This is a genomic window from Flavobacterium luteolum (assembly GCF_027111275.1).
Lineage (GTDB): Bacteria > Bacteroidota > Bacteroidia > Flavobacteriales > Flavobacteriaceae > Flavobacterium > Flavobacterium luteolum.
Window position 1 is genome coordinate 57,672 of sequence record NZ_CP114286.1, and the last position, 57,671, is coordinate 115,342.

37 protein-coding genes (2 of these 37 cut by a window edge) are annotated in these 57,671 nt (G+C 35.6%); 11 read left to right on the forward strand and 26 right to left on the reverse strand.

All coding sequences use genetic code 11. The features are described 5' to 3' along the window. The 16 genes from OZP10_RS00170 to OZP10_RS00245 form a co-directional block, all read right to left on the reverse strand. Positions 1-1,362 carry the 5' portion of a thrombospondin type 3 repeat-containing protein gene (locus OZP10_RS00170; RefSeq protein WP_281632952.1) on the reverse strand. 345 nt of this gene lie to the left of the window's left edge, so 1,362 of the gene's 1,707 nt are visible here — the first part of the coding sequence; its start codon is at positions 1,360-1,362; the stop codon falls past the left edge of the window. Positions 1,363-1,404: 42 nt separating this feature from the next. Further along, complete coding sequence (locus OZP10_RS00175) at positions 1,405-2,094, reverse strand: DUF3826 domain-containing protein (protein WP_281632953.1); 690 nt, start codon at positions 2,092-2,094, stop codon at positions 1,405-1,407. A gap of 289 nt (positions 2,095-2,383) precedes the next feature. Then, on the reverse strand, positions 2,384-4,096 hold the full coding sequence (locus OZP10_RS00180) for a polysaccharide lyase (protein WP_281632954.1): 1,713 nt from the start codon (positions 4,094-4,096) through the stop codon (positions 2,384-2,386). 104 nt (positions 4,097-4,200) lie between these two features. Further along, positions 4,201-6,171, reverse strand: a complete 1,971-nt coding sequence (locus tag OZP10_RS00185; RefSeq protein WP_281632955.1) for a RagB/SusD family nutrient uptake outer membrane protein — start codon at positions 6,169-6,171, stop codon at positions 4,201-4,203. A gap of 16 nt (positions 6,172-6,187) precedes the next feature. Beyond that, entirely contained in the window at positions 6,188-9,556 is a 3,369-nt protein-coding gene (locus tag OZP10_RS00190; protein ID WP_281632956.1) for a SusC/RagA family TonB-linked outer membrane protein, read from the reverse strand. Positions 9,557-10,261: 705 nt separating this feature from the next. Next, positions 10,262-11,248: a pectinesterase family protein gene (locus OZP10_RS00195; protein WP_281632957.1), complete on the reverse strand. Its 987-nt coding sequence runs from the start codon at positions 11,246-11,248 to the stop codon at positions 10,262-10,264. 199 nt (positions 11,249-11,447) lie between these two features. After that, complete coding sequence (locus OZP10_RS00200) at positions 11,448-13,466, reverse strand: aceric acid hydrolase (RefSeq protein ID WP_281632958.1); 2,019 nt, start codon at positions 13,464-13,466, stop codon at positions 11,448-11,450. A 177-nt stretch (positions 13,467-13,643) separates the two neighbouring features. Continuing rightward, complete coding sequence (locus OZP10_RS00205; protein ID WP_281632959.1) at positions 13,644-16,103, reverse strand: T9SS C-terminal target domain-containing protein; 2,460 nt, start codon at positions 16,101-16,103, stop codon at positions 13,644-13,646. 15 nt (positions 16,104-16,118) lie between these two features. Then, positions 16,119-18,446 (reverse strand): DUF5703 domain-containing protein, encoded by a 2,328-nt coding sequence (locus OZP10_RS00210; RefSeq protein WP_281632960.1) that lies wholly within the window; start codon positions 18,444-18,446, stop codon positions 16,119-16,121. 182 nt (positions 18,447-18,628) lie between these two features. After that, positions 18,629-20,053 (reverse strand): sialate O-acetylesterase, encoded by a 1,425-nt coding sequence (locus OZP10_RS00215; RefSeq protein ID WP_281632961.1) that lies wholly within the window; start codon positions 20,051-20,053, stop codon positions 18,629-18,631. Positions 20,054-20,211: 158 nt separating this feature from the next. After that, on the reverse strand, positions 20,212-23,607 hold the full coding sequence (locus OZP10_RS00220; protein WP_281632962.1) for a glycosyl hydrolase: 3,396 nt from the start codon (positions 23,605-23,607) through the stop codon (positions 20,212-20,214). A gap of 240 nt (positions 23,608-23,847) precedes the next feature. After that, positions 23,848-27,108, reverse strand: coding sequence for a glycoside hydrolase family 2 TIM barrel-domain containing protein (locus tag OZP10_RS00225; protein WP_281632963.1), 3,261 nt, complete (start codon positions 27,106-27,108; stop codon positions 23,848-23,850). Between the two features lie 316 nt (positions 27,109-27,424). Beyond that, positions 27,425-28,552, reverse strand: a complete 1,128-nt coding sequence (locus OZP10_RS00230; protein WP_281632964.1) for a glycoside hydrolase family protein — start codon at positions 28,550-28,552, stop codon at positions 27,425-27,427. Between the two features lie 198 nt (positions 28,553-28,750). Beyond that, the gene (locus OZP10_RS00235; RefSeq protein ID WP_281632965.1) at positions 28,751-30,430 is read right to left on the reverse strand and encodes a glycoside hydrolase family protein; all 1,680 of its coding nucleotides are present in this window, start codon (positions 30,428-30,430) and stop codon (positions 28,751-28,753) included. A gap of 260 nt (positions 30,431-30,690) precedes the next feature. Then, entirely contained in the window at positions 30,691-32,877 is a 2,187-nt protein-coding gene (locus tag OZP10_RS00240; protein WP_281632966.1) for an alpha-L-rhamnosidase-related protein, read from the reverse strand. A gap of 437 nt (positions 32,878-33,314) precedes the next feature. Further along, positions 33,315-34,133 (reverse strand): AraC family transcriptional regulator, encoded by an 819-nt coding sequence (locus OZP10_RS00245; protein ID WP_012026080.1) that lies wholly within the window; start codon positions 34,131-34,133, stop codon positions 33,315-33,317. Between the two features lie 101 nt (positions 34,134-34,234). Between OZP10_RS00245 and OZP10_RS00250 the strand changes: the two genes are divergently transcribed. Next, on the forward strand, positions 34,235-35,449 hold the full coding sequence (locus OZP10_RS00250; RefSeq protein WP_281632967.1) for an MFS transporter: 1,215 nt from the start codon (positions 34,235-34,237) through the stop codon (positions 35,447-35,449). A gap of 113 nt (positions 35,450-35,562) precedes the next feature. Here OZP10_RS00250 and OZP10_RS00255 read toward each other — a convergent pair whose 3' ends face one another. After that, entirely contained in the window at positions 35,563-35,784 is a 222-nt protein-coding gene (locus OZP10_RS00255; protein ID WP_281632968.1) for a SymE family type I addiction module toxin, read from the reverse strand. 162 nt (positions 35,785-35,946) lie between these two features. On the opposite strand from OZP10_RS00255, the gene OZP10_RS00260 reads away from it, so the two are divergent. After that, positions 35,947-36,147 carry a helix-turn-helix transcriptional regulator gene (locus tag OZP10_RS00260; protein WP_281632969.1) on the forward strand — a complete coding sequence of 67 codons (201 nt, stop codon included), beginning with the start codon at positions 35,947-35,949 and terminating at the stop codon, positions 36,145-36,147. Positions 36,148-36,200: 53 nt separating this feature from the next. Here OZP10_RS00260 and OZP10_RS00265 read toward each other — a convergent pair whose 3' ends face one another. The 5 genes from OZP10_RS00265 to OZP10_RS00285 all read right to left on the reverse strand — a co-directional run bounded on the left by OZP10_RS00265 (position 36,201) and on the right by OZP10_RS00285 (position 42,647). Next, positions 36,201-36,761 (reverse strand): helix-turn-helix domain-containing protein, encoded by a 561-nt coding sequence (locus OZP10_RS00265; protein WP_281632970.1) that lies wholly within the window; start codon positions 36,759-36,761, stop codon positions 36,201-36,203. Then, the gene (locus OZP10_RS00270; RefSeq protein ID WP_281632971.1) at positions 36,761-37,102 is read right to left on the reverse strand and encodes a type II toxin-antitoxin system HigB family toxin; all 342 of its coding nucleotides are present in this window, start codon (positions 37,100-37,102) and stop codon (positions 36,761-36,763) included. The genes OZP10_RS00265 and OZP10_RS00270 overlap by 1 nt, the downstream gene beginning before the upstream one ends. A gap of 279 nt (positions 37,103-37,381) precedes the next feature. Then, positions 37,382-38,962, reverse strand: coding sequence for a sodium:solute symporter (locus tag OZP10_RS00275; protein WP_281632972.1), 1,581 nt, complete (start codon positions 38,960-38,962; stop codon positions 37,382-37,384). After that, the gene (locus OZP10_RS00280) at positions 38,959-40,023 is read right to left on the reverse strand and encodes a Gfo/Idh/MocA family protein (RefSeq protein ID WP_281632973.1); all 1,065 of its coding nucleotides are present in this window, start codon (positions 40,021-40,023) and stop codon (positions 38,959-38,961) included. The genes OZP10_RS00275 and OZP10_RS00280 overlap by 4 nt, the downstream gene beginning before the upstream one ends. Positions 40,024-40,139: 116 nt before the next feature. Beyond that, positions 40,140-42,647, reverse strand: a complete 2,508-nt coding sequence (locus tag OZP10_RS00285) for an L-rhamnose mutarotase (RefSeq protein WP_281632974.1) — start codon at positions 42,645-42,647, stop codon at positions 40,140-40,142. A 431-nt stretch (positions 42,648-43,078) separates the two neighbouring features. Here OZP10_RS00285 and OZP10_RS00290 point away from each other — a divergent pair, with 431 nt between their 5' ends. Together OZP10_RS00290 and pelA are read left to right on the forward strand one after the other, a co-directional pair. Next, on the forward strand, positions 43,079-44,755 hold the full coding sequence (locus OZP10_RS00290; protein WP_281632975.1) for a glycoside hydrolase family 28 protein: 1,677 nt from the start codon (positions 43,079-43,081) through the stop codon (positions 44,753-44,755). Between the two features lie 12 nt (positions 44,756-44,767). Next, positions 44,768-45,949, forward strand: a complete 1,182-nt coding sequence (gene pelA / locus OZP10_RS00295; protein ID WP_281632976.1) for a pectate lyase — start codon at positions 44,768-44,770, stop codon at positions 45,947-45,949. A 361-nt stretch (positions 45,950-46,310) separates the two neighbouring features. On the opposite strand, the gene OZP10_RS00300 is transcribed toward pelA, so the two are convergent. The 4 genes from OZP10_RS00300 to OZP10_RS00315 form a co-directional block, all read right to left on the reverse strand. Further along, positions 46,311-47,141, reverse strand: coding sequence for an amidohydrolase family protein (locus OZP10_RS00300; RefSeq protein ID WP_281632977.1), 831 nt, complete (start codon positions 47,139-47,141; stop codon positions 46,311-46,313). 6 nt (positions 47,142-47,147) lie between these two features. Then, a complete protein-coding gene (locus OZP10_RS00305; RefSeq protein ID WP_281632978.1) occupies positions 47,148-47,945 on the reverse strand; it encodes an SDR family oxidoreductase in 798 nt (265 codons plus the stop codon). Positions 47,946-48,256: 311 nt separating this feature from the next. After that, positions 48,257-49,270 (reverse strand): zinc-binding alcohol dehydrogenase family protein, encoded by a 1,014-nt coding sequence (locus tag OZP10_RS00310; protein WP_281632979.1) that lies wholly within the window; start codon positions 49,268-49,270, stop codon positions 48,257-48,259. Between the two features lie 18 nt (positions 49,271-49,288). Further along, complete coding sequence (locus tag OZP10_RS00315; RefSeq protein WP_281632980.1) at positions 49,289-50,143, reverse strand: fumarylacetoacetate hydrolase family protein; 855 nt, start codon at positions 50,141-50,143, stop codon at positions 49,289-49,291. A gap of 399 nt (positions 50,144-50,542) precedes the next feature. On the opposite strand from OZP10_RS00315, the gene OZP10_RS00320 reads away from it, so the two are divergent. From OZP10_RS00320 to fucP, 7 genes are all read left to right on the forward strand, one after another. Continuing rightward, positions 50,543-51,691: an ABC transporter substrate-binding protein gene (locus OZP10_RS00320; protein ID WP_281632981.1), complete on the forward strand. Its 1,149-nt coding sequence runs from the start codon at positions 50,543-50,545 to the stop codon at positions 51,689-51,691. Beyond that, positions 51,688-52,830 (forward strand): CaiB/BaiF CoA transferase family protein, encoded by a 1,143-nt coding sequence (locus tag OZP10_RS00325; protein WP_281632982.1) that lies wholly within the window; start codon positions 51,688-51,690, stop codon positions 52,828-52,830. Before OZP10_RS00320 ends, OZP10_RS00325 begins: the two co-directional genes overlap by 4 nt. A gap of 57 nt (positions 52,831-52,887) precedes the next feature. Next, positions 52,888-54,027, forward strand: coding sequence for a CaiB/BaiF CoA transferase family protein (locus OZP10_RS00330; RefSeq protein ID WP_281632983.1), 1,140 nt, complete (start codon positions 52,888-52,890; stop codon positions 54,025-54,027). After that, positions 54,027-55,283 carry an extracellular solute-binding protein gene (locus OZP10_RS00335; protein ID WP_281632984.1) on the forward strand — a complete coding sequence of 419 codons (1,257 nt, stop codon included), beginning with the start codon at positions 54,027-54,029 and terminating at the stop codon, positions 55,281-55,283. Before OZP10_RS00330 ends, OZP10_RS00335 begins: the two co-directional genes overlap by 1 nt. 33 nt (positions 55,284-55,316) lie before the next feature. Then, positions 55,317-56,384 carry a Gfo/Idh/MocA family protein gene (locus tag OZP10_RS00340; protein ID WP_281632985.1) on the forward strand — a complete coding sequence of 356 codons (1,068 nt, stop codon included), beginning with the start codon at positions 55,317-55,319 and terminating at the stop codon, positions 56,382-56,384. A gap of 97 nt (positions 56,385-56,481) precedes the next feature. After that, complete coding sequence (locus OZP10_RS00345; protein ID WP_198857403.1) at positions 56,482-56,925, forward strand: MaoC/PaaZ C-terminal domain-containing protein; 444 nt, start codon at positions 56,482-56,484, stop codon at positions 56,923-56,925. Between the two features lie 127 nt (positions 56,926-57,052). Beyond that, positions 57,053-57,671: the beginning of an L-fucose:H+ symporter permease gene (fucP, locus tag OZP10_RS00350; RefSeq protein WP_281632986.1), read on the forward strand. 686 nt of this gene lie beyond the right edge of the window; only the first 619 of its 1,305 coding nucleotides appear in the window; its start codon is at positions 57,053-57,055; the stop codon falls past the right edge of the window.

A 57,671-nucleotide genomic window follows, 5' to 3' on the forward strand; every position in this document is an offset into this window, starting at 1 on the left:
TTTTACTTCAATTTTTCCTGTACGAACTTGCTTGATCACTCTTTCATCAACTGCATCTCTTTTCGGAATTGTTGCTCCAACATTCGTCAAAACAAAATCATAAGCTTCTTCTGCCGACATGATATTGAATTTTGGCATAGAAAAAGGTTTTGGCTGTTTTATTGCTGCTAAAAATTCTTTGGTTTCCGCTTCTGGAAGATTTTCCAATTGTACTCCTCCATTCCAGTTGTCTGCCGTAACTTCAGGAAAACCAACAATAAAGTTTCCTGAAACGTAAGCTCTTCCGTATTGTTTAGGTTCAATATATCCAGATTCTGGTTTTACAATTCTATGTGCAATAGGTTCATTCGCAGGTGTTATTGGACCTGGTTTGAAATAGTTATTGATGATATTTAACATCGAACGATAATCACCTCCGTCCAGAGTACGATTCCACCAATTAAATACTACGTTATTCACAAAATTAAAGTCTCCATACATTCCGATAGAAGCATTTCTTGAAATGTTGTCGGCCCATAAGTTGCGCATAAAAGTACTATTTAATCCGCCAATTGTACTTCCAAAAGCATGATTATAAGTATCTAAACCTTCTGCTGAAATAGTGTTCTGAATCGTAATATTACAAGCAGGCAATTTCTCCAATTTCGACTTTGCGTTAGGTGCAAATTGATGTCTGTATAAAGAAATGTTTTCATCTAATCCCCAGCTTACAGAACAGTGGTCAATTATAGTATTTCCGATTACATTTCCTCCCAGCGCATCATCTCTTCTTGTCACTTCTGTTGCCCCACGTCTAAAACGCATGTGTCTAATTATAACATCGTGTGTGTCGATCTCTAAAGTTTCTCCTGCAATACAAATTCCGTCGCCAGGAGCAGTTTGTCCAGCAATTGTCACGTAAGGTGCACGCATGCTGATTCTGCTTTTTAAATGGATAATTCCCGAAACATTAAAAACAATTGTTCTTGCTCCAACAGCTTCACAAGCTTCGCGAAAAGTTCCTTTTCCACTATCTTCTAAACTCGTCACTACGAATATTTTTCCTCCACGTCCACCTTGCGTGTAGGCTCCGCCACCTTCAGCACCTGGAAAAGCAGGAATATCTGCTTGAACAAAATCTTTTGGATAAGAAGCCCAAGGCAAATATGGTTTCCCTTGTTTTGCTTCTTCTTTTATGATATGTAAGTTGGCATTCCAGATTTCGCTAAGTCTCTTTTCGTCAGCTTCTAAAAGGGCATCTGCTTTAGCTTGAACGTCTTTTGGAATTACAGGATATTGGGCATACGCCGATGATACAAGTGAACAAAATGACAACGCCATAAATGTTCTTTTTAAAGTACGGTTGGGAAAAATATTTTGCATTGAATTGTGTGGTCTAGTTAATAGCACTTAGTTTTTAAGAGATTATTCTTTTGCCGTAGAATCTTTTGTTTTACTCTTCTCTCTTTCTTCGATACGTTTATGCCAGTCGGCACTTTCTTTGTTTAAATCGTAACCTTGTTTTGATAAATAGTTGTTGATTCTTCCTTTGTATTTACCAAACCAGCCATGTTTTTCTTTAGAAGAACCTGCGTCCATTGCATGTTCTCTAGCTTCAACTAAAGCTTTGTAGATATAGTCTTTTTGTTCTGCTGTCAAATTCGGAAGCATATCGTTGTAACCTGCAACCGTAATTGGAAGCACACCATAAGTCATTCCGTCTTTCACTTCAGTGATTTTATCTTCAGACAATTCTTTGCCTAATTTTTTGATATAAGATTTATGCAGTTTTGCAATTGATTCGTCTGCCTTTGCTTTCAGTTTATCAATTTTTTCGTTTTGCTTTTCTTTAGCCAAAGAAGTATCTTCTTTTACTTTTTTGATTTCAGCATCTCTTCCATCTTGGATTTCAGTTAAATCTCTGAATTGCTGTGCGATAATATTTGAAACTGCTTTTTCTTTTGCTTCGTTTTTCAAATCTAATTTGGTAACGATTTTTACAGCTCTTTCGTTGGTAACTTTTACATATTCAGGATCTAAATGCTGTTGCGCATTTAAAGTTGAAAATGCAAAAACAAGCGATAATAACCCAGCATTTATTTTATTTAGTGCCATTGTCTTTCTTTTTCTAGTTATTTTTTAACTCAATCATAAGGCCAACGGCCTTTAAGCAACACCGTAGGATAAAATCCTATGAATTACAAACAAATCATATAGCAAAACCCAGAAAGGGCACAAGCCTTTGCGCCTATATTTCATTAATTGCTTTCGCCCTTTCAGGGCTTTTTCGCTTCCATTCTATTGTCAAAGGACCTTGTCCTTTGTTGTTGCTTTGAGCCTTTCAGGCTCTTTTCAAAAACATTCTTGTTTACTCTGAAACAAGAATGTTTTCAAAAATTGTTCCTTATTTTAAATCTAATAAAGGTCTAACTAATGTTTCTTTGTTATTAGCTAAATCTTTCCAGTCTACTTTTATCGCAGGATTTACACCATTGATGTAATCCTCAATATTAGAATATCCGTCTCCGTTTAAATCTCCTTGTGCATCAGATGGATCGTTCGGGTTTAAACCGTATTTTTTCTCCCATGCATCTGGCATTCCGTCTTTGTCTGTATCTACATAAGGTTTTCCTTTGTATTCTGGATATCCTCCAACTTGAGAAACATCTGTAATAATTCCTTTTTTATAAGAATCCATAGGCAAACGTCTGTGTTCGAATTGGTAGAAAGTCTTTTTCTCTAATCCTTTAGCATACTCAGGAACTCCCGTTTTTACTGTTCTTACGATTCTTTCATCCACTTTATCTCTAATTGGCAAAGTAGCTCCAACATTTTTAAGAACGAATTCATAAGACTCTTCAGCAGTCATGAATTTGTTGAACCAAGGCATCGGGAAAGCTTTATCTACTTTCATTTTAGAGAAGTATTCTTTTGCTTCATCATACGTCATTAATTCCCCTTTTTTATTCTCTAACTGAATTCCACCATCCCAGTTGTCTTTAGTCACTTTTTCGTTTCCATTAACAACGTTTCCGTTTACATAAGCTCTACCAAAAACCATGTAAGGCAATTTGCTTCTTCCTGATTCTGGTTTTAAAATTCTGTAGCTGATTGGCTGTGTTAAATCGGTTACTGGACCTGGTTTATAGAAGTTGTTGATGATATTGTAATTAGCAGTATAATCTCCGCCATCTGTAGATCTGTTGTACCAGTTGAAAACTACGTTATTAACGAAGTTGAAAATTCCGTTCCAACCAATAGAAGGGTTTCTTCCTGCATTGTTTGCCCACATATTTCTCATGAAAGAACAGTTTTCTCCTCCTAAAGTACTTCCGAAAGCGTGATTGTAAGTATCAAGAGCTTCTCCGAATAAACTGTTTTGGATTGTAATATTTACCGTTCCAACTTTGATATCTGGGTAACCTGGCCCTGGATTGTACATGTGTCTGTAAATTGACATATTTTCGTCTAATCCCCAAGTTGCAGAAACGTGATCGATCATAATATTTCCAACAGGATTTCCTCCAATAGCATCGTCACGACGTCCTACGAAAGTTTCTCCACGACGGAAACGCACGTGTCTGATAATTACGTCATGCGTATCAATCCAAGTTGATTCTCCAGCAATACAAACACCATCACCAGGAGCAGTCTGACCTGCAATTGTAATGTAAGGCGCACGAATAATCAACGGACTTTTTAATCTGATAATTCCAGCAACATTAAACACTATTATTCTCGCTCCTCCTTGTTCACAGGCTTCACGTAAAGTTCCAGGTCCACGGTCTTCTAGACTTGTTACCGTGTAAACTTTTCCGCCACGTCCTCCGAATGTGTACATTCCACCACCTTCAGCACCTGGAAAAGCTGGAATTTCTGCCTGAGGTAAATCAGTAGGTCTTGCAGCCCACGGAATATAAGGTTTTCCATGTTTTGCTTCTTCTTCAATAACTACTAAAGCTTTTGTCCATGCTTCATCAGAAAGTCTTTGAGCTTCTTCTTTGATCGCTTTTTCCTGAGCCTGAACTTCTGGACTAATCTTCGGATATTGAGCAAAACATTTTGCACTTCCTAAAAAAAGCAGAGATGATGCGATAAATAATGCGGAATTTTTCATGTTAATTTCTAGTTGTGGTAATTCTTTTTAAACAAATCACCTGTATCTTTTGACGAATACAGGTGAAAAGCTTTATATAATTTTCTGTTTCTTAATAGTTAAATTTATTCTTGGTAGTTGAATGTTCCTGCAGTTCCGCCGTTCCATCCAACTGTTTGCTGTAACCAAGTATTCTGAGTTAGAATACTAGTTTGTAATCCCATTATGTAATAATTTGGGTTAAACTTAATTTGAGCAGCAGCATTATTTACGTTATCCAAAGGAGTCAATAAATTTGTGAATGTGAAATTAGTAGTATAAAAAGTTGCTAAAGCATCAATTTGAGTACTAAAATTCGCTGCATCTGGATCTACACTAATTGATGCACGTGCACTAGTCAACGGATCTGTTTTACTAGCTGTTTTATTATACTGTAAATAATAACCTGTACGTTGTGTACCATTAATTGGCGTCAAACCTAATTTAGAAACTGTACCTCCGTTAATTCCTGGAAGAGCTTCGTCGCTATAAAGCATCCAACGTTGTACATCCCAGAAACGCTTTCCTTCGTAAGCTAATTCCACTCTACGCTCATATAAACAAGCCGCAATCGCAGCATATTTATCAGCTAAAATACCAATTCCGTAGTTATCAGCAGCTGGAATTCCTACACGAGCTCTAACTTTTCCAATGTAATTCACTGCATTACCAATGTCGCCTTTTGCAGCATAACATTCAGCAATATTCAATAATAACTCCGCATAACGATACTCGATAATATTAGTTACAGAATATTGGAAATTAGTAGCATTTGATGCCGTAACATTCGACATTTTTCTTACGTAAGCAGGGCTATTTTCTTGATTGTTATCACTAAAATATGGTTTATCTTTATCTGCAGAATCTAACCAACGGTAAGACCAAGCTACACTATTTGCATTTTCTGCATATCCCCATTTCATTCCAGAGAAAGCAAATGTTCTGTAAAATCTAGGATCACGTTTTTTAAAGAATAAGAACGGATCGTACCCATTTGCAGCTGTTGGTCTTTTTCCATCAGACATTGGAAACAAGTCAATCATTTCTTTTGGTGCTTCAAATGCTCCAGTACCACCTTGGCTAACTAAACGCATCGCTTTTTCCCATGAATTGTTATTACTAACAGAAAGTGTTGCTCCGTTTCCTAATAATTGCACTACAATTGCTTCTTTATTAAATCCTTCCAATGTAAACATATCATTCCATTGTTTAGCATTGGTTCCATATAAACCATAACCATCAGCAGTCAATTGAGCTTCTGCAGCTAAACCAGCTTGTAATGCAGCCTCCCATCTTTCTGTAGAACCATCCCAGTTTTTATTAAACAATGGGCTAGCGTATGTTAACAATACTCTTGCTTTTTGTGCTAAAGCAGCTCCTTTTGTAAAACGTCCATAATCTGCACCTGCATCTGGCCAGTTACCCGGCAATAATGAAGCTGCCATATCTAAATCTGCTACAATTTGTTTTACTACTTCAGTAACAGAAGCTCTTGGTAATTTTATTGCTTCATCTGTAGAAGATGCTCCTTGTGTTGAAGTAACAAGAGGTACACCACCATACATACGCATTAAATCAAAATACTGAATTGCTCTTAAATAATATACCTGACCTTTTGCACGATCACGAAATGTTTTATCTAAAGTAGATCCTTTTACATCAACATCTTCTAAGAAACTATTACAGTCTCTAATACGATTGTAAGGCTCGTTTTTAATTTTATCTTCTAATTTGGTTCCAAAATAATTTGTAGCATCATCAGAATTTATTAATGTCTTGGTTGGATTTACAAGGTCTGTAATCCCTCCTATTTCTTCAGTTAATCTAGAGTATGCATCTGTGTATTGACCAACAAAAGTTGCCTGCGGAGATTTATACGCATAGAAAAAGTCGTAATATAAATTGTTTATATACCAATTTGTACGCTCTTGACTTTGATAAAATGAATCATCAATTTGTCCAAAATTTTTCTTGTCCTCAAGAAAATTGTCACTACATGAAGCACTAACTATAAGTAATACTACAAGAGTTAATATTGAGTTTATTCTTAGTTTCATAATTACTTATTTTTTATTAGAATGATACACTTAAGTTAACAGACCAAGTTCTCAAAGTTGGATAAGTATCATACGATGAATCATACATATTGCGATAATGATTAGGATATGGATTGTAGAAATCCCAAAGATTATTTCCAGTTACACCAATTGCTAAACTGCTGATATTTAATTTATTTAAAACGTCTTTTGGTAAACCATAACCTACAGTTAAGTTACGAACAAAACAACGGAAATTATTTAATTGCCAGAAGTTTGAAGGAGCACCAACCAACTCATCATCATATAATGCCAAGTTAGGATATTTACCATTTACATTATCAGGACCGTACATATCTGTCCAATAGCTTTCGTGAGCCCACATGTTGTGTGCTGTTGCAGTTCCTTGTTTTACTACATCAAGTTCACGGAATCCACCCCAAGATGTAGAAATTTGAGTTCTAGCGTAAAATCCTTTATATTTCATACCTAAATTAGTAGTAAAACCATAAGTTCTATTTGCATTTACTAATTTCTGATAATCTAAATTTTTATCGATTCTTCCATCAGGTCCTGCTTGTTTACCAGTTGCAGGATCAAATGCTCCACCAACATCTTCATAAGCTAACATACCTTTAACCATTCCAGCCATAGTTGTAATTTTATTGAAGCTTGGTGTTGTTCCAGCCGCAGCCGCTCTTTCTGATAGATAAGCCCAGTAGTTTGCAATATCTTCATCTGTACGTAAAATTCCGTCTCCTGTAGATGTTCCGCCCCAAGTTTTGAATCCCCAGTATGGGAAGAAAGAAGAAGACCCTGTTTGCGTTACATTAAATGATGGATGTTGTAAAGCTTGGTCTGGATATTTTTTTACTTTATTATCTGAGTATCCAAAGTTTACTCCAACATTATAACTAAAATCATCTTTGATTTTATCACTCCAGTTCAAACTCACCTCAAGTCCCCAAGCATCAACAGCAGCATAATTTTGTTCAGCAAAACCACCACCAACTGAAATTGGCACCCCAACAGCACCTGCCATGTTGGTTAACATATCTGTTGTTCTGTCATAATAAAAGTCAGTATTAATTTGTAATCTATTTTTCAATACATTAACATCAAGTCCAATGTTATTTTTGATTGTTGTATCCCAACCGACATTTCTGTTTGGATTAACTTTTGGAGTAACACCACCTCCTAAAGATCCACCAGTAGCACCAGTTCCAAACACAGAACCTTTATCAACTATAACATCATAGTACTGCATCCATCTCCAAGCCTGTACGTTATCTTTACCAGTTTTACCAATAGAATAACGAAGTTTAAGAAAATCTATGCCTGGCAATGCTTTAGTAAACCAATCTTCTTTAGACATAATCCATCCAGCCTGAACAGAAGGGAAGAATCCCCAGTAGTTTTCAGGAGCAAATTTTGTTGAAGCATCACTACGGAAAAGAAATTCTAACAAATATCTAGACTTATAGCTATAATTGAATCTACCTAAATAAGAAAGTGTTCCTGATTCTCCTTTTGTATTAATTGAGTTTGGAGAAATTGTTCCAGCTGTCTGATAAGTTCCAGCATAATCTTTTCCTGTACCTTCATACGCTAAACGTGTTGTTCTGTATTCAGCCTCTGTACGCTCCATACCAACCATACCACTAACATCATGATTACCAAATACTCTAGCATAATTTGCAAAAAAGTTAGTTTGATTATTTCTGCTAAGAGAAGTGTTATAGTACACACGAGAGTTACGAACGTTAGTATCAATTTGATAATTTCCTGTAGAAGCAGTTGTTGGAACAGCTGCACTAGCTAAGTGACGATCTTGAAGTTCGTAATTTTTAATTCTAGCTAAATCAAATGGCAACTGAACTTGTTCTGTATATCCAGTGCTTTCTGTTCTTGCAAAAGTACCTTTAAGAGATAGTCCTTTTACAAAAGGAACTTTATAGTTCAAAGACATGTTCACGTTGTATGAGAAATCATCCGAAACTTGTTTAGAACCATTGTTTAAAGTTGCAAAATAGTTCCATCCTGCAATTGTTGTATTTGCATTTGCACTTCCTAAGTTTCTAGTAGTTTTAGGAAAAGGAGACATATAGTAATCTTTTCCGTCCACTACAGTTTCCCAAGGAATATATTTTGGCATATGTAGCAAATAACCGTAATCTGCTTGCTCTCCTCCACCAGCAATACTTCCGTAACTGCTATCATTAATATTAGCCGAAGCTTTTGTAAATGATTTTTCTATATCTCCAGAATTGGTAGCAATTGCTGCAGAAAAATCTAATGAATTAGAAATTTTCGCATTAATACCAGTTCTGAAATTCCATTTTTGATAATCCTGCTTACCTAAGTTTGCTCCTTGAGTAAAATAGTTAAGACCAGCAAAATAGGTCATTTTTTCATTACCTCCAGTAACAGTCAAAGTATGTTTATCTTGAGTTGCAGGTTTCCAAGCCTCTTTTAACCAATCATAATTTAAGCCTTTCATTTGCTCCAATTCAGCATCAGAAAAATAACCTACTCCATTGTTGCTTAAATTTTTAACTGATAGAAATCTATTTGACCAAAGTCCGTACTCATAAGCGCTCATAGTTTTACTATGGCTCACAGCATCATTTACTGCAAACTGGCTATAGTATGAAAACTTAGTAACACCAGCTTTACCTCTTTTAGTTTTTACAACGATTGCACCTTGAGAAGCACGAGAACCATAAATAGCTGCCGAAGCATCTTTTAATACGGTAATACTTTCTATCTCAGAAGGATCTAAACGGTTAAAAGCATCTAAGGTAGGGAAACCCGATACAGGATCTACCTGCACCATATCATCAATAACAATTAATGGTGTATTGAATCCTCCATCTTTAGAAAAGCTGAAAGTTTGACGAATCTGTAAAGAAGCAGCATCACCTGGACGTCCTCCTCCATCTATAACAGCTAATCCAGGAACTAATCCTTTCAAAGCATCAGATAAGTTAGAAACTGGTAAATCTTGAACATCTGCAGCATTAATCGTTGCAATTGCCCCAGTAAGTTTTTCTTTTTTCTGAGTACCGTAACCTACAACAACTATATTTTGAAGTTCGTTTGAATCTTCAGCTAATTTAGCATCTACTACAGTACGCCCATTAATCGCAATTTCTAATTTTTTCATTCCTATAAATGAAAACACCAAAGTAGCGCCAGGTTTTACTTTAATTTGATACTTACCATTAAAATCTGTTGTAACTGTATTCTTTGTAGATTTCTCAGTTACGTTTACTCCAGGAAGAAGACCAGATAAATTATCGGTAACAGCTCCTGTTACTGTAACTTGATTACTTTGAGCATAACTCAATACACTCATCAGTGTAAACAAAAGAAAACTACATCTTTTTATAAGTGCTTGTTTCATAAATGTTTTTTTGGTTAGGTTATTAATGTTAGTTAGTCATGTTTTAAACATGTCTTAATTATAATAAAACTTTACTTAAAGAAATCTTAATAAAGATTATTAAATGTTAAAAACACATTTATTTTAATATTCCAAAAATATGACGATGATAGATTACAACCGTCCTGCTCTATCCTGTTTTAATGGCAGAATGTCAAAAAAAATATGACTAAAAAAACAATATTAATAAAAAACGAATGGAAAAAATAAACGAACCTAAATATTTAAGACAAATGTTTGCTTAAAAGAAAATTTACAAACTCATTTTAATTAAAAAACAATAAGATTTATATCAAAAATAGACTTATAGTATTTATTCTTCAAAATTATCACATTGATGCCTGATAAATAAGAGCTTATAAAAAACGCTTTTTCAACGAAAACGATAGAGATAAATACCAAAAGCATATTTATTTTACGATAAAAAACCTACAAAAAAATAAGCAGGATAGTTACAAGATAGCATAAAAAAAGTTTTAATAATTTTTACTAAAAAAAATATTTTTTAAAAGTAAATTCTGACCAACGAAATTTAAAGGATAATTTATCCATTTTTTGCTAACCTCAAAAAAGCAAAAAACCCACTAAACATTGATGTCAGCGGGTTTTTGTTAAATTAAAATTTTGTTCTGTTTAAGATTCCGTATTTTGGGTAAAATTAAAGCGCTATTTATTCGGATCCCATCCGTTTAAAACTAAATCTCGATTGTATTTTTTAAGATCTTCTTTTTTCAATTGATGTGACCATGATACTCGCTGAGAAATATTTTTTGCACTCGAACCTTTACTTCCAAATTCTGCATAATAAGCTGTTTTATCTTTATCAGGAAAACGAGTATCGATCCACGCATTCCATCCTTCTGGAATAATATGCGAACCAATATCAGTATTAATGAAAACAGTTTGTGCGTAAGGTCTCCAAGGTCTTCCTAAAAATACTTTGTCTACTGATTTGTCATTTGCAATAAGCTTACAATCAGCAAAAACAAAACCATAAGCTTGCCCTTGCGGAGTTGAAGCTGCTGTGATATATGAATTGATTAAACTTTCAATTGTACATTTATAAAAATAAGCCGTTGCAGCTCCGAATATAAAATCGGTTGTACCGTTGATGAAACAGTTATCAAAGTAGGTTCGTGTATTTCCTTCAGATAGATAAAGCGTATCCTGATTTCCTAAAAGATTACAGTTTTTCACCACAACTCTATCACTCTTTATGTGAAGCGCCACTGCCTGCCCTACTCTTCCAGCTGTGTTTTCGACAGTAAGGTCTTCTAGTCTGCAATCATTTCCTTTAATTAAAAAAGAATAAGAAGTTGAAGTTCCGAATTCTTTTTTACCCGATGGATCTGGTTCGCGAAGCGGTTTCCCAGAATAATCATCAAATGAAATTATGGTTTTGTTTCTATCAATTCCTTTTAAAGTGATAAAGGATTTTGAAATCGGAATTTCCAATTTCTCAACATACTTCCCTGGCTTTATTGTTATTACAACTCGTATTTCTGAATTGTCTTTGACATTATTTACCGCTTCCTGAATGGTTTTAAAATCACCAGAACCATCTTGAGCAACGGTTAATGCTAATTTGTTATCGACCGTTTGAGCTGATAAAGAAAGTGTTGTAATTAAAAATAAGGTTAGAATGTATTTCATATGTTTTTTATTTATTTCGTTTTTTGTCATTTCGACGAAGGAGAAATCTTCTCGAGAAGCTCGCCAAAAATTGGTGATTCACTTTGTGGAGCTACTTGCGAAGATTTCTCCTTCGTCGAAATGACAAACTGTGTGGTTATTAAAATCCGTTTTAATCCGCGTTTTGCCAAGGGCAATCCGTTTCATCCGCGTCCAAAATTTAGTGCGACATCCAAACCGTCATTTCGCCTTTTCCTTTATTTCCCCATGCAAAATACGGAATCAATTTTACTTGTACAGTATCCTCATTTTTAGAAGAAAGCGGTTTGTATAAAGATTTATTCCATGAATTGTTAGAATTTATATTAGCTTCAGCATCAATACTAACTAAATTTCTATTATTCAATATGAAATTGTTTGTTGTAAATTTCGATTTCAAATTTAAAGCCACATCATTTACACTTATTTTCGCAGGAAGCTGATCTGATTCTAAACAGTAAACTAATGGCCCTCTTTTTACAGCTATCTGATTTTTTACTTCTTCAACCAACGGATTCGCTTCCATTAACTCAACTGGCATTGGAAGATTCAATTCAATCACATCTCCTTTTTTCCATTTTTGGTTTAATTTCAAATAGGTTCCAGCATCGATCTTATCTGTAATTTTCGAATTATTAACAGAAACTTCAGCATTCTGACTCCAGCCCGGAATTCTTAAAAAGAAATTTTGTAAATCTTTTGGAGCTTTTACAATTTTCAACGTTATTTTTCCGTCCCAAGGATAATTGGTCTGTTGTTCGATCTCGATTTCTTCACCATTCAAAGATTTTGTTTTCAACTGATTACTTCCGTATAAATTGACATACAAACCTTCTTTCGAAATATTGTAAGCGTAATTTCCAACTTCGGCAATTGTTCTCGTTACGTTTGGTGCACAACAGTTGGATAATGCGATATAACCTTCACGTTCATTTCCCCATCTCTGGTGAAACGGTAAATCATTAGAAACATTCAGCGGATTGTTATACAAGAATTTTTCCCCATCTAGATCCATTCCCGAAAGCACACTGTTGTACAATGCTAATTCAACGATGTCAGCATATTTAGCATCTCCCGTAATTTGAAGCATTCTCCAGTTCCATAACACATTTCCAATATTAGCACAGGTTTCGGTATGAGCCGTTGCATTTGGCAATTGAAAAGGTCTTCCGTAGGCTTGGTGAATTTTCTGTACTACAGTTGGATCATAAGAAGTTCCGTCTGGCGAAACTCCATCGTATAAAGAACCACAACCTCCCGTAATGTACATTTTACGATACGTTACATCATCCCAAATGGATTCTAAATTGTCTAACAATTTTTTTTCACCTGTTTCGGCATATAAATCGGCAACTCCAGCATAAAGGTAATTTGCTCTTACAGCGTGCCCCATTGCAGTTGTTTGCTGTCTAAACGGAACTCTATCCTGATTATCATCGGTTCCGTCGTTTGTAGTTCCTCTAATATCAATTAGATTATTAGCCAATTCTAAGTATTTCGGATTTTTGGTCGTTCTATACATTTCGACAATTCCCATATAATGAGACGGACAAATGGCATTTCGAGCCAATTCTGGTGAAGCTTTTTTATAGAAATCATACAAGAAATCAGCAACACCTTTTGCGATATTCAGGAAATTTGTTTTTCCTGTGGCACGATAATGAATACAAGCTGCAGTCATTAAATGTCCCATATTGTATTTCTCAAAACCCAATTGTTTTTTCACTTCTTCTGGGCCTAAAGTTCCCCAGCGTTCATCAATTAAAACCGGCGTATGAATATAACCGTCTTTGCGCTGTACTTTCGCGAAAAGCGCAATAGCCTTATCCATTTCGGCATCTAGTTTTTTATCTTTTGTTACGGCATACGTTGCCGCCATTCCTTCAAAAATTTTGTAGAAATCACCATCATGAAACGAAGGCCCTTTAAAAGTTCCTTTGCTTAAACCTGCTGCAATTTCGAAGTTTTTGTAAGCATGCGAAATCTCATCGTTATGATACAAATCCCACATATACGGCAACGTATTTTTGGTTTCTACATCAAATTGTTCTTTCCAAAAACCGTTTGTCCATTTTACGTCTTGCAAGCCTACGCTTTGCAATTTTGAATACGGACTTTCTGAATTTGCAACCAAACCTTTGTTTTGTGCAAAGATTACGGTCGAAAGAAATAAAGAGGATATGATGATGTTCTTTTTCATTTTGAATTTATTTTTTGTTTGCCACGAATTACACTAATTGCACTTTTTTTCTTTTTTCTGCCACAGATTAAAAGGATTAAATTGATTTTATACTAAATAATCTGTGCTAATCCTTTTAATCTGTGGCAAAAAACTAATTCGTGGAAATTAGTGTAATTCGTGGCAAACCCATTTTTTTTATTTAATAAAGAAATTAATGGTTCTGCTCATTGAATCTCCGTCTGCATCTTTTACTGTTAGCACGAAAGAAGCAAATCCTTTTTCAACACCTGTAAACTGAATTTCCTTTCCTTTTAAAACCACTTTTCCATTCTTAAGATCGGAGAAAGTATACACTGGTTTGTTTTCATAGCCTTTAAAATAATCTGGAGCACTTAAAGTCTTTTTATCTCCCGAATTCACAAAATAATGAGGCTGCGCCAGCCAGTCTAAATAATTATCCAATTGAGTAAATCCGTCTTTGTCCGTATCTTGATTGGCATCTGAGAAATCTCCAGCTTTCGAATTTTCGTTTAAGCCAAAAGCTTTTTCCCACCAGTTTGGCAAACCGTCATGATCTGTATCCCAATCTGTCGGACGAGTTTCTGATACAAAATTTGGCCATCCACCTGCATCCTGTTCGTTATCGATCATACCGCCTAAACCGCTTTTACTGCCTTTGTAAGTGAAAGTTCCTTTTAAAGTTTCGTCTACAATTCTATTATCATGTTTATCAAAAAACGGCTGATTGGCACCAACATCTGAAAGCACATTTTTATACGCCGCTTTCGCTGATTGCGTTTCTACATAAGAAGGAAAAAATGGTTTGTCTACAAAAGTTTCATAATCTACTTTCTCATTATGGCTTATAGTAGATTTTCTACCTTTATCCTGAGATTTCTCATCAAAGTAACCCGGCATTATATTTCCGTTAAAATAATAACGTTGCATTCCTTTTCCAACACCCTCATGTTGTGCATTTAAAGCTACAAATATGGTAGTTGAAGCACCTGGTTTATAAAAATTGTTTACAAAATTTACTTCGTTTGCACCGCCGTCAGTTGTTCTTCCACCCCAGTTGTAAACCACATTGTTGGTGATATCCAATCTTCCTGTGTAATAACCATCACCGTTTAAACCGCCTCCGATACTCCAGTTACGACCTTGGTTGTGCGCCAATAAATTGTGATGAAAACTACCAATATCTCCACCAATTGTTGCCGCAAAACCGTGCATTTTTCCTGCAGGATATTTATCATGTCCCGCAATGTTTAACGCTTCAGAAATTAAAGTTCTTTGTAAAGTGATATGATGCGCACCACGTGAGCTAAACGATTCGTCAATAGTCCAGCTAATCGAACAGTGATCAATAATACTATAATCAGCACCTGTTAATCCCATTCCGTCAAAAGTAGTTCCGCCTCCAATTCTCACTTTTAAGAATCGAATTACACCATCATTTCCTGTCAACCCAATCGGAGCTCTACTGATTGTGATTCCTTCACCCGGAGCCGTTTGTCCCGCAATGGTGATACAAGGCTGATTTGCTACTAATCTCGAAGCCAGTTTTATATTTCCCGAAACATTAAAAACGATCGTTCTTGGACCAATTTCCTGATTGATTGCATCGCGTAAACTTCCCGGACCATCGTCATTTAAATTGGTTACTTCAATCACTTTTCCGCCACGTCCTCCAACTGCATAACGTCCGTAACCTTCTGCACCTGGAAAAGCCAATTGAGCAGGTTTAAACGACCATACATTTCCTAATGTAACTTCGCCATTATTATCCACTTCATCGACTCTCCAATAATAAGTTGTTCCCGAATATAAATCAGAAACCGTATACGATTTCTCAGTCAGTTTTCCTTTAAATTCTTTTGAAGATTCTGTTGCATTTTCAACCGCATTTTTATCTTCACCGAAATATATTTTATGCGATGCCACATTTTTTACAGCGTCCCATTTTAGAGTAAAAGTTTTACCCACTTCAACATGTTCGTCTCTATTTTTTGGTTCAGGAGTTCTAGCCTGATTCATTAAATTTGGCGTATCAATTTCAAAACCGTTAATTACAATCTGTTTTACAATATCAGGGTTTGAAGTTGGATCAATTTCAAAACGAACAATTACATCTTTTCCTTTCTCTGCATTAAAAGTAATATACGCCATTGAAGCATCAATTTTAGCATTGGCTCTCTGACTTGCATTTACTGTTTCTTGAAGTTTTCCGTTTACATAGATTTTGATTGGAGAAAAAGTTTTTCCTGTAATCACATCAAAAGCATTATGAAAAGTCAAAAGCGTATGTTTTCCCGCTTTCAATCCGCTGATTTTCAATTCTAAATTTTCATTCGTAACCAAACCGTCACTTCCTAATTTGTTATAAAATGGAGCATTCATTCCAACTTTATACCACTTTGAAGTAAAGTTTCCTTTTAGCTTAAATGACATATTATTAAATGATTTTTCAGCTTCTTTTCCTTCATTAATCACCCACGAATCATAACTCGGATCGTGAACTTCTTCTAGTCTTCTTTGAAAAAAATCAAAGTCAACTTTTACAATTTGTTTATCAGTATTTTGAACTGATTGTGCTTGTCCGTTTGTGGTCAAAAGCATGGACAAAACTGTAGCACTTATTAATTTCTTTATCATTTTAATTAGCAATAGTTAGTTTAATTTCGTTTTCTCTGCTTCAGATTTTCCTAACAGATTTATAATGTCTTTTTTTCTTTCTTCTGGAATTACTTTTAAAACCTTCAATTCTCCATTCATGAGTTCGGCTTCAATTGTGGTATTTTGTTTGGCGTGTAATTTAAAATGAACGTTCCAATCCTTTGGCCACGCTGGAAAAAGATAGATTTTTCCGTCTGCTTCCTGCAAAAGCATTTCCTGCATGCCAATCATTCCTGACCCGCCCCAATTATGATCTGGAACCCAATCAAAACCAGGTCCCCAAAAAGCTGGAAAACGTCTTTCTGAATTCGCCATTTTAAGTGTATTGTATTTCATCGCTTCTTCAGTTAATCCCAAACGAGCCGAAAAAATATTATCTTGTTTCCAACCTATATGACTTCTAAATTTTAAAGCATCAGGATCGTATTTCCAAGTATTCAACGCTGTTTCCAAATCAAGTTTTCCAATACCATAAATTCCCCAAGGATAAACAGGATATAATTGTGGCACTTCCGAATTATTAACCCTTTCCCATGTTTTGGCAGGAAGCAAAACTTTATGATTTTCAATCTGCCCAAAATTCAAAGGCGGAATTCTAGTTTGAAATGCTTTTAAATATTCAATGTCTTCTTTAGACAATTGACTTCCCGAAAGGTTTAAAAGACTTTCTGTAATTATCTGCAATGCCGAAATTGTACTATTGGCATTATTCGCCATTTTATACGTTTCTGCACCAGAACCTGGAAAAAGAATTAATTTCCCGTTTCCGTCCAAAGCTTTTCTACCTCTCTGCTTTGCTAAATATTGATAATGTTCATCGAAAAAACGAAGACAGCTTATAATAAATTGATTGTATTTTTGAATGTCTTCTCCTGTATATTCCTTTTGCTGCAACATCATTTGGCAGAATTCTAAAACAGTATCCCATTCATATTCCAGCCAAGCATTATATTCCATTCCCGGATCGTAATCTGCGGGACGTTTCCATTCGTACTCAGCTGGATTTGGAAGTCCAAAGTTTTCTAATTGTTCTGTGAATGATGCTCCATTGTGATTCCAGTAAACTTTGCTCCTTAATTCGGCATTTTTCTGCAAACTCAAATAATAATCCAATTGTGATTTCATCATATCAAAATCGCCACTTTTTACCATCGGAAAATAAACCAATCGCTGGTTTTGAGCTGTCATAGTTCCTCCTCCCCAATTTCTAAAATCGGGCGTAAAATTCAGATCTTTATTGGTGTAAACAGGATCAACCGTAAAAAGTCCGCCATTGAATTTGGTTGGATATTTCCCGTACGCATTGCATCCGAGCATGTATCGGAACAACTGATAATTCTGCCCGATTTGATACACTGAATCTTTAGCAGTCGATTGATTTTTTTGAGTGAAAATAAAACTGCGATTCCAGAAAGTATTCCACCATTTTTGAGTGTTTTTTTCTGCTTGTTTTGCTGTGTTTTTGTTTGCCGAAATCAAACTTTTCAATCCATTATCCCATGTATAAAAATCAGATTGATTGGTATTTAAATAAATTTCTAACGAATGTTTTTTGGATGGTTTTATGCTTGTTAATTTAAAACCTTTAAAATCGGTATCTTGATATTTCCCAAGATATGTTCCATCTGATTTTAAGTTATCGCCTTTCATGAATCCACCAAAAGTCAGATTCGCAATCGGGTTTAACATTTGGTCCTTTACCGATTCCATTTTCTGCTGTTTCACCGCCACATTAAAAACAGTGTTTTCTCGATTTCTATGGTAAAATTTTATACCGTTATTTTCAAACGAAATAGAATCTTTATACGTAATAACTTCCCCCTGAGGCGCCCATTTATAAGAATTAGCGTTGTTTTCTTTTCCTTTCGGATAGCGGTTTTGATAACGCCAGCTTTCATACGAAGCTGTCATTTTCAACGGATTTTTACTTTCTAAATCAACATGAATTATCGGTTTAAAAACATCTACCCAAAGTTTGATTTTTGTATCATTCTGCGCAACCAAAACATAACCATCTTTCAATTTTAATTCCTGAAGAAAACCATCTTTTCCTTCAAAAGGATTCGGCGTTAAAGTCACTTTTACACGACCTAACTTCAATAAAGTATTATGTTCGTCAAAAGTTCCGCTTCGGGAAAAATAGAAATACAAATCACCTTTCTCTACCCAGACATTCATACCAATATCACCGCCACCCAAAGGCATCGATTCTGACGAATTCTGGCTCTGCGTTGTCCAAACCTGATTATAATTATCAAGCGTAGGGATTTGCGCTTTAAGGCAAAGCGTCGTGAAGAGAAGTATGTATTTTATGTATTTCAATTTTACTCTTTTTAAAGTTTTTTTGTCATTTCGACGAAGGAGAAATCTTCGTTGTATGATCGACAAAGATTGCGGAGCTACTTGCGAAGATTTCTCCTTCGTCGAAATGACAAACTAGTCGTTAAACTCATCATTAATCATTTACAATTCACAATTAACAGTTCATAATTAACCATTATAAATCACCACTCATCGGTTCTAAATGAAGAAACCGGCAAACCTCCTGCACTAAACAATTCTGCTTTAGCGAAATCCTTCCATAAATATCTTACTGCAACTGGATTCTTTACTTTGTCAGAAGTTAGAACCACTGATTTTCTTCTTACCACAGTTTTTGCTGGATAGAAAACTTTGTCTGCTCCTGCTATTTCAAAACCTAAAACCTCTTTGTCATAAGATGTAATTCCATTTGCAACATCATCAAAAGAAACCGTTACAGCACCGTCTTTTATTTCCATCGATTTGTATTTCGGACTTTCGAATTCGAAACCTTCAATTCCATACGTTCTTGCCAAAGCCTGAAAAGCCAAACGGTTTCCTGCTTTTTCCTTATCCATAGGGTGAATGTTGTTTTCTTCTCCGACATCCATTAACACCGCCATTGCTGCATTCGGAATTTCCTTCGAAGCCTTAAACTGAGCTTCTCTCAGATAAGCTGAATTGTATTTTTCTAAATAATCTTTTGGATGAAAAGAAGCATAATTAAACGGTGCGATTTGAGCGAAATAAAAAGGAAATTCTCCTTGATTCCACAACGTTCTCCAACTGCTTACCATTTTCTTCATCAAAGCGGTATATTCAGAAGCTCTTTCGTAATTCGACTCGCCTTGATACCAAATACAGCCTTTGATTCCGTAACCAATTACAGGCGAAAGCATTCCGTTAAATAAAGTTGTCGGAACACGATTTGGATCTTTTGCCAATTCTTCTTTTGTAGTCGGAATTTTAGCACTTGCAAAATCTTTCAGCATTTCCTGATTCATCCAAGCCTCCATGCTTGAACCGCCGTAAGAAACATGAATCAAACCAACCGGAACATTTAAAACTTCCTGCAAAAGCGATCCAAAATACCAAGCTGTTGCACTAAAATTTGAAGTCGATTTTGGAGAAACCTCTTCCCATTTTCCTTCAAAATCTTGTAAAGGCTCCAAAACTGTTGCTCTTGGAATCGTAATTAAACGAATGTTTTTATTGGTTGATCTTACAATAATTTCATTTCCATTTTTAACAGGCTGTCCTTGAAACCCTTTCAATGGCATCTCCATATTCGATTGCCCTGAACAAAGCCAAACTTCTCCCAACAAAACATTTTTGATGGTTACTTTTTCGTTTCCTTCCGATACTTCAATCGTGTATGGCCCACCAAAAGAAACCGTTTTTAATTCTGTTTTCCATTTTCCAGAATTGTCTGCTTTTACTTTATAGGTTTTAGAATCCCACGAAGTTTTGATTACGATGTTGGCGTTCTTTTCTGCCCAGCCCCAAATTGGCGCATTGGATTTTTGCTGTAACATCATGTTATCAGTAAACAATGCTGGCAATTTGATTTTGGCATTGATTTGAAAACTTGCTAAAATCGTTAATAACGCAATAATTGATTTTTTCATTTTTTGTTTATTTTTTGCCACAGATTAGAGGATTAAAAAAGATTATTAGTTTTAGTTATGTCAGGCTGAGCGAAGTCGAAGCCCGATTCCAATTGAAGCGCCCTTCGACTTCGCTCAGGGTGACAATCCAAATAATCATTTTAACCTGTGGCTAACATTTATTTCTCCTGTAAAATTATAACCGGCCCCAATAACCCTGCTTTTAACAACGGTTGTCCTTCTAATCTAAATGGCGCTGTTGTCCATGTCAATCTCTCTTCTTTTGGCAATTTTTGATCACCAATTAATCTGTTTGCCCAAGTGTTTGTGATTTTTATTTCTATCGTATTTTTTCCTTTTTGCAAAGCTTTTGAAATGTCTGTTTTGAAAGGAAAAGTCCAAAGCGTTCCGCAATCTTTTCCGTTGATTTTGATTTCGGCAATATTTGAGATTTCACCTAAATCCAACCAGATTTTATTAATGTCTTTTCCTTTCCAAACGAACTCTTTTTTGTAAATAACAGTTCCCGAATAATACTTAATCTGATCATTTTCAGAGGTACTCCAGTCAAAAAGTTTATTTGTTTTTACTATTTCTTTCGGTCCTTTAAATTCAGGATCAAATTGTAATTTCCAATTCTCATCTAAAGTCTGAACTTTCTCAAATTGCGATACTTTTTTGTAATTTTCATTTATAAGTTCTTTTATCTCATCTTTAAAAATCACAAAACCAGATTCGTTGGCCTCTAATGTTATCGTAACAATTGTTCTTTCATCTAAAATCATCCAACTGTCTAAATCTGACATTTGATCTGTCACAGGATTATACCATTGCGGAACTTTTCCTAAAATTCTAAACGAAGCATCGAATGTTCTTTTTTCTCCTTTTTGATTGGAAATGAAATAAATATCTTCAGTATCCGATTTACGATGCGCCCAAGCCAATGTTTCTGAATCGGCTCTATTTAAATTTGGAAAATAAACGTCTTGTGTAATTCCGATGGAAGAAAAATCATTTCCTAAATACGGTAATTTGATAACTGTACCTTTTTCGATTTTCCATGTTGATGAATTGGCATTATTCCAAATTTCATCAATTACATTCTGCCATTTCTTTTGATTGGTTTCTGATTGAATTCCTGGCTGAAGGTTTGGTTTCTCATCCACAAAAATGGTTGCTCCATCTTTTAGCAGTTGCAAGATTTTTTCGGCGGAAGCCAAAGAAAGCATCTCATTTGGTGCCATTTTATGACTTCCTGGAAAGAATAAAGCTCCATATTCAATTCCGCCATCAAACGAAATTTTTCCGTTTATTACTTTCGCACGATTAATTAAAACATCGGCATTGAACGAATCATATTGATAACCATTTAGCGGATTAATCCATTGTGATAAATCGGTTATATTTTTAGAATAGGTCACTTCTTTTGGCATTTTTGCCGTTGGCTGACCCTCATTTTCTAAACGGATTTTCTCGCTTTCAAGTCTTGCCGCACCAAACACATTCGGAATAAACGGCACTAAACGATCTGGAACAAAAGAACGGGAAGGAAAATCTTCTCCAATAAAAACTGCCAGATCAATTACTGGTTTTCCTTTTTGCAACTGAAACTGCACTCTTTGGCAATAATCAAACCATGCTTTTCCGGGTTTCCACCAAGTTTGGTCTCTCTGAAAAAAAGTCCCGATATCATCCAAAGTCATTCCGGGTTTTCTGTCCGTCCACGGATTATGCACAAAAACGTGGTAGAATAAACGGTTGATCCCTAAAGCATAATTGCGATCTGCAGTCGTTTTTAGATTTCCCGGATGTTCGTCCCAATCCATTCGCAGAGCCGTAAAAGATTCTGCCTGAATAATATCTTTTCCATAAATATGCCCGCCAGAAATAGCATCAACCATATCAAAAGGTTTGTCATGCGTTGGGCTTTTTAGCCAAAACTCTCCACTTGGATAATCGACATATTTATAATGAAGTAATGCGTCACTTGTAACAACTGGCGCTACATTTTCTGCACTCAGCTTAACATTATATTCTTTAGCAATCTGAGCAATCGTACCATAAAAATTATCGGCAACTAAATCGGCGATTGTTTTTCTAATATCGTATAAAACTTTCTCTGAAAAATCGGTACTTTCTACTGGAATTCCAGCCATAACCGGAAGATATTCTACAATATCATAACCACGTCTCCTTTTAAATTCAGCCTGAAAAACCGAAGACCAGTTTTGGCTTCCACATTCCCAGCTGTCAAAATGGAGGATTTCCAGAACTTTTGAAGCCAGTTCAGGACCAGCAGAGCGAACGGCTTCTCCAAACCAGTGATCCAACTGAAAACGAATCAATTCTGGATTAAATTTATCTACTTCCAATCCTTTCCCTGCTCCGCCTGTTGCATTTTCGTGTCCTGTAGAAGTGTGTCCCATTCGGATAATTTTCCATTTCCCTTTAGGTGCTTTCCAATTCAAATTCCCATCAATATCAACAAAATTAGAAATATTGATAATCTCTGATTTTTTGAATGCATCAGAATTTGGAATTTCTTTTTCAGTAGTTTGCGGAGTCAAACGCCAGATTACGCCTGATTTTCCTTCGTAATTATTAATCAGTGATTGATTCGAAAGTGTAATTTTACACACTTTCAGATTCTGTTTCCATTTCGCAAAATCCAAATCTTCTGCTCCAGGTTCTGTTCCTTTTGGATCATACACAAATCTGAAATATTTTGCTGTTACGGGTGTAATCGTATGTGTATTCGGGAAATCCATATCCTGCCAACCGTGGCGTGGTGCGATCATTCTTTCGTGGAACCTAAAATTAACTCCGTCATCGCTCACTTCTACAATAAGCCGTTGTGCCTGAAAATCTCTTCCTTTGGTTTCAATTACAATAGATTTGCAGCTAAAAGGCTGTGCAAATTCATACTGAATCCAACCTGCATCAGCAAACTTGAAATTTTCATCTTTTTTAGGATCAGCCAAAAAAGATGCATCTGTATTGTTGGATGTTGTCACTTTTGGGAGTTGCACCTGCGAAGTGATTTGATATTCTTTTATCGGAATAGCAAAAATGGCAATGTCTTTATAATAGTCTTTATAATGTGTTGGAATTGGCAATTTCGACACCACTTTTTTTCCACCTAAAATTTCAGTCGTTGACCAGACTACTTTCTGCATTGACATTTCTGGTGTAATCCAAGGCCCACCAGCAACGGCAAATCCGTCTGCTCCATGAAAAGCTAGTTTTACCCCTAAACGATCTGCTTCTTTGAATGCCCAATGAATCATATCCCAAAATTCAGGCGTCAACTGTAAAACCGGCGGATCTATTAATGGCGGATTGGCTGGCCCTTTTATGGTCATTAAATAAGCACCTGCAATCCCAGCTTGTTTCATAGCTTCTAAATCGGCTGTAATTCCTGCTTTAGAATAAGCAGATTTCATCCAATACCAATACACCCAAGGTCTTGAGGATTCTAATGTTGGCTGAAAAGAGGTTTCTTTTTTATGGACTTCCTGTGCAGAGACGATGCTCGCTAAGAGAAAAATAAAAAAGACGTGTTTTTTTTGAAACATTATTCTTTGTTTTATTTCGTTTGTAAACCCGACAGGTTTTTGAAACCTGTCGGGTTTGATATATCGCATCTTTTTGTCATTTCGACGAAGGAGACCCGAGCGATAGCGAACAGGCGAAGCAAATCTCCACAAGTAGCTCGGTAACGAAAGTCCAATCTTTGCGGAGTTTCTTACGAAGATTTCTCCTTCGTCGAAATGACAAACTGTACTTTTTAATTCCTAATTTTTAATTATCAATTACTAATATTTAAATTTCTTCAAACTACTTTCCAATTCATTTTTTGAACCGCTGAAAGGCGTCAAATAAAAACTATACTCATAATTTCCAGATTTAATCTGATATTGTTCCAATGGCTGTGCTACAATCGTCCAACTGTCGTTTCCTCCTACTCCCATTTGAATTAAATCGATGTTTACAGTCAAAAATCCTGGATCTTTCAAATCGTATGTATGACCAGATGAACTTAAGTTTTCCTGTGTATACGGCCATGCGCTCATGCTTAAAACTTTGGTATCGTTTACTACCAAAAATCCGTTGCTTTTCTGTGGAGTGCTCAATGCCATCCATCTTACATCACATCGGTTTCCGTTTTCTTGTGGTTTTGGATAATGTTCGATAAAATCATTTATTGGAAGCGAATATTTCCCAACAAACGAACCGAAACTTCTGTCGCTGTAATTTTCCAGTTCCCCTTTTCCGTACCATGAAATCTGATCGAATTTTCTCTGAACTCCCATCTGCATTCCGATTTTTGGAATGTTCGGCAGTTTGTTTGAAGCTTTTAAACTGTAATCGACTTTTATTAATCCGTTTGGTAAAATGTTGTAAATTACTTTTACACTTGCGCTGTCTTTTATGACTTCGTAATCACTTGTTATTTTGATTTCCGAAGCTGATTTGTCAATTTTAATATTAACCAATTTTGGTTTTGCTTTATACCATTGTTTCAACAACTTTTGCGATTTCCATCCACGTTTGTCGTTGTCTGTAAGTGGTCTAACAAAATTGGGTAATAGCGGTGCAAAAACTTGTTCTTCTCCGTTAAAAATATACGAACTTAAAGCTCCGTTTGTTTTTCCAATTGTAATATCAAATGTTTTTCCTTTGATTTTAAAATCAGAATCTGATTCAGAAACGTTCAGCGTTTCTTTTTTCGATTCTGGAGAAACAACTTCTTTCTTTTTTAATATAAACTGATCTTCCGCAACAACGTAACCTTTTGAAGCCCATAATTCATCTTTTGAAAGCTGGAATTCTATATTTAAAATATATTCGGCATCAGCTTTCATTTTTGGAAGATAAGAACTGATGTCTAATATCGTTGATTGTCCTGCCTCTACTTTTAACGGTTTTAAAATCTGAGTTTTAATTGCATTTCCGTTTTCCAACACTTTTAAAACCGGAATATATCCTTCTAAAGATTTAACTGCCTGACGATTTTTAATTTCTAATTGATTTCCGTTTAAAGTCGAAACCGCTGGCTGATACACCCATTTGTTTTCAAAAATAGATCCTTTTGGTTTTCCGTTAGAATCTACAATTCCTTTTGTATTGAAGTTTCCATCATGGTATTTTTCGCCAAAATCTCCTCCATGAGCAAAATAATTCTGGCCTGATCTCGAATCAAATTTCAAGATTCCTTGATCTTTAAATTCCCAAATACAACCTCCGATCACTCGCGGAAGCGAACGGAATTCATCCCATAATTCTTTTAAATTTCCAACTGAATTTCCCATTGCATGAGAATATTCCACAAAAATAATCGGACGAGTATCTTTCTTTTGATCTACTAAAAATTTCGGTGTAAAAACGCCAGGATAGAAACGGCTAACCATATCAACATACGAATCATCCTGCGGATTTTCGAAACGATAAGCGTGATCGATTGTTTTTGGATATCCTGGATCAAGCGGATCGATATATCCGTCTAATTTGGCATTTCCCTGTGCTGGTTCGTAATGTACGGGACGTGTAATGTCGAAATCGTGAACCCAACCCGACATTGCAGCATGATTTGGTCCTTTTCCGCCTTCGTTTCCTAAACTCCACATTACAACTGATGGATGGTTTTTATCTCTTTCGACCATTCGAATCATACGTTCCATGTAAGCATTTGTCCAAAGTGGATCATTGCTTAATTTACCACCTATTCCGTGTGTTTCCTGATTGGCTTCGTCCATAACCATAATTCCGTATTGATCGCATAATTCGTAGAAATAAGGATCATTTGGATAATGACTTGTACGTATAAAGTTGAAATTGAACTTTTTAATCGTTGTAATATCTTGTTTGATATCTTCTCTCGTAACGGCTTTTCCTCTTGTTGGATGATGATCGTGACGGTTTACGCCATAAACGTAGGTTTCTTTTCCGTTGATGAGCATTTTTCCGTTTTCTTTCGAGAATTCAATCGAACGGAAACCCACTTTACAGCTTTTGGCTTCGGTAACATTTCCGTTTTTATCTTTTATAGAAATGACCATCGTATACAAATTCGGCTCTTCTGAACTCCATTTTTTTGGGTTTTTGATGGTTTCTTGGAAGAATCCAAAGCGTACATTATCCAAACGAGGATAACTTTCGTTAATTAAATCAATTACAGGTCTTTGAAGCGGTTCTTTGAACATTGCCGTATTATTGGCATCATATAATTGAACGTTCATCGTATAATCTTTAATTTTTGCTCCTGTCAAATTCTCAACTCTGGGACGCAGTTTAAAAATTGCATCTGTATATTGTTTGTCTAATTTAGTCTGAACAAAGAAATCCTGAATACGCAGTTTTGGCTCAGCCATAATGAAAACTTCACGTTGGATTCCGCTCATGCGCCAATGATCCTGATCTTCTAAATAACAACCGTCTGTCCAACGTATTACACGAACAGAAACTACATTTTCTCCTGCTTTTAAATAAGGTGTAATATCAAATTCTGATGGCAGAAAACTGTCTTCTCCATACCCTAAAAATTCACCGTTTAACCAAACCTCAAAACCTGAACTTACGGCTCCAAAATGTAAAGTCACGGTCATATCTTTCCAGTTTTCTGGAACGGTAAAACTTCTTTGATATGAACCAACTCCGTTATAATCTTTAGGAATATAAGGCGGATTTATAGGTCTAAAAGGATAAACTGCACTTTTGTAAATTGGATTATCGTATCCTTTCATTTCCCAGTTTGAAGGCACTTCGATTTTATCCCAACCTGAAACGGTATTTTTATAAAAATCTTTTGAGGCTTCTTTTATATTTACAGCATATTTAAAATCCCAATCGCCGTTTAGCATTTGGATTCGGCTCTTGGTTCTGTCGCCTTTTAGTGCGTCTTCGACACTTGCATACGAATAAGCAGTTGCTCTCGATGGCTGTCTGTTGATGCTCGTAATTGTTGGATCTTCCCAAGGAGCAAATTCGTATTTTTTATGCAATTCTGGGACTCCCGCTGGTTCTCCTGTTACGGATTGTCCTTGCGTGTAAGTTGTGAATAGTAAAATTACAGTCAAAAAGTCGAAAGTCGACCCGAGCTTGAAAAGCGAACTGGCGAAGCAAAGTCGAAAGTTGAAAAATTGTAGAATATGATTTGACTTGAACATTTTATTTATATTGTTTTTAAGTGTTTTTGTCATTTCGAACAAGAAATCTTCGCATAATATTCTACAAAGATTAGTAACCATTCTGTGTGGAGCTACTTGTGGAGATTTCTCCTTCGTCGAAATGACAAAACTGTGTCTTTATTATCTTTTAGTTATTAGACCTGACAGGTTTTAAAAACCTGTCAGGTCTAGAAATCGTTATATCTTAATACTTAATTCTCTATACTTAATTCTTCTTTACCTTTTTCTCCGGCGGTGCCACAAAATTCAATTTGCTTTTTCCTAAATCTTTAGACGTTGCAATGGCAATTCCTCTTTGTTCTGCTTTGTTAACGGCACAGTAAAAATGATAAACCACGCCATCATGTTTAACTACAAATGATTTATGCGCAAACATATCATCATAAGGTTCAGAAGATTTAACTAAATCATCTCCTTTCCAGTCGGTCCAGTTTACTAAATCATTTGAAACGGCAAAACGGTTAAAGGCACCTTGATTCCATCCCGTCCAGAAAGCTCCAAAATAGAACATAACCCAAGTATCATTAATACGCTGAATATAAGCATCTCCAGAAATTCCTTTATGATGATTGATTAAAGGTTTATCGCCATAACGTTTCCATGTTTTCATATCGTTTGATACTGCCATCGCAATACGCTCAGCACCTTTTGCAGGATTGATACTATCGCCACGGGCATTGTAATACATGATGAAATTGTGTCCTGTAACTTTGTCTTTATCACGAATCACGCTGTTTTTGTACATCGTACTATTATCCCACCACTTAGCGTCTTTGTCTTTTGGAGTCAAAACCGGATTTTCTAATCTCTGAAATTCGTGTGGTTTTATTGGTGCTTCTTTGGTATAAGCCATTCCGATTGATAAAACGCCAGCTTCATAACCTTTACTATCTCCGCCAAAATAACTCATCCAGTATTTGTCATCGTATTTTTCCCATTCGTAGCTTCCGCCCCAAGTTGGATCTTGCAACGAAATATATCCTGCTTTTTGGTTCACATCCCAGTGTTTTTCATTTTCTGAAAATGACATTACTTTTCCTAGATGTTTCCAATCTAAAAGATTGTCACTTTCTGCCAACCAAGTTTCGTAACCTCTTCCATCGTAAATTAAATACGTCATGTACCATTTTCCGTCTTTTCTAAATACACTTGGACAATCCATTTTATATGAGTTGTCGGTAGGAACCATTACCAAACCGTATTTATAAGGCGTTTTGATTTCCTCGTAAATCTCCTGCATCACGCTATCGGTAATTTCTCTTTTCTTGTATTTAGTCGCACAGCTGGTTATAGCAAGTGCTGAAATGGCTACGATTAGATATTTAATTTTCATTTTTATGTTTTTTTTTGCCTTTTAGGCGCTATCCCGATAGCTATCGGGACTAAGTTTTTTTTGTTTTCGAACGATTCAATCTCGCAATCCCGATAGCCATCGGGAGCAGACTCGCAAAGTTCAATTTTCTATACTCTATTCTCTATATTCTATATTCTAAAATCTTGCTTCTTGCATCTTTCATCTTCCCACTCTCTTCTATTTCTTCAACTCTTTTAATTTAGACTCCATAACGTCTTTATTCAGTTTTACTTTTACCATTCCTGTTGGATGAAATCTTCTTTTTAGGTCGATGGCGTTATATACTATGGTGTAAACGTCATTTCCTTCTGGAATTAAACAAAGTGGAGTTCGCATAATATCCCACCATTTAGCAACTTTGGTTTCGATTGGTAAATAATGTGCTTCTGCCCAATTGATTCCGTCTGCAGATAATGAATACGCAATCATATTTGGTAAATGATGTCCCCAACCGTCTGGACCTCCGTCGAAAATCGCGATGTACAGACCGTTTGGTAATTGACTCACAATTGGATTTTCTACGAATAACGGATGCATAGTCTTAATTGGTTCCAAACCTTTATTCATTCTCAACCAAGGGCCTTCTAAACTTTTAGATTCGGCTAAAGCTACAAACCAGCCTTTTCCAGATTTCTTCGGATAATCTGCCCATGAATTGAACGGATACGCACCGCTGTAAAATCCGAAGTATTTATCGCCTACTTTATATGGGAAAAAGGAAGCCACACCCTGACGCCCTTCCCAAGGTTGAGAATCTAGTCCAGGTTCCATGATGATTCCCATATCTTTGTAAGGTCCGCCAATTCCGTTGATTCCTTCAACCGTTGATTCACAACGCCAAATTCTTCCGAATGAATGATTTGGTTCTATTTCTTTACTTACCGTATACGCCAAATAATAGCCATACCATTTGTTTGCTTTTTCGTTGAAAATTGGCATATAAGACCAAATAGCTGCACGACGATCATTCATCGGGTTATCATCTTCTGTTACTGCATAAGTTCCGCTTGCTTGGTAAATAGTTGATTCTCTTTTCCAATGAATTGCATCTTTACTTGTCCAATGCCCTATTTTGGTTTTTACACGGTCATAATAGTAATCAACGCCTTTTTCACCTGCTCTTTCGGTTGGAAACATATGATACGTATCTCCGACTTTCACCACACGTCCGCCTTCAAAACCTCCCTGAATTCCTTCTGTTCCAGACATTCCTTCATCTATAACCGGTTTGTTTTCTCCGCCGATAATATCGAAAAGTGGTTTTTCATCTGAAAATCCTTCAACGATAAAAGTTGGATTCCAAAGTTTTCCGTCTGGTAATTTAACATCTCTCGCATTCAACTGCTGGTCACTTTTCAAAACTCCCAAAACAGCAAATAATCCTTTTTGATTTGGCAAAATAGTGTGAGTTCCTTTTCCGTACGGAATTGCATACACACTTACTGGCGGTAAACCTGTAATTGTAACTCCATTTTCAAGAATCTCATTATTATTTCCAATTTGATTTGCTTGTAGATATTCTGCATTTTTATCCTGAAAAACACCAATTAAAACCGTTACTGGTTCTTTAAACTTTAATTGCAATGGAGCATTAGTTCCGTTTTTATAATGATCTAAAGGAAGTTCAATACCCGTTAACCCTTGTAATTCTGGAGCAAAACGAACGATATTGTGTTTGCTTCCTGAAAATACATGAGCATATTGTATGGTTTTGAAAGTTTTGTAATTGGATTTTACAATTTCAAATGATGCTGGTTTCCATGCGGTGGTTTGTGCTGTGGCTTGGATGCAGACGGTTAATAGCATTAAGAATGCTGTTTTTAATTTGAAGCTGTATTTTGTGTTTTTTGAAAACATTGGTTTTTTTATTTTTTATTAACTCTGAATTTCTTCAATCTTGTCATTTCGAGGAACGAGAAATCTTCGCGAGAAACTCTACAAAGATTGGCGACATTCGGTGCGGAGCTACTTGCGAAGATTTCTCCTTCGTCGAAATGACAAACTGTACGTGACAATCTTTGTCTTTACGAGTGTGATTCCTCATTCCTGAGAATGACAAACTCGACGTTATAAACTATACCCTTAAGAACTAATTACTAGGAACTAATCACTCATTACTAAATAGCTTTGTAACTCACTTTATACTCCATATTCGGTTTTACAATCAATTGATATTTGTTTTTTGCTAATTCTGTAATCGTTCCAGAGTTTGTTTTGGGTTTGCTGGCACTTTCAAAAATCAATTTTCCCTCTCCTTCGCCTGCTTTTACTTTGATTTCTTTGGTACTGCAATACACGGCAACTTCTCCGTTTGGTGTTGGCACTTTTCCTTCCATCCACTTTAATCCTCCTAAATTTGGTTTAATTTCATATTGGGAATAACCCGGCGCAGTTGGTTTTACACCTAAATAATATTTCCCTAATAAGTAAATCGGACTTGCTCCCCAAGCGTGGCAAAGGCTTTTTCCGTAAGGACGGCCGTACATCGTTAAATGCTCCGTTCCTTTTTTGTTCGGATTGTATTCTTCCCAGAAAGAAGTTGCGCCTTCATTCAACATTCCGCCCCAATAATCTTTCATTTCTTTTAAAACGTAATTCTGTTCACCCATTGCGCATAATGCTTCCAATTCGTAAAAACGCATGTACGGTGTTGTAATTTGAAGAACATCTTTATTTAGTAGTACTTTCTTTTTTACGCTTTGTTTTTGTTCTTCATTAAAATAATTGAAGAAAATACCGAACATATTAGCGTATCTAGTTACAATATTTTGAATTTTACCGTCGATACGCTGGTGTTTCATTACGTTTTCCTTTTTATCCCAAAACACATCAAATAATTTCGTTTTTAAATCATTTCCTAATTTTTGATATTGCTTTTGGTCTTCGGTTTTACCAGCGATTTCAGCACTTACAGCCATTGCTTCTAAACTTCTTGCTAAAAGCATTTGCTCAAAACTCACTTCTCCCGTTTTTGGAAGTCCGTCTGCCCAATCAATAAAAACCCAATCGCCTTCTAATGGTTCCAGGAATCCATTTTTGTTTCTTCTTTCTAAACAGAAATCCATTAGTGATTTCATTCTTGGATAAAAAGTTTTGATGAATTTTGTATCGCCTGTGTGCAAGTAGTAATCGTAAACGCCAACAAACCAATAAAGCGAATAATCCATAATGATATTGACGTGAGCCGTTACAGGATCTTTCCCGCGAAGTGCTAACAATGTTCTTTCTACCGAAGCCGAATCAAAGAACAAATAATAATTCATTAAATAACTTTGATACGCATCGCCAGACCAAACCCAGCGGTCACGTTTGATTCCGTCGATAAAAAATTCACGAGACGTTAAATGCATGGTGTAAGCCGACACATCCCAAATTTTATTCAATTGCTCATCCGAAGATTTGAATGCGCCACGATAGTCTAATGGCAAATATTCATAAAGCATAGAAATAGAATCGTATTTTACCCCTGCATCTGCTTGCACCTGAACATAACGGAAAGCTTTTGAACCGTCATGTGTATAAGTTTCAGACTGTTTTCCGTCAAAAGATAAATGATCTAAAGTTTCACATTTGGCAGAATCTAAAGCTTCTTCACGAGATTCACCATAATAAAGCGCTAATTTGCCTTTTCCTTTTAAACCATGTATTTTAATGTAACCGAAAGTTTCTTTTCCAAAATCAACTAACTGACCCGCTCCTATTTTTTCTGTTTTTGTAGCGCTCAAAGGTTTAGTTGTTAGTTTAAAACCCGAAGGTTTATTTTCTGGCGAATTAAAATTCCAAGAACCAACAGGAACCCACGGCGTACCAGATTGCTGTGCTTTTCCAGTTTCATCAATCCAAAGTTTATCTTCGTTGGTTACTTTCCACGAAGCATCAGATTTAATGTATCTTCCGTTAATATAAATAGCCGGCAACACTTCCTGATTGTAAACTTTAAAGGAAATTTTGTGTTTTCCCGCAGGAACTGATATTGATTTTGGCTGTCCGTAAATTTGAACGCCATCTAAAAGTAATTGAAAAGGTCCTTCTGAGTAAATTTTCACTTCGTCTGGTTGTGGAATATCTACTTCTGTTTGAAAAGTAACCAAAGCATACGGACTGTAATATTGCCAAAGCGGAGGAAATACGGCTTCGCGTTCTGTACGTCTAACCTGCATTTTATTGCTTAACCAAACTTCAAAATCTCCTGGATACCAGATCCATGTCGCTTCTTTTGGTTTTTCTTGTGCTGAGGACAGCGAACAACAAAAAAGGGCAACAAAAAGAAGTAAAGTCTTAAAAATGGAAAAGCGGTTTAGCATAGTTAGTTTATTTTGGGACTAAAGATAAGTGTTATTTTTACATTTCACAACCTGTAGTATCCTGTTATTTCATAAAAAACTATGATTCTTGATAAATTTTTAAGGGAAAAATTATGACTTATCACTTTTTTAGTACTAAAAAAAATGATGTTAGAATTTTATGGGACACGGATGAGACGGATTCGCTATCGCGAGGACGCGGATGAAAAACGGATTTTAATTATTTATCCTTTTTTGTCATTTCGACGAAGGAGAAATCTTCGCAATTAACTCCGCAACGAAAACCCAATCTTTGTCGAGCTTCTCGTGGAGATTTCTCCTTCGTCGAAATGACAAAGACTGTGTTATTTTGGATAACTAAAAGAAAAAATCCGTCTAAATCCGCGTCCTCGCGATAGCGAATCCGTTTTATCCGCGTTCTAATTTAGGCTAACAATCTAAGCAATCATCTTTTCAGATTCATTTTCATCTTCTAAAATATAGTTAGAAGGCGTTTTGCCCAAATGCTTTTTAAACATATAAATAAAAGCACTCGCTGTTTCGTAACCCAAATCTAAAGCGATTTCCTTAATGGATTGTTTTTCGCCTAATCTTTTAATGGCTTCAAGTAATTTCATTCTGGTGCGCCAATCGCTGAAATTCATTCCCAATTCTTTTATGAATAATCGCGATAAAGTTCGGCTGCTCATAAAAGAAAGCTCGGCATAATAATCAATTGTTTGTTTACTCGAAACATCACTCATTAAAAGTTCTACCACTTTCTGTAGCCTTTCATCATTTGTAGTAGGCAAAAAAGTGGCGCTTGGCACTATTAGAGCCAGTTCGTCTAAAAAGACATAAATGATTCTTAATTGTGATTCTGTTAAGTTGCCACTTGTTCCAAAAGAAATAATTTTGAAAACCAATTGCTTTAAAAACATCGGAATATCAAACGAAAAACTCTTTTCTGGCAATCCTCCAATTGCAGAAGGATCAATAAAAACACTGTAATAGTTAACGTCTTTCTGAAAAGTAACTTGATGCTCTACTCCGCTTGGAATCCAAAGGCCTTGCAACGGATTTACAACCCAAATGTTATTGCCCACCACAACATTCATTACGCCACGAGTTGCGTAGATCAATTGTGCTCTTGGATGCGAGTGGGAGATACACATTTCGTTGTTAACTGTTTCAGTATAACCTATAACTGGGATCGAGGAATCTACTTGATATCCAAAATCCGTTGCTACTCTATATGTCCGATATTGACTATTCATTGTCCAAATATAGCAATTCTGACATTAGTATTCTTTTAATCTTTGCAAAAAATAATACAGCTGTTGTTTTTTAGTCTAATTTAAAAATCAAAAAATACCACATGGACACTATTAAAGCAAATCCTGACATAGTTAAAAAAACCACTTATTCCATCTTATTTATCATTAGTTTTTCTCATTTAATTAATGATCTTTTACAAGCTGTTGTTCCTTCAATTTATCCGCTTTTGAAAGATAATTTTAGTTTAAGTTTTACTCAAATTGGTATTATTACTTTGACTTACCAAATGGTAGCGTCTATTCTACAGCCATTTGTGGGAATGTATACCGATAAAAACTCAAAACCCTATTCGCTAATTGTTGGAATGTGTTTTACAATGGTTGGACTTTTCTTTGTTTCGATCGCTTCAAGTTTTATCAACTTATTATTATCCGTAAGTTTAATCGGAATTGGATCTTCGATTTTTCATCCTGAATCTTCACGTGTAGCGCATTTGGCTTCGGGCGGAAAAAGAGGTTTGGCGCAGTCTATTTTTCAATTGGGAGGAAATGCAGGAAGTGCGATCGGACCTTTATTAGCTGCATTTATTGTTATTCCGCACGGACAATCTTATATAGCTTGGTTTTGTATTATCGCATTAGTTGGTGTTTTTGCTTTGTACAAAATTGCGATTTGGTACACGGCACATTTATCGGAAAGAAATGCTAATAGAGCTTCTCACCAAATCGAGACGCATCATTTGTCTAAAAACAGAGTAATTGCTTCGTTAGTTATTTTATTGGTTCTGATTTTCTCTAAGTATTTCTACATGAGCAGTATTACGAGTTATTATACTTTCTTCTTGATAGATAAATTCCATATTACGATTCAGCAATCGCAAGTATATTTATTCTTGTTCTCGGGCGCTGTTGCTGCAGGAACTTTAATTGGAGGGCCAATTGGAGATCGTTATGGCAGAAAATACGTAATCTGGGTTTCTATTTTGGGTGTTGCTCCGTTTACTTTAATGTTGCCTTACGTTTCTTTATTCTGGGTTGGAACATTATCTGTAATTATCGGATTGATTCTTTCTTCGGCGTTTTCAGCAATTCTAGTTTATGCAACTGAATTAATGCCTGGAAAAGTCGGACTTGTAGCGGGTCTTTTCTTCGGATTTGCTTTCGGAATGGGTGGTTTAGGTTCTGCTATTTTAGGAAAAATTGCCGATGCTACAAGTATAGAATATGTATTTAAAATTTGTGCGTTTCTGCCTTTGATTGGTATTATTACTGGATTCTTGCCTAATTTGGAGAAGAAAAAGAAAACTCAAGAATAATTTTTTAAACACATAGCCCCGATAGCTATCGGGGATAGTATTTGTATTGTCTTAAAAGGCATTTCATTTCATAATAAAACACATAGTTTTCTCGATTGAAAGCTATGTGTTTTTTATTTCGTTTCAATTTCATTATTGGCTGTAATAATGATTTTATTTTGCTGATGTTCAATCGTTACGAAATTCCCGTAATTAAAACCGATTTTCTGAAGCCATTTTCCGCAAAGACGTATTTCTGGAAATATAACGTATCGATGATATGATCTTGCAATATGTTTTGGCTGTATTTTTAATCGTCTTTTTACCGATTGTTGAGTTATATTTTCTTGCTTCATACTTATTGATAATTTACACAAAATTACCATAAACAAACATTAAAAGAAAATAAATTTACATTAAATGTAAATTTTAATTTATTAAACTTTGATTTTCAAGTCTTTAAAATTTTGCGATATTTGCAGGAGAATTCATAAACTAGAAATGTGTCAAAAATAAATTTGAATAGAATAAAATCTGTTTTGGCAGAAAAAAATAGAAATGGTAAAGATTTAGCAAGTCATTTAGGAAAAACAGAAACCACTGTTTCTCGCTGGTGTACAAATGAAATTCAACCTTCTATTGAAACGCTTTACGAGATTTCTAAATATTTGAAGGTTGATATTCGGGAGTTGTTGGTTTCTACTGGAAATAAATCATAAAAAAGCGCTTTCTTATTAGGAAAGCGCTTTTTTATAAGTTTAAAAATAAAAATTTACGAAAAAGCTAAATCAGCACTGGTTAGCTTTACCTTTGGTTTACCTAATTTTATTACAGCATCTTGTACTTTAGTTTGATCTTCTTTTGAAAGGAATACTGGTATCAACACTGCTATTTCTATTTTTAATAATCGATTTATAACAATTAAATCTCTCAACGTAAATGGTTTAATACCATTCATAAGTTCAGACATATAAGTTTTGCTTTTATGACCTAAAATTAAAGCCAGGTTTTCCTGAGTCAATTCAAGTTCTTTGAGTTTCTTTCTTATTATTTGTTTTCTATTTTCAAGAAATAATCTCTCAAGTTCTGCTATGCGTTCAGACTTGTCACTTTCCAAAAGTTTTTCATCAGTAATTTCATTTACATCATTCCATTCCAAACTTTCATACTTCTCAATAATGTCACGCAAATTAGATCTTAAGTTTTTAAAATGTGTATTATCTTTCGCCAGAAGCCTTAATCTTCGGTCAGCAATAAGAGCTCTTTCGTAATCTAGTTCGTTTGTGATTATGCCTCTTTCTACTATTTTTTCTATATCAAAATGTGTTTTCATTATTCTATATAGCTATTTTTTCGCAACCATTTTTCAATAGTCGCTTTGTTATTTTTAAATGTTGATTCATATTCCAGATGCGTTCCTGCCCAAATAATTGTAGCCTCACCATCATCATCAAACTCAATCAATATAAGTGTCCTATGAATATTAATATTGAAGAAATAAAAACCGTCGCTGTGCACACAATCTGCATCATTTCTAATTTCGCAAATGGTATTTTCATTAGAATTAAACTTTTCTAAATCAAGAATTAACTTATCAATTTCATCGCATAGTTTTTTATTACCTATATTTTTCTTTTTAATTTTTAAAATCGTCTTTTTCCCAATAATCCTCATAATACCAACTTAGCAAAGATAATCAAAAGTTCTTGTATAAACCGAACTTTTAAACTATAGTTCATTTTAAATCCATTCAAATTTTACTGCAAGATTCCTATTTTCTTAAATTCAAAAAAGTCATCTCTCAGAGCAAACTTACAATTTTATCCTAACTATTAACAAGTATTTACTTTCTTTTTAGAGTTATTGTATTGTGTGTAATTTTTTTAAAAGCATAAAAAAAACGCTTCCTTTTATCAAAGAAGCGTTTTTAAATTATAAGAGTTTAAAGAAAATTTAATTCCCATTAAAAACCAAATACAAAACCAAAATCACCAATCCCAACAAACCAAACAAAAGCTTCACCTTTTTACTAGTTTTAGGAATATCAGTTTCATCTGAAACATTCACTTCAGGATTTTTATCGGTTAAAGAAATAATAACTGCTGTAATTAAAAGTACCGCAAAAATGTAAAACGAAATCAACAAAAAGTGAGGCCAAACGGGATATTTATCGGCTGGAAAAATCCATAGATACAAAACCCCAACAAACAAACTAAAAGCAGAACCCCAAGAAAGTGTTGCATTTACGGCTTTTTTCGTAGTGCGTTTCCAGAAAACACTCAAAAGGAAAACAACAGATAACGAAGGCGCCAAGAAACCTAAAACGGCTTGAAAAATGTTGAATAAATTCTGTCCCTTAATATTATCAATCGCAACAGCAATAAGAATCGCAAATACACATCCAGCAGCAATTGTTAATCGGCCAATTTTAATCTGATCCTGAATCGTAGCCGATGGGTTTATTTTCTTTACATAAATATCATTCGTGAAAACGGTGCTTAAAGCGTTTAACGAAGAACCAATTGTTCCCACCAAAACCGCAATCATCACACAAATTACCAAACCGTTCATTCCGCTTGGGAAAAGATTGGTAACCATTGTCATATAAGCTAAGTCTGAATTGCTTCCTAATTCGGGATATAACGCATAACATAAAATTCCAGGAAGAATAAACAATGGCAACGCCATAACTTTTAGCCATCCAATGAAGTTTACGCCCAATTGTCCCTGCTCCAGATTTTTAGCTCCTAAAACACTCTGCACCATCGATTGATCGGTGCAGAAAAAAGCAACAGCTGCTACAGGATATCCTAACAAAATAGCAGGCCACGGATAATGCGAATCATCTGAAGGACGAACTAAATTCCAAAAATTAGAAGGCGTTTTTGCAATTAAAACATCGATTCCGCCCAACTTTTGCAAGCCTAAAAAAGAAAGTGTCAGGGAAACTACAATCAGCAGAATCATTTGAAAAACATTCACTTTTGCAATTGCTTTTAATCCTCCCGCAAATGTAAAAATTCCAGAGAAAATCACTAAAACGGTAACGCTCTGCCACATCGGAATTCCCAGAATCTGACGTACTAAAACGCCTCCGCTGAATAATCCCAAAGACAGCCAGCTTACCAAAATTTTTACCAAAGCGTACCAAGCCAAAATATTCTGCGTACTGTCGCCGTAGCGTTTTCCCATATATTCGGGCATCGTGCTTACTTTACTTGCAATATATCTTGGCGCAAAAACCATTGCCAAGAGCAGTAAAAATACAAAAGCGTACCATTCGAAATTTCCTGCTACAATTCCCGTAGCGTAACCAATACTCGCAAAAGCCAATAACGACGAAGGCCCAACATTGGTTCCCCACATATTAAACCCGATGCTGTACCAGTTTAATGAATTTCCAGCCAGAAAAAGCGTTTCGTTTTTCTTTCTCTGTTTCATACTTACCACATATCCAATGACTAATAAAGCCACTAAATAACCCGCTACAATCACAAAATCGAGCGTGGTTAATTTATCGTAAATGCTGTTCATAGTCCGTATTCGTTAAGAATATCGGCAATTTTAACCGGCATTTCTGTTTGCAAAGATTTATCCATTGCTTGTAACAAAGCCACAGTTCCAATTCCTTCTTCCATGTTTGGATAAGCTTCAAAACCTTGTTCGATACTATCTGTAAAATATTCTAAATAATTCTGATATTCGCCGCCGTGATGACTTTGTCCTTCAAAACGGAAATAATATTTTATTGTACTGTCGCCCCAAGTAATCACTTTTTCTTCGCCAGTTCTATCTGTAATCGCATAGCGTAATTCGTGATAATCAGCTTGGCTAGCTCCTTCTGTAGCTCTTAAAATCGTACTCATTCCGCTGTCGCGTTGTGCTGGCTGTGTTGGCGAAGTGTAAACACCGCTTACACGAGCAATTCTTCCATCGGTTGCTTTAAAGATAAAATGCATCGTATCTTCATTCTTCAATCCAGCACTTTGTCCGTTACTGCTAATCATTCCATACCCCATCACTTCCTGAATATTTGGCAAATACCATCTGATGAAATCTACAGGATGACTCAAACCTCCGTACAGCCATTTAAACGATTGCAAAAGTGACCATTCTTTCTTTAAAAACCATCTATGGTCGGCGTGATACTGTGCTTCAATGGTAATCAAATCTCCAATTAAACCTGCTTCATAATCGGCTCTTTGTCTTTTTGCTGGTTCGAAAAAACGGGAACTTTGACCAATAAAAACTTTCTTTCCAGTTGATTTGCTTAATTCTAAAAGCTCTTTAGCATCAGAAAGATCGTCTATAAAAGGTTTGGTACAAACAACATGTTTTCCATGCAACAAAGCTTGTTTTACATGTTGTGCATGCAGATGATCTGGCGTATAAATCGCAATAATATCAATTGACGAATCGTTTAATAAATCGTCGTAATTGGTTGTGTACGAATGAAAATCGAATTCTTTTGCACGTTGCTTGCACAATTCTTCATTTCGGTCACATATTTTAACAAGTTCTAGTTTTGAACTTTCGATAGCAGCCGACATTGTGCTTCGTCCTTCTCCAAGTCCCAGAATGGCTATTTTTAACATGAGGTGTGGTTATTTTAGATTGTTGAGTTTAGATTTTAGATTTTTTTGCCACAGATTAAAAGGATTTTCACAGATTAGAAAAAATCATTTTAATCCTTTTAATCTGTGGCAAAATATTATTTCGTTTCTACTTTGTTTAAGAAAATCCAGGTTTCGTCTGCTTTTGCGCCTTCAATTCCTGATTGGTATTTTTTCATTAAGGCGTTCCATTCGTCTACACGCGGATTGTTTTCAGTTGTTTTCGGATTTAGTTTATCCAAACTTTCTCCTTTCGGAATACTGATTACCAAGATCAATTGTCTGTCTTTTTTGAAAACCTGCAATTGCTGGAAATCGGCATTACAGAAACCTTTGGCTACTTCTGGCCATTTTTCGAATTGTGTTTTATGATACTCCACATATTCTTTTTGCAGTTTTTCATCAGCAGGAAGATTCGCTGTTAAAATAATATTCTCCCAATCTGATGCAGGTTTGGAATCTTTACATCTTTCGAAGTTTTGGAAGTCGTAAACCAAATCCTCATAGATTTTAATTTCTAAAGAAGGAAAAGCTCCAGCTAATTTTCGTTTTGTCCTTTCCGGCTGATTCATTTTTCCGTAAATCACCAAATGATTTTTCCATTGGTACAATTCCTGACCAACGATTCTAAATCCAGTTAAAGTTGATTTAATTTTTTCGATATCAAAATCAGAACCTATCAATTCAATCGCATACGGTTTTGGCATTTCCTGCAATCCCCATTTTTCATCGATTACGACTTCTTTTTCTAAATCTTTATAAGGCGCTCTAATTCCCGCAGCATCTTTTATCTTAGTGCTTACATACGGATCATTGTGTTCCCAAATATTCCCTTTTGGACCATTATGGTTTTTAAGTATTTTCTTTTCGGCAATCCAATTGTTTTTAATCGTAAAACCTTCACTTCCTTCATCAGTATACAAATACAGCCATAAAAACGGATCGTGTGCGTATGGACTATTGTAAACCTTGTCGATATAATTTTCTTCAATTCGACTGCCAGGTTGAGCCGAAAGCGTGTAAATTCCAGCAACATCATGTAAATGTTTGGCATAATGATGAATTTTATTCGCCAAAATTTTATTGTTCTGCATCACGTTTGGCGTGTGCGTCCAACCCCAACCCATTGCCATACCAGAATAGGAAACATCTGAAATTTCGTTGTGTTCAATTGTAATATTTCGAACAAAACCAGCGCTGATTCCCAGAGTTCCCCAATCTTCATTGGTTACGTTGGTGATCAAATTATCTGAAATCACTTCATCAGAACACATTTCTCTTTCATCTTTTATGATTAAAGGCAAATGCGCTTCAAAAGCTTCTTCAGAGAAAATTCCAACATTAATGGCACTTCCGCCAATATCTTTAAATAAATTTCCTTTTACAGTATTATGATTTGTTCCTTTATTTAAATCTAAACCAGTCGAAGCCAAATGCTCAAAACGGCACGATTCAAATTGAATATTATTAGCATAATTTACTTCAACCGCTGCACGAGGTCTACCAACCCACGCCTGATTTTCTAAATTCGCCTGATTTGGCGTTCCTGGAACTTTCAGTTTATAAGCATCCAACAAATACAATCCAGACTGCAACGGCACATGACCTTGCTGCGATGGACGAAGCCAATTGCTGTATTGAAACGAAATTCCTTTAAATTGAAAATGATGAACAGGAGAATCGATTGTCCCTTTTACTTCAACCAGATTTTCTAAAACAGGCGCAGTTACAATTGCCGAATTAATTTCTTCTCCAGCTCTTGGAATATAATAGATTTTAGCATTTTTCTTGTCCAAATACCATTCTCCAGGTTCGTTTAAAAGCGAAAGAGCGTTGTTTAAGAAATAAGCCGAATTTCCGTTGTTTTTAGAAATCCACGGTGCAGGCCACGGATGCTCGCTTTGAATACGGCTTTCTGGTTCTTCAAACGAAAGTTTGGCGCTGTCTTTTTGTACTTCGATATTTTTAATACGCAAGTTGGCATTCGACCACCATTGCACGATAAACATTTCCATTCCCGGTTCGAACTTTACCGATTTATCCTTAAACGGAATCCAGCAGGTTTGTTCCTGATGATTCCATGATAAAATACGCTCCATTGTAGTTCCGGCAGTATTTTTGGCTCTTACAGCTTTTTTACCGTTTACCCATAACTGTCTGTAGTCAATCAAACTTCCTGCTTTTTTAGGAGCATCGGCTACCCAAACTGATCCTTTTTTAAGTCCGTTGATAACGGTTGTCGATTTTGTCCAGTTTTTAATTTCGATTCCGCCGCTTATAATGGGTCTTGCATTTACATCGGCTTCAATTGTTGTCGGACTTTCTGCTGTTCCAGAATCTTCTGGTCGTACAAATAAAGGTTCGTTTAAATAATACGTTCCATTCATTACTATAATTCGAATTCCGTCTTTTATTGATGGATCTTTTAAACGACGAAGTTCTCTGGCTTTTCGCATTGCCATGTGAACCGTTGCCAGCGGATTTGATTTTGTTCCGAGGTTTGAATCTTTTCCTGATGGCGACACCCAGATTTCAGCTCCACTTGCCGAAAGTGTGAATACCAGTAAAAAAACAATCAGTAATTTGTTGAAGGAAATTAAATGCATTATTTATAGTATTGATTTTTTTCTTTAGATAAAATTACGAGGCATTTATTTAAAGCGCTATAATTTTTACAAATAAATGTATTTTTAACACTTTTACCAAATAATTGGGACAATTTAAAAGAATATAAAATGACAGGCATCCTGTACCCTCCTGTAATATAGACTTTGAGACCTTAACTTTGAAAATTTGGCTTTTAATTATCTTCTAATTTCCCAATCAAAAAAAGTTAAATTCATAAAAAATCTGTTATAAACTCTTCTAAAATGTCATTTCATATTATTTTTTTAATAGATTTGTGTAATCGATTACATTGAATATTTCAAATTAAAAAACTATAATTTTATTTATTGAATAAAAATTCACATGATAAAAAACTGAATTAATAGTAAATCGATTTCCTGAAAAACTTTTAACTATAATACAAATAAGAATGAAAACTAACCGAATTAACCTTTTATGTGTAGCCCTAGCCTCTTTTGCTTTGAGTTTCAATACAGCTTCGGCACAAAAAACTGCTGACACGTATAAAAATATTGAGTTTAAAATGGCTGAAATCCAAGAGCCTGTAATTCCGAATTACAGTGTGAATCTAAAAGACTTTGGAGCAGTAAATGGTGGTTATGTTTTGAATACAAAAGCTTTTGCAGATGCCATTGATGCACTTTCGAAAAAAGGCGGCGGAAAATTAATTATCCCTCCTGGGATCTGGCTTACAGGCCCAATTATATTAAAAAGTAACATTGAGATGCATGCTGAAAGGGGTGCTCTGATAAAATTTTCTCCAGACAAAACTTTGTATCCTTTAGTTGAAACCAATTTTGAAGGTCTAAACACCTGGCGTTGTATCTCTCCTATCTATGGTAAAAATCTAGAAAATATAGCATTTACAGGAAATGGTGTATGGGATGGTTCGGGAGAAGTATGGAGACAGGTTAAGAAAAGTAAAGTAACGGAAAGCCAATGGAAAGAAGTAATTTCAAGAGGTGGTGTTTTAAATAAAGAAAAAACGAGCTGGTATCCTTCGGAGGTTTTTATGAATGCCTCAAAAGGTGCTGACCAAAATGTGCGCCCAGATTTAAAAACAAAAGAAGAATTTGAAACCATTCATGATTTTCTGCGTCCAGTAATGGTAAGCATTCAAAACAGTAAAAGAGTTTTATTTGACGGACCTGTTTTTCAGAATTCTCCAGCATGGAATATCCATCCTTTTATGGTAGAAGATTTGATTGTTCGAAATGTAAGCGTCCGTAATCCTTGGTATTCTCAAAACGGAGACGGGCTTGATGTAGAATGCTGTAAAAATGTATTGATTGAAAATTCTAGTTTTGATGTGGGAGACGATGCCATCTGTATTAAATCTGGAAAAGATAAAGACGGACGTGAAAGGGGTATTCCTTGCGAAAACATTGTAGTGAGAAACAATATCGTGTATCACGGTCACGGAGGAGTTACAGTAGGAAGCGAAATGTCTGGCGGTGTAAAAAACCTTCATGTATCTAATTGCACCTTTATGGGAACAGATGTAGGACTTCGTTTTAAAAGTGCCCGCGGAAGAGGTGGTGTGGTAGAAAATATATTTATTTCGGATATATATATGACTGATATTCCGTCTCAGGCTATTTCTTTTAATTTGTATTATGGTGGAAAATCAATAGCTGAAACACTGGAAGAAGGTGGCGATAAAATCGTTAATAAAGCAATGCCTGTAACGGTTGAAACACCTCAATTCAAAAACATTAAGATTAAAAACATCACTATTAAAGGTGCTCAGCAAGCAGTATTTTTACAAGGTCTTCCTGAAATGAATTTAGAAAATATTGAAATCACAAATCTAATTGCGAAAGCACAAAAAGGCTTTTCTATAATTGATGCTAACGGAATTAAAATCAGCAACGCACAATTGGATATTGAGGCTAAAAATGCTTTCGAAATTTACAATACTAAAAACCTTTCGCTGAAAAACATCGAGTTTAATCCTTCTTCATCAAATGCGATTACAATTAATGGTGAAGCGAGCAATAATATTGATTTAAGCGGTTCTTCTGCTAATTTTTCTAAGACGACTACTATCGATAAAAACGTGCCTAAGAAAGCTGTTAAATTCTAAAAACGAGATTCTATGTTCAATTCCATAAACAGCTCGAAATTACTGGCATCTGCGTTTTGTGTTTTTTCATTTTTATGTTCTAATGCACAGTCAAATAGCGAAATCAGCACAAAACCTTTTACTGATGGCACCAATCATTGGTACTTTATAAAAGACAAAACCAATATCATAAATCCGATTCCGAATCAGCCGAAATATGCTGAAACGGATTATACTAAAATTGCAGATAATATTCTGTATTTCCAGCGTGATAATGGCGGGTGGCCAAAGAATTATGATATGAAAGCTATTTTGACGCCACAACAGATTGATAGTGTAGTTAAAACAAAATATATTGAACATACTACTTTTGATAATGAAACAACCTATACGCACATCCATTATCTGGCGCAGGTCTATACGCTCACAAAAGATCCGAAATATAAAGATGGATGCCTACGCGGCATTAATTTCACCATAAAAGCGCAATATCCAAATGGAGGCTGGCCACAATATTTCCCTTTAGAAAAAGGCTATAGCCGACACATTACTTTTAATGATGGAGCGTATATGGGAATCATGAATCTTTTAAAAAAGATTGTAAATAATGATCCTGATTATGCTTTTATTGATGCTAAAACCCGAAAAAAAGTAGCCAATGCTTACCAAAAAGGATTGGATTGCATTTTGAAAATGCAAATTAAAGAAAACGGAAAATTGACTGCTTGGTGCCAGCAACACGACGAAATAACACTTGAACCTGCATGGGCACGCAAATTTGAACCGCCAAGCATCTGTAATGCCGAAAGTGTCGATGTAGTTTTGTTTTTAATGGATATTGATAATCCTGACGCAAAAATTATTAATGCGGTACAAGGCGCCGTAAAATGGTTTCAGGATTCTAAAATCTATAATACCAGAGTTGAAAGTTTTGCTGCTGAAGAAATGGAATCCAAATACAAGAAAATCAAAAATGATGTGAGGGTTGTACACGATACAACTGCTCCGCCTATTTGGACTCGTTATTACGAATTAAAAACACATCGTCCTTTATTCTCTGATCGTGACAGTGAGTTTTTATATTCTTTAGCTGAAGTAAGCAGAGAAAGAAGAACAGGTTATGCTTGGTATACCGATAAACCTGAAAAGGCCTTGAAGAAATATCCTGAATGGCAGAAGAAATGGGCTCCTGAAAATAATGTTTTAAAAAATTAGAGATAATTTTTAACATTTCGACCGAAGTCACATTTTCAAATATAGCCCGTGGTTTCAACCACGGGGACGCAATATTGTAACGTCTCGCATTGTGTTCCCGTGATTGAAACGACGGGTTATGTTTTTTTATTATTCTAATAATAGGCCAAAGGCCTCAAAGCATCACCATAGGGCTTCGCCCCATGAATTGATATACACCAGCAATCATAAAGCCCTGAAAGGGCGTAAGCGTAATCTTCATGTAATTGCTTACGCCCTTTCAGGACTTTTTTACGTATGCCTATCTGCTGTCAGTGGGCGTTGCCCAGTGTTCATGGTATGAGCCTTTCAGGCTCTTATAATCTATGAGCTGACTTATAACTTATAACTTATAAAACTCCTTCGCATTCTCAAACCAAATCTTGTTTTGATCTTCAATTGAAAACTTTGAAATATAATCTTCTAAAGTTTTCACCACTTCATTATAATCAGAAGCAACATTAAGAACTGGCCAATCTGATCCATACATTAATTTATCAACTGCAAAGTTCTCAAAAATAACATCTAAATACGGCTTTAAATCTTCTGGTTTCCAGTTTTTCCAATCGGCTTCTGTGACCATTCCTGAGATTTTACACCAGACGTTTTCATACTTTGCAATTTCTTCAATACCATTTTTCCAAGAATCAATACTTCCTGATTTGATATTTGGTTTTGCAATATGATCGATTACAAATTTTTGGTTTGGAAAATCTTGAACTAAACTAATTGCTGCTGGTAATTGACGTTCAAAAATCAGTATATCGTAAGTATAATTGAATGGCTTTAAAGCTGCGATTCCTCTTCTAAATTCCTTTCCAAACATAAAATCATCTGCTTCGCCTTGGACTACGTGTCTAAAACCTTTCAGCTTTTTTTGATCTGAAAAGAATTGCAAACGTTCAGCAATATTCTCATTTCGTAAATCGATCCAGCCGACAACTCCTTTTATGAAATCATTTTTAGAAGCCAAATCCAATAAAAAATGCGTTTCTTCTTCCGATTGGCTAGCCTGAACAGCAACACAGCCTTCAAACTGATTTGCATTTAATAATGGCTGTAAATCTTCAGGAAGAAAATCTCTTTGGATATTCTGCATCGTTTCATCAATCCAGCTGTCTCTAACGGGATCAAACTTCCAAAAATGCTGATGGGAATCTATTCTTTTACTCATAACTTTTTAATTAACATCGCTGATTAATGCGCGATCTAAATGTACGTAACCTCCATCCACAAAAACAAATTGTCCCGTAGTATGCGATGATTTTTCTGAAATAACAAAAAGAGCCGTATCCGCAATTTCTTCTGTTTTGGTCATACGACTTTCTAACGGAATACTTTTATTGATTTTATTCAAAACAGTTTGTCCGTCTGGCAATGTTTTAATCCAATCTTCGTAAGCTGGCGTATAGCTTTCTGCAATAATAATCGCGTTTGAACGAATTCCGTACTGAATCAAATCTACTGCCCATTCTCTGGTCAATCCCAAAACGCCGCCTTTCGCAGCAGCGTAACCAGAAGTTCCTCCCTGCCCTGTTAAAGCCACTTTTGAACCAATATTTAAAATATTTCCTCTTGATTCTTTTAAGTATGGAAGTGCATATTTAGCCAATAAAAAATAACTTACCACATTCAATTTCAATGAATTCATAAATTCCTCGTAGCTAGAATCTAATCCTGCACCATCATTTACACCAACGTTATTAATTATGGCATCAATTCTCCCATATTTAGCTCCAATTACTTTTACAGCATTTTCTATCGCAAAAGGATCGGTTACATCAGTTTGTACAAATAGTGAATTAACACCTCTTATCTGAAGTCTTTCCACATACTCGAAACCTCTTGCATTTCTGTCAACTAAAACCGGAATTGCGCCTTCATCTGCCAATCTGTTAACGATCGTTTCTCCGATACTGCCTTCTTTTCCAGCTGAACCAGAAACGACAACTATTTTATTTTTTAAGTTTAAATCCATTTTTGTGGGTATTAAAGTTTAGTAGTTAGATTTTAAAACACATAGAAACATAGATTTTTAAACCGCTAAAAGGCGTTTCACTTGCATTAAAACACATAGCTATGTGTTAAGAAATTAGTTTCTTTTCTATTCTCTTTTACAAACAATAAAAATCTATGTTTCTATGTGTTTAATATTTATTCAGCATTTTGTCAATCCTGACGAAGGAAGGATCACACTAGAAATTCCGCAATCTAAATCGTCAATCTTTGTGGATCAACTAATGCGATCCTTCCTCCGTCAGGATGACAAACAGTACTTTTAATATACTCTTATTCTATTTCAATCAACGCTTTGATCACATTATTCTTTGGATCAATCAGTTTCCCAAAATCAGTAATCATTTCAGCAAAACTCGTTCTGTGCGTGATATACTTTTTCGGATCGATTTTTCCTTCTTTCAGACATTTCATTACATATTCGAAATCTTCGATTGTTGCATTTCTACTGCTCATCAAAGTCGATTCTCTTTTGTGGAAATCAGGATGACTAAAGCTTAATTCGCCTTTTTGAAGTCCAACCAAAACAAATCTTCCGCCATGCGAAATATAATTAAAAGCACTATTCATTACTTTCTGGTTTCCTGTAGCGTCAATAACCACATTTGCCATATCACCGTTTGTCAATTCAGCTAATTTTTGCGCAACATCATCGTTTAACGGATTAATAGTTTCGTCTGCATTTAGTTCCGTTTTACAGAAGCTTAATCTGTAATCGTTAATATCCATTACAATTACTTTTGCTCCAGCGATTTTAGCAAACTGAATCAAACCAATTCCAATTGGCCCTGCTCCCATTACCAAAACGGTATCAGTTGGTTTTACAGCCGCTCTTCTAACTCCGTGCGCTGCAATTGCCAAAGGTTCAACCAAAGCCAATTCATCATAATCTAAACCTTGACCATGCAATAAATATTGTTCTGGAATTGAAACATATTCAGCCATTCCGCCGTCAATATGAACTCCGAAAACTTTAATATTTACACAGCAGTTTGTTAATCCGTTTCTACAAGCCACGCATTTTCCACAATTGAAATACGGAATAAACGTAACTTTATCTCCCGGTTTAAAACCCGCAGCATTTCCTTTTACATATTCTGCAGCCAATTCGTGACCTAAAATTCTTGGATATTCAAAATAAGGTTGAGTTCCGCCAAAAGCGTGAATATCAGTTCCGCAGATTCCGATTCTTTTAATTTTCAATAAAACTTCTCCCTCTTTTGGTTCTGGAATACTGGTTTCTTTTAATAGAAATTCCTGAGGTTTTTCGCAAACAATATATTTCATTTTATACTTTCTTAATTTTTATTTTTGATATGCTACAGCTTTCTGTTTGCTTGTTCCTAAACCTTCAATTCCCAATTCAACAACATCGCCAGCTTTAATATAAATCGGATCTGGTTTAATTCCTAAGCCAACTCCCGGAGGCGTTCCTGTACTAATAATATCACCCGGAAGTAAAGTCATAAACTGACTTAAATAATGTACCAAATAAGGAATTTTGAAAACTAAATTTAAGGTATTGCTGTCTTGGTATTTTTTACCGTTTACCGTCAACCACATTTTTAAATTGTCAACATCAGCGATTTCATCTTTTGTAGCCAAAAATGGTCCAAGAGGCGCAAAAGTGTCGCTTCCTTTTCCTTTTGCCCATTGACCGCCACGCTCTAATTGAAAAGCTCTCTCGCTATAATCATTTAATAAGGCATAGCCAGCAACATAATCTAAAGCTTCTGCTTCTTCAACATAACTTGCTTTTTTTCCTACTATAAAAGCCAATTCTACTTCCCAGTCTGTTTTTTCGCTATTTTTTGGAATAATCAAATCGTCGTCTGGACCACACAAAGAAGTTGTCGATTTGAAGAAAATAATTGGTTCTGTTGGAATTGGAGCATTGGTTTCTTTACAGTGATCGATATAATTTAATCCAATACAGATAATTTTTGAAGGTCTTGCTACTGGCGAACCCAAACGTACAGAAGCATCAACTTCTGGCAAAGACGGATTGTTTTCTAGTGCTTTTTGTAATTTTTCTAATCCGTTCTCTTCAAAGAAACTTTCGTTAAAATCGGTTACAATCGAAGAAACATCATATCTCTTTTCTCCAATTAAAACTCCAGGTTTCTCTTTTCCGATTTCTCCAAAACGTATTAATTTCATAATCGTATATTTTTAATTGTTAGTTTATTATTTCTGATGAAAGGTATCCATCAATCGCATAATCATCTTAGAAATTCTACTTATTATTCATTCAAAATCCTTTATAAAAGCAAAGCATAATTAATAAATGTAAAAAATACAATTACAAAAATACTTTTTAAAAATTAATATCCGAGATATATTTCATTTTCCTATTCTTAAAATAACTAAACTTTAAATTTTTATAACATTTTTTAGACTGTTTGTAAAAATTATATCACTAATTCTCCTATTATGCAAAAAGATTCTTTAATAAATAAAGGATTTCTTGTGCATTTAAATCTTATTTCTACTTTTGTAATTGTATTTTTTACATTTATTATTTCAAACGATTTCACTACCCAAAATTCCTATATAAAAATGATAAAATTAAAAGGCATAACTTGGAATCATACAAGAGGTTTACTACCAATGGTTGCCACATCACAGCGTTTTACAGAACTACATCCTGATGTTGAAATTTCTTGGGAGAAAAGAAGCTTACAAGAATTTGCAGATGCTTCTATTGAAGATTTAGCCAAAAGATTTGATTTATTGGTAATCGATCATCCTTGGACAGGTTTTGGAGCGCAAACCAAAGCGATTCTTCCGTTATCTGATTATTTATCAAACGAATATATTAAAGATCAAGAAATCAACACCGTTGGAAAATCATACGGAAGTTATGTTTTTCACGACAAATTATGGGCGCTACCAATTGACGCTGCAACTCCGGTTGCCTCTGCCCGCTTGGATCTTTTAGAGAAAAACAGTTTGGAAGTTCCTAAAACTTATGATGATTTATTGACTTTAGCGAAAAAAGGTTTAGTTGCCTTTGCCGGAATTCCAGTAGATGTTTTAATGAGCTTTTATATGTTTTGCTGCAGTTTGGGCGAAGCTCCTTTTCTTTCTGAAGAAAAAGTGATATCTGAAACAACAGGAATCAAAGCGCTTCAAATGTTTAGAGAATTAGCACAATTAATTGATCCAGCTAACTTTAACCGTAATCCAATTCAGGTTTATGAAGCGATGGTCAATTCAGACGAAATTGCGTATTGCCCGTTTGCTTATGGTTATTCTAACTATTCTCGCATTGGCTACAGCCAAAACCTTTTACATTTTTACGATTTAGTAAAATTGAATGATAATCCAATGATTTCTTCTTTGGGAGGAACTGGATTAGCGGTTTCTTCATTCAGCGAACATATTGATACAGCCATAAAATATGCAGGATTTACGTGTTCACCACAAGTTCAGCAGAATATTTATACCGATAATGGCGGTCAGCCGGGTCATTTGCAAGCTTGGAAAAGCGAAAGAATCAATAGCGTAACGCACGATTATTTCAAAAATACCTTACCAGCTTTAGAACGTGCTTTCCTTCGCCCAAGATATTATGGTCACATGTATTTCCAAGATCATGCTGGAGATGTGGTTCGTAATTATTTGATGAATGGCGGAGACGAACTAAAAGTGTTGGAAGAAATGAATTCCCTTTACGCGGAATCTCTAAAAATTCAGACCGTATGAGACCTTTAGAAGGATTAATTGTTCTGGAATTCTGCCAGTTTTTAGCAGGTCCTTCAGCTGGTTTAAAGTTGGCCGATTTGGGCGCACGCGTCATCAAAATCGAGCGTCCTGTAAAAGGTGAAGCCTGCAGACAATTGAGCATTAAAGATTTATTTGTAGACGATAGCAGTTTACTTTTTCATACGATTAATAGAAACAAAGAATCTTTTGCAGCCGATTTGAAAAATCCTGACGATTTGGTTTTAATTAAAAAACTAATCGAAAAGGCTGATATTATGACGCATAATTTCAGACCTGGAGTGATGGAAAAAATCGGTTTAGATTTTGAAAATACGCTTTCTATAAATCCACAGATTATTTACGGAACCATTACAGGTTACGGAAACGAAGGTCCTTGGGCAAAAAAACCGGGACAAGATTTATTGTTACAATCGCTTTCCGGATTAAGCTGGCTGAGCGGACGCAAAAGTCAAGGCCCAGTTCCTTTTGGCTTGGCTGTAGCCGATTTAATGTGCGGGAATCATTTTGTACAAGGAATTTTAGCAGCACTTTTAAAAAGAGCTAAAACCAAAAAAGGAGTTTTGGTAGAAGTTAGTCTGCTGGAATCTATTTTGGATGTGCAGTTTGAAGCCATTACTTCTTTCTTAAATGACGGCGGTCAATTGCCTGAACGTGGTGATATTAAAGGAAGTGCACATGCTTTTTTAAGTGCGCCTTATGGAGTTTACCAAACACAAGACGGCTTTTTATCGCTGGCAATGGGCGATTTACTTTTTATTGGAAAAACGCTAGGTTTAGATTTAAGTGCTTTTGCAGATAAACATCTTTGGTTTGAAAAAAGAGATGAAATCAGAACGATTTTGAGCGAAAGAATTCAAACCCAAACTTCTGATTATTGGATTGAAATCTTGCAGAAAGAAGGTATTTGGTGCGGAAAAGTTTTCAATTATGAAGAATTAGACAATCAACCTTTTGTAACTAAATTACAACTAAAACAAACCGTAAAAAATACCGAAGGCGAAACTTTGGTAACAACCAGAAGTCCAATACAATTGGATGGCGAGATTTTATTAAGTGAAAAAGCAGCGCCAAAAGTAGGTCAGGACAATTCAGCAATACACAAAGAATTCATTCGTTGAATCGATTAAACAAATAAACGATTCAACGAATAAACAACAAAAACGGTTAAACAAAAAATGAAACCATTAGAAGATTATTTAATTGTAGATTTCAGTCAGTTTCTTTCGGGTCCGTCGGCGAGTTTGCGTTTGGCAGATTTGGGAGCGCGTGTTATAAAAATTGAAAAACCGGGAACGGGAGATATCTGCCGAACATTATATACTTCTGATTTGATTATGAACGGCGAATCGTCTGTTTTTCATACCATTAACAGAAACAAAGAATCTTTTGCAATTGATTTTAAACAGCCTGAAGAACTTCAAAAACTAAAAAAATTATTAGCGAAGGCTGATGTTGTTATGCATAATTTCAGACCTGGAGTTATGGAACGCATTGGTTTGAGTTATGAAGAAGTTAAAAACATTAATCCGAATGTGATTTATGGGTCAATTTCTGGTTTTGGAGAACATCCAGATTTGAAAGATTTACCGGGACAAGATTTGCTTTTACAGTCTTTAACCGCTTTAACTTGGTTAAGCGGTAATCAGGAAGATGGCCCAGTTCCTATGGGATTGTCGATTGTTGATATGCTTGCGGGAGCTCATTTAGCACAAGGAATCTTAGCCGCTTTATACCGAAAAGCAACGCATAATATCGGCGCACAAATTCAAGTCAGTATGTTGGAATCCGCGTTTGATTTTCAGTTTGAAACTATTACGACTTATTTTAATGACGGAGGCGAATTGCCTGTTCGAACTAAAACTAATAATGCACACGCTTATTTGGGTGCTCCATACGGAATTTACAAAACCAAAAACGGCTATTTAGCATTGGCAATGGGATCGATTCCTGTTTTGGCTTCTTTGCTAAAATGCGATGCTTTATTGGCTTTCCCTGAAAATAAATTTACGCTTAGAGACGAAATCAAAAATATTCTTGCCGATCATCTGCAAACGCAGGAAACACAGTTTTGGTTAGATATTTTAGAACCCGCAGACATTTGGTGCGCAGGAGTTTTAAACTATCAGCAGTTATTTGCAGAAGATGGATTTAAGGTTTTGAATTTTACACAGCAAGTCGAAATGTTGGATGGATATACGTATAAAACAACACGCTGTCCTATAAAAATTGACGGCGAATATCTGACTTCTGGAAAAGGTTCGCCGAAACTAGGTCAGGACAACGAGAAAATTATTAAAGAATTTATAGACTGCTGATGGAAAAAATTAGAATCGCCGTTCGAAAATTCGATCCTTTCGAAAGTACACTTCGAAAATTATGGGATGCATTTTCACTTCAAAACAATATAAAAATTGAAGCAGAAATGGTTGCCTTAGAACTTCATGATTTGTATGAAACTACTATATCAGAAAAGGGTTTAAAAGAAGGAAAATGGGATATTGCTCATATCAATACCGATTGGATTTTTGATGCTGTAAACGAAAATGCGGTTCTTAATTTATTTCCATTAATTGGCGAAAATCCGCCAGAAAATTATCCTTTCGGATGGCATAAATCACTTTTGCATTTGCAGAAACTAAGTAATGGCATTTTCGGACTTCCTTTTCACGACGGTCCAGAATGTTTGATTTACCGAAAAGATTTATTCGAAAACGAAACGGAGAAAGAGAATTTTAAAAAACAGTTTGGTTACGAACTTTCAACACCAAAAACTTGGCAGGAATTCGCAGAAATAGCAACATTTTTTAATCGTCCCGAGCAAAATTTATACGGTGCTGTTTTTGCCAATTATCCAGACGGACATAATATGGTTTTTGACTTCTGCCTGCAATTATGGACGCGTGGCGGTTCTTTATTAAACAACAAAAATCAGATTGACATTCATAACGAAGCAGCAATAAAAGCATTGGATTTTTATCGAAAAATGGTCAATGACAAAAATGCGGTTCATCCAAAATCGAGAGAATTTGGTTCGGTTGAAGCAGGTTTGGCTTTCGCCGAAGGGCAAGCAGCAATGGCCATCAACTGGTTCGGATTTGCTTCTATGGCAGAAGTAATTGAAGAATCGAAAGTAAAAGGAAAAATCGATATTACTTCTCTCCCATCCGATCCAGGCCACAAAACCGCTTCTTTGAATGTATATTGGTTGTATACCATTGGTTCCGGAAGCAAACACCAAAAACTAGCTTATGATTTTTTACGTTTTGCAACAACGCCAGAAAGTGATAAATTATTAACTACTGAAGGCGGTATTGGTTGCCGAAAATCGACTTGGAAAGATGAAGAAATCAATACATTAATTCCGTTTTATCATAAACTGGAAATGCTTCATGAAAATGCATTAACACTGCCTCAAACGCCAATCTGGCCAAAAGTAGCCGAACTTATTGATGGCGCTGTTTTAAAAGCCATTGAAACTGATATTTCGTCTGAAATACTTTTAGAAGAAACTCAGAAAAAAATTAGAGAATTAAGTCACGGAACAACATTACACAGCTCTGTCAAAAATTAAACTTGGCAGACTTAATTTCAAAATATAGAACAAATGAATATTCCCTATAAACCCTTACTTCCCCAAACAGAGCAGCCCATTGTGATTATTGGAGCGAGCGGTATTGTAAAAGATGCCCATCTTCCTGCTTACGAAATGGCTGGTTTTAAAGTTTTTGGTATTACCAACAGAACCATTTCAAAAGCATACGATTTACAGAAACAATTCAAAATCGATCATGTTTTTGAAAATGTCGCCGATGCGGTTAAAAATGCGCCATCGAACGCTGTTTACGATATCACCGTTTTACCTGATCAATACATTGAAATTCTAGAACAATTGCCTGACGGCGCTGCGGTTTTGATTCAGAAACCAATGGGAAATGATTTGGCTCAGGCACGCGAGATTGTAGCGGTTTGCGAAAGAAAAAATCTAGTTGCTGCAATCAATTTCCAATTGCGTTTTGCTTCTTTTGTAAGCGCAGCCAGATATTTAATCGATCAGGGCATTATCGGCGAGTTATACGATTTAGAATTTAAAGTTACCGTAAATACGCCTTGGGAATTGTTTCCTTTAATAAAAGAACATCCAAGATTGGAGATTCTTTTCCATAGTGTGCATTATATTGACTGTATTCGTTCTTTTCTGGGAAATCCGAAAAGTGTAATGGCAAAAACGGCTAAACATCCGCTTAAAAAATTATCTTCAAGCCGATCTACAATTATCTTAGATTATGGCGAAGATAAACATGTTGTGATCAATACAAATCACGATCATCATTTTGGTCCAAAACACGAAGAAAGCTACATCAAATGGGAAGGAACAAAAGGCGCTGTTAAAGCAAAAATGGGATTGTTAATGAACTATCCTGACGGTCTTCCTGACGTTTTTGAGTATGCATTGCCAAAAAAAGATAATGAAAATGAATATGAATGGACAGAAGTAAAATTGGAAGGTTCTTGGTTTCCAGAAGCTTTTATTGGTGCAATGTCTAATCTAATGCGTTACAAAGAAGGTTCTGACTCAACATTGTCTGCAAGTGTCCAAGATGTTTTGGGGACGATGAAAGTTGTAGAAGCTTGTTATGAAAGTAACAAAAACGGCGGAATTTCTTTTCAATAAGTGTAATTAAAACACTATATTTCAAAACCGAAAAACAAAATTTAAGTCCTCTTCAAAATAAACGCGATGTTGAGCTGACGAATAAAAAGAATAAATTATGTATTTTAAATCGACTTTTTTCGAAGATTATCAAATCGACGACAAACGAATAACTTTAGGCAGAACCATTACAGAAACCGATTTTGTGGTTCATGCTGGACACACAGGAGATTTCTTCCCTCATCACATGGACGAAGAATGGTGCAAAACTCAGCCATTCGGACAGAGAATTGCGCACGGAACCATGGTTTTTGCGATTGGAATCGGATTAACAGCTTCTGAAATAAATCCGGAAGCTTTTTCTAGAGGATATGACAAAATGCGTTTTGTAAAACCTGTTCATATTGGTGACACTATTCATTCTGAAGTTACGATTTCTGAAAAAGGCGAAGCCAAAAATCCTGAAATGGGAGCTGTTACAGAACATGTGGAAATTATTAACCAAAGAGGTGAAGTAGTTCTTGTTTGCGATCACCTTTTATTTGTGAAAAGAAAATCTTAAATATTAGCTTTATAACAATCTCGCAAAGTCGCAAAGACGCAGAGTTAAAAGTAAAGTAATTTGAAAGACTTTGCGATTCTGCGACTTTGCGAGAACCACTAAAAAACAACTTAAAACTATCACACGAATGCAAATTACAAACCAAGCCGGCGATCTACATGAAGTGCCAACAGAAGGAGGAAATCAAAAGCAATATCTTTTGCCTTTTATCCTCGTTACATGCCTATTTTTTCTGTGGGGAATGGCCCACAACTTAGATTCAGTTTTAATTCCGCATTTGAAAAAAGCGTGCGAATTAAACAATCGCCAGTCTACTCTAATTGATACTTCTGTATTCTTTGCTTACTTCATTATGGCGATTCCTGCGGGAATGCTGATTAAAAGATTTGGTTATAAAAACAGTATCATTACTGGATTATTAGTTTTTGCAACGGGAGCATTTTTGTTTGTTCCAGCAGCTAATACTAGAACTTACGAATTGTTCTTATTTGCCCTTTTTGTAATTGGATGCGGTTTAACGATTTTAGAAACCAGTGCAAACCCATACGCAGCGATTTTAGGACCTTCAGAATCTTCTTCCAAGAGATTAAATTTAGCGGCTTCTTTTAACGGATTAGCTGCCATGGTTGCTCCTATTGTGGGTTCGCTATTTATCTTATCTGGAACAAATCATACAAAAGAACAAATGGCAGCAATGCCTGAGGCTGAAAAAGCGGCTTACTTATTGGGCGAAGCGGCTTCTGTAA

Excerpts from the sequence above, each read along its gene's own strand:
- OZP10_RS00190 (WP_281632956.1), bottom strand. The coding sequence starts at position 9,556 with ATGAAACAAGCACTTATAAAAAGATGTAGTTTTCTTTTGTTTACACTG.
- OZP10_RS00235 (WP_281632965.1), bottom strand. The coding sequence starts at position 30,430 with ATGTTTTCAAAAAACACAAAATACAGCTTCAAATTAAAAACAGCATTC.
- OZP10_RS00345 (WP_198857403.1), top strand. The coding sequence starts at position 56,482 with ATGTATTTTAAATCGACTTTTTTCGAAGATTATCAAATCGACGACAAA.
- OZP10_RS00300 (WP_281632977.1), bottom strand. The coding sequence starts at position 47,141 with ATGAGTAAAAGAATAGATTCCCATCAGCATTTTTGGAAGTTTGATCCC.
- OZP10_RS00175 (WP_281632953.1), bottom strand. The coding sequence starts at position 2,094 with ATGGCACTAAATAAAATAAATGCTGGGTTATTATCGCTTGTTTTTGCA.
- OZP10_RS00290 (WP_281632975.1), top strand. The coding sequence starts at position 43,079 with ATGAAAACTAACCGAATTAACCTTTTATGTGTAGCCCTAGCCTCTTTT.
- pelA (WP_281632976.1), top strand. The coding sequence starts at position 44,768 with ATGTTCAATTCCATAAACAGCTCGAAATTACTGGCATCTGCGTTTTGT.
- OZP10_RS00275 (WP_281632972.1), bottom strand. The coding sequence starts at position 38,962 with ATGAACAGCATTTACGATAAATTAACCACGCTCGATTTTGTGATTGTA.
- OZP10_RS00220 (WP_281632962.1), bottom strand. The coding sequence starts at position 23,607 with ATGTTTCAAAAAAAACACGTCTTTTTTATTTTTCTCTTAGCGAGCATC.
- OZP10_RS00325 (WP_281632982.1), top strand. The coding sequence starts at position 51,688 with ATGAGACCTTTAGAAGGATTAATTGTTCTGGAATTCTGCCAGTTTTTA.
- OZP10_RS00215 (WP_281632961.1), bottom strand. The coding sequence starts at position 20,053 with ATGAAAAAATCAATTATTGCGTTATTAACGATTTTAGCAAGTTTTCAA.
- OZP10_RS00310 (WP_281632979.1), bottom strand. The coding sequence starts at position 49,270 with ATGAAATATATTGTTTGCGAAAAACCTCAGGAATTTCTATTAAAAGAA.
- OZP10_RS00195 (WP_281632957.1), bottom strand. The coding sequence starts at position 11,248 with ATGAAATACATTCTAACCTTATTTTTAATTACAACACTTTCTTTATCA.
- OZP10_RS00315 (WP_281632980.1), bottom strand. The coding sequence starts at position 50,143 with ATGAAATTAATACGTTTTGGAGAAATCGGAAAAGAGAAACCTGGAGTT.
- OZP10_RS00230 (WP_281632964.1), bottom strand. The coding sequence starts at position 28,552 with ATGAAAATTAAATATCTAATCGTAGCCATTTCAGCACTTGCTATAACC.
- OZP10_RS00205 (WP_281632959.1), bottom strand. The coding sequence starts at position 16,103 with ATGATAAAGAAATTAATAAGTGCTACAGTTTTGTCCATGCTTTTGACC.
- OZP10_RS00330 (WP_281632983.1), top strand. The coding sequence starts at position 52,888 with ATGAAACCATTAGAAGATTATTTAATTGTAGATTTCAGTCAGTTTCTT.
- OZP10_RS00285 (WP_281632974.1), bottom strand. The coding sequence starts at position 42,647 with ATGCATTTAATTTCCTTCAACAAATTACTGATTGTTTTTTTACTGGTA.
- OZP10_RS00280 (WP_281632973.1), bottom strand. The coding sequence starts at position 40,023 with ATGTTAAAAATAGCCATTCTGGGACTTGGAGAAGGACGAAGCACAATG.
- OZP10_RS00255 (WP_281632968.1), bottom strand. The coding sequence starts at position 35,784 with ATGAAGCAAGAAAATATAACTCAACAATCGGTAAAAAGACGATTAAAA.
- OZP10_RS00200 (WP_281632958.1), bottom strand. The coding sequence starts at position 13,466 with ATGAAAAAGAACATCATCATATCCTCTTTATTTCTTTCGACCGTAATC.
- OZP10_RS00270 (WP_281632971.1), bottom strand. The coding sequence starts at position 37,102 with ATGAGGATTATTGGGAAAAAGACGATTTTAAAAATTAAAAAGAAAAAT.
- OZP10_RS00340 (WP_281632985.1), top strand. The coding sequence starts at position 55,317 with ATGAATATTCCCTATAAACCCTTACTTCCCCAAACAGAGCAGCCCATT.
- OZP10_RS00250 (WP_281632967.1), top strand. The coding sequence starts at position 34,235 with ATGGACACTATTAAAGCAAATCCTGACATAGTTAAAAAAACCACTTAT.
- OZP10_RS00265 (WP_281632970.1), bottom strand. The coding sequence starts at position 36,761 with ATGAAAACACATTTTGATATAGAAAAAATAGTAGAAAGAGGCATAATC.
- OZP10_RS00245 (WP_012026080.1), bottom strand. The coding sequence starts at position 34,133 with ATGAATAGTCAATATCGGACATATAGAGTAGCAACGGATTTTGGATAT.
- OZP10_RS00335 (WP_281632984.1), top strand. The coding sequence starts at position 54,027 with ATGGAAAAAATTAGAATCGCCGTTCGAAAATTCGATCCTTTCGAAAGT.
- OZP10_RS00320 (WP_281632981.1), top strand. The coding sequence starts at position 50,543 with ATGATAAAATTAAAAGGCATAACTTGGAATCATACAAGAGGTTTACTA.
- OZP10_RS00305 (WP_281632978.1), bottom strand. The coding sequence starts at position 47,945 with ATGGATTTAAACTTAAAAAATAAAATAGTTGTCGTTTCTGGTTCAGCT.
- OZP10_RS00185 (WP_281632955.1), bottom strand. The coding sequence starts at position 6,171 with ATGAAACTAAGAATAAACTCAATATTAACTCTTGTAGTATTACTTATA.
- OZP10_RS00180 (WP_281632954.1), bottom strand. The coding sequence starts at position 4,096 with ATGAAAAATTCCGCATTATTTATCGCATCATCTCTGCTTTTTTTAGGA.
- OZP10_RS00240 (WP_281632966.1), bottom strand. The coding sequence starts at position 32,877 with ATGCTAAACCGCTTTTCCATTTTTAAGACTTTACTTCTTTTTGTTGCC.